Consider the following 57,671-nt stretch of genomic DNA (forward strand, 5'->3'; position numbering starts at 1 on the left):
ATTTTTAATTCTGAGCGCAAATAGTGTACTTAAGTTCGGCTCTTTTTTAAACTTAAATATAAATATACAAGTCTAAAGGAGCGCAGTCGAGAACAGCTAAGAATTAATAACTTCAAAGGAATCTCGACTGCGCTCGATTTGACATTGAATGTAATCTATTGATAATCTGCTACATAATAAAATAGTTATATCGAACTCACGTTAATATCAAAAAAACCTAAAAAATTCATTAAAATTCAATATCATCGAAAACTCCACTGTTTATAAGTCGTCATCGCTTCTAGCCTATTTTCTTTGGCATCGTCTAATTCTGGAAAGAAATCGATTCCTGTGCGTTTTTCAATTTCGTCTACCGAAACCACAAATTCATACAAAGGCTTGTCAGACTCTTGATGCGGTAGTAAAAATGCAATGGTTTTGGTGTTTCCGCCAGAGTTATCCAACAAAATTTTATAAAAATACTTCGGAACTGCTACAGCTTCGCTTCCAATCGTTTCTAAATTGTCTTCTAAAATTCCGCCAGTAACGACATAAACACCGTCATATTTTTTTGCCCAATAACGCACTTTTTGCTCCAATCGGTTCCAAATTCCCGCATTGAATTCGTGTTCTTGTGGTGAAATATTACTGGTTAAAAACGTTTCTGTAAAAGCAGCTTTCGTATACTTTCGATCGGCTGCTGGACATAAATGTCCGCGATCGTACCCAGAGTTTTTATAATTTCGCCAATGCGCCGATTCCGTTTGCACAGCTTCATCTTGTTCAAAATACGGACGTTTGAAATCGGTATACACTACTTGATTTTTCTTCAATTCGTACGCAACCCATTCTGCCTGCTCAAAAGCTTCGTGATACGACAACGAATACCCTTCATGATGAATTATTTGTCCTGTAGTTGAGCTTGGCAAGTAAAAAGTATTGGTCAGTTCTTTTGGCTGACTGTTGGTGGTTTGCGTCTTCGTTCCGTGTACCTCTTCTTTCGGATTGTACGTAGTGCTAAAACCATTTTCTCCATATTTTTCATACACCAGAAAGGCAGCTCCTATAAGCAGTATGAGTAGTGGATATATTTTTTTGCGGGACATTTTTTTGGGTGTTGGGTTTTTGGTGTTGGGTTTTTTGTTTTTTGTTGTTTGTTTTTTGTTTTTTGTCGATTTGTTAACTCGTTTGTCGTTTTACCTAAGGCTTTTCATTTCAATTTAATATTGATACATCGTTACATTAAAAAATTAGTACATTAAAGATTAGCTTTTCACATCTAAAGCATCACGCAGAGCATTTCCGACTAACATAAACGCCATTACCAAACTCATAATGGCAATGCCTGGTATGATGGCTAAATAGGGTTTTCCTAAGATGATATAACTATAATGATCTTTAATCATTGCGCCCCAACTTGGCATGGGCGGTTGCGCTCCAATTCCCAAGAAACTTAATCCACTTTCTATTAAAATGGCGGCCGCAAAGTTGGCTGCTGAAATGACAATGACTGGCGCCATAATATTTGGCAATATATGCTTGACAATAATACGAAAATCATGGTAACCCAACGCACGCGCCGCCGTAACGTATTGCATTTGCTTTACACTGAGTACTTGTCCACGTACAATTCGTGCTACCTCAACCCACATCGTGAGTCCGACCGCGACAAAGACTTGCCAAAATCCTTTTCCTAGCGTAAGCGTAATCGCAATGACCAATAACAAGGTCGGAATAGACCATGTAACGTTAATCAACCACATGATGATGGCGTCTACTCTGCCTCCAAAATATCCTGCCAAGGCACCTAAAGAAATACCGATTAACAACGAAATAAATACCGCGACAAATCCGATAGAAAAGGAAATTCGCATCCCAATTAGCATTCTACTGAGTACATCTCTTCCGTATTTATCTGTTCCTAAATAGAAGGTTTTTTGCTGAATGAATTGTGCAGGAATTTCACTCGCTTCTGTGATAGAAGGAAAAGAAGTCAGTGGAATTTCTTTTTCAATGCCTGTAACAGCTTCATCGGTGTATGCTGTAATAAAAAATTGATTTTGGTCTACACGATACTTTGTAATTGGAATTTCTTCTGCGGTATTTTCTTTTCCAAAAAAAAGTGTTTTTATATAACTTTCTTCCCTTTTTTCTGCTGAAGGAATTGTCAACATTTGCACTGAAAATCCTGGTTTTTTGGAGTGAATAGACAAATGCATTTGATTGGCATTTTGCGTGTCATCAGGTGTGAAAACATACGCAAAAATGACCAAAAAGGCGCAAAGCACAATAAAGCTAAAACTCAAAACGCCCCAAAAATTCTTTTTGAATTTTTGGAGCGCTAATTTTGTGAGTGAATTTGAGTTTTGACTCATTAATTTCGTTTAGATTAGCCTTTTACAACAGCGCGTTTTTTCTTTTTGATATTGTTTATTTGAATATCTCCTAACACATTGATGGCTTCTTCTACATATACATCTTTCGATAATTCTTCGTGCCATGCTTGTCTTTTTCCTTGCAGCGAAGAATCTTTTTGCATCAATAATTGCTCGTAAGGTAACGACGTAAATACTAATTTGGTGTCGTAATCAGAAATTGCTTTAAACCGTTTTGCGTATTCTTCGTCTGCATCTGATTCTTTTTTGTATTCCGCATAATTTAGTGGATATACATTTTCATCTTGTCGTTTTTTAATCCACTTTGCATTTTCTTCAATCAGCTTTAGTTGCGAATTGTTTGCCATACGCTCTTTGCTTTTTTCAATGGTTTCTTCATAATCGATGTAACCATCCCACAATTCGTAGGAAGCAGGATCAATTTGATCCCAAGGCAATGGATTTTCTTGATCTTTTTCTCCAACATCAATAAAGCTGAATCTGTCTACCACCACAACATCACTTTTGACACCTTCTAATTGTGTAGATCCGCCATTGATTCGGTAGAATTTTTGAGTTGTTAATTTTAGCGCACCAATATTTCCTTCACCACCGCGTACAAATCTGTTCAAATCTACAATGTTTTGTACAGTTCCTTTTCCGTAGGTTTGCTTACTTCCAATAACAATCGCTCTTTTATAATCTTGCAAAGCCGCAGCCAAAATTTCCGAAGCCGAAGCTGATAATTCGTTCACCAATACTACCAACGGTCCGTCCCACTGAATACGACTGTCTTCATCTCTTAAAATTTCTTTTCCGTCTACAGAACTTTTCACTTGCACAATCGGTCCGTCTTTGATAAAAAATCCTGCCATATCCACTACGGTTTTTAGTGATCCTCCACCGTTATTTCTTAGGTCTAATACCAAACCTTCCATGCCTTGGTCTTTCAAACGCTCAATTTCTTTTTTAACGTCACTTGCAGCATTTCGATTGTTATAGTTTTCAAAATCCACGTAAAATTTAGGCAAATTGATGATTCCAAAGGTACGTTCCCCTTTTTTCACTACTGCCGATTTCGCATAGGTTTCTTCAATTTCAACCAAATCTCTTTTAATCGTGATGATTTCGATAGAACCGTCTACTTTTTTTACGGTCAATGTTACCTTAGTTCCTTTTGGTCCTTTGATGAGTTTTACGGCATCGTCTAAACGCATTCCTACAATATCAACTGGCTCTTCACCTTCTTGTGCTACTTTTAGAATAACATCTCCTGCTTCAATTTTTTTACTTCTCCACGCTGGTCCACCCGAAATTACTTCGAATATTTTTGCACCTTCGGTACGTTTTTGCAAGCGCGCTCCAATTCCTTCCAACGTTCCAGACATGTTCATGTCAAAACGATCTTTGTCTTGTGGTGCTAAGTACGATGTGTGCGGATCAAATTCTTCCACGATTGCGTTTACGTAAATGCTAAACCAATCTTTACGTTCCAAATCGTCCATTAAATCAAAAAATTCATCGTAGGTTTTGGAAGTAGATTCGCGTGCTTCTTTTTCTAACGTAGCAGCGTCTTTCACTTTGTACGAAGCGTCTTCTTTCTTTTTGTTTTCTTGAACTTCTAACTTAATGTCATAATTGGCAAGCGTAGAAAATTTCAATTCTTTTCGCCAGCGATCTTTCAATTCTGCCACATTTTTGGCGAATTCTAGTTTTTCATAATCTCTGTCGATTGTTTCATCAATGGTAAAGTCGAACGGTTTTTCTAAAAGTTCTTTATGAAACTTTTTTGATTCTTCCATGCGTTGTATCAAACGATCATATACCAAGCTAAAGAATTGTACACCTGGCTCTCTGATTTCATCGTCAATTTTGTCTTTATATTTACTAAATTCTTCAATGTCCGATGCTAAAAAATAACGTTTCATTGGGTCAATGGCACCAATAAAATCGTTGTACACATTTTCAGAAAAATCGTCATTTATATCTTGCGGATTAAAATGCCATCTTCCTAATACATAAGAAATTAAGTCTACTAATGTTTTATCTTTTCCTGGGTCGTCAAAGGATTTTTTTGCAAAACTGCAAGACACCATCGCAAAGATTAATAGTGTCACTAAATATATTCTGTTCCTTCTCATAAAAGCTCTAATTTTCACAGATTTATTTTTTTTCTTTCTCGTAAATTAGCACAATCCTGGTTTTCAGTAATAACGTTTAAAGACGTTTGCACCAATTACTTTAATTTTTTACTAAAATAAAGAAAATATTATGCCATTTTTTAACAATGGTACTAATTTTTTGTTAAACCCAATTCCGTATGCAAGTAAACTGTAAATTGTGTACTTTAGCACTTTAAAACGACGTACTTTTTTTATGGATGAAAAACCTTTGATTTTAGTTACAAACGACGATGGAATTACTGCGCCAGGATTGCGTGCTTTGATTGATGTAATGAACGAGTTAGGCGATGTAATTGTAGTGGCGCCTGATAGCCCTCAAAGTGGCATGGGACACGCAATTACGGTAAATTCTACGATTTATTGCAATGCGATTACGATTGACGACGGACCACAAATTGAATATTCAAGTTCGGGAACGCCTGTTGATTGCGTGAAACTCGCGGTAAATGAAATTTTGAATAAAAAACCTGCAATTTGTGTTTCTGGTATCAATCACGGAGCAAATTCTTCAATTAATGTTATTTATTCGGGAACCATGAGTGCTGCAGTAGAAGCTGGCGTAGAAGGCATTCCTGCGATTGGATTTTCTTTGTTAGATTACGATTGGGAAGCAAATTTTGATGCTACTAAAAAATATGTAAAGAAAATTACGCAAGAAGTCTTGGACAACGGACTGCCAGAAGGTGTGGTTTTAAATGTGAATATTCCGAAACTGAAAGAAAAAGAGATTAAAGGAATTCGTGTTTGCCGACAAGCCAAAGCACGTTGGGAAGCCGATTTTGATAAGCGAACCAATCCGTACGGAAAGCAGTATTATTGGCTTTCTGGAAACTTTGTTAACGAAGATAAAGGCGAAGATACAGACGAATGGGCATTGGCAAACGGTTATGTATCAATTGTACCTGTTCAATTTGATTTAACCGCGCATCACGCCATACAAAAACTTAACAGCTTAGGATTCAATGAAAAATAATAAAGACGTTATTATTGGCGCCGTTGTAGGCTTGTGTACCACAGCTTTAGGAACATTGTTGTATTTGCTGTTTATTGCTTACGACCGTAATGCTTCTTTAGGAGCTGTGTGGGATTTTGCCATTACTGGAAGTCAAATCAGTTCGGTGGTTGTGTATGGAACTGCCTTAAATCTTGCAGCTTTTTTCGGATTTTTACAATTCAACAAAGAAGCGCGCGCTAAAGGTGTGTTGGTAATTACAATTTTGATTGGCGTTGCCGTGTTGATTCATAAATTATTTGCTTAAAAAACATGAAGTACTACATTGTTGCAGGAGAAGCGTCGGGCGATTTGCATGGTTCTAATTTAATGAAAGCCATTGTAAAGGAAGACTCGGAAGCCGATTTTCGGTTTTGGGGCGGCGATTTAATGCAAGCAGTTGGTGGTAGGTTGGTAATGCATTACAAGGAACGTGCATTTATGGGATTTACGGAAATCATCATGAATTTGCGTAAAATTTTAGGCATGATTTCTTTTTGCAAAAAAGATATTGCCAAGTTTCAACCTGATGTCATTATTTTTATTGATAATTCAGGATTTAATTTGCGAATTGCCAAATGGGCAAAAGCGGCTGGTTTTCGCACCAATTATTATATTTCTCCGCAAGTTTGGGCAAGTCGCGCCAGCAGAGTTCATAAGATTAAACGAGATATTGACGACATGTTTGTGATTCTTCCGTTTGAGAAAGAATTTTACAAAAAATACGATTATGACGTACATTTTGTTGGTCATCCATTGTTGGATGCGATTGCAGATAGAGATCCTGTTGACGGAAAAGCTTTTAGAAACGAACACAATTTAGACAATCGCCCAATTATTGCGCTGTTACCAGGAAGTAGAAAGCAGGAAATTACCAAAATGCTCTCCGTGATGCTTTCGGTAGTAGATGATTTTCCTGCATATCAGTTTGTAATTGCCGGTGCGCCGAGTCAAGAAAAATCCTTTTACGACCAATTTGTCGGTGGAAAAAGTGTGCATTTTATTAGTAATAAAACATACGATATTTTGAGTGTTGCCAATGCAGCATTGGTTACTTCGGGAACGGCGACTTTGGAAACTGCTTTGTATAAAGTTCCGCAAGTGGTGTGTTATAAAGCCAACAATATTTCGTATCAAATTGCCAAACGAATTATTACCCTCGATTATATTTCGTTAGTAAATTTAATCATGGACAGAGAAGTTGTCAAAGAATTGATTCAGCACGATTTCAACACCAAAAATCTCAAAAAAGAACTCACTAAAATTTTAGACGAAACCGAACGCGCCAAACTTTTTATGGATTATTTTGAGTTGGAACAAAAACTTGGTGGCAAAGGTGCTAGTAGAAATGCTGCAAAGTTAATTTGCGGAGCAATTCGGAAGTAGTTTTTACTCGATAATCGAGATTTATAATGCTCTGATGCTTGTGTCGAAATGTTTTGCTAGTTTCTACTGAATGCTTCGTGGACTTACCTCGAAGTAATTGACTTTTTTGAATTATTATAGTATTTTAGATGCAGTTATTTTACTTTAGCAAAAAGCTCCATTTATGATTCGAAAATTACTTTTCCTCTTTTTAGCAATTTCCATAGTATCTTGTGGTTCTTCAAGAAAAACCACTTCTTCTCGAAAAAGTTCTAAATCGACCACCGTAGTTCGTAAAACTTCCAAAAAAGAAAAAGTTCATAGAGAAACCTTTAACAAAGCAGATGCTATTGTAGAAACAGCGATGGCGTACAAAGGAACGCGTTATAAATTTGGCGGCACGGACAGAAAAGGGATGGATTGTTCAGGCTTAACGTACACGGCGTTTGGCATGCATCATGTGGAGTTACCTCGAATTTCGTATCAGCAAGCTACGAAGGGAAAACGCATACAACTTAGCGCAGTACAAAAAGGCGATTTGCTATTTTTTCAAACGAATAAGAATCGTAAACGTATCAATCACGTAGGTTTGGTCGTTTCTCATAAAAGTGGTGTAATTCAATTTATTCACTCCACAACTTCCAAAGGCGTTTTAGTTTCTTCGTTGAAAGAGCGCTATTGGAAAGAAGCATTTACCGAAGCAAGAAGGGTGCTTTAGGTATTAGGTTTTGGGTATTAGGTAGCTTCGCTTTTTAGTGTTTTTTTTTGTTTTTTGTGTCTACACTGAGCCTGCCGAAGTGTTTTTTGATAACTCATCAAGTCTTGACTCTTGATTCCTGGCTAATTCCTATTCCCTAATCCCAAAAAAAAAACACGCTTACAAATTTAATAGCACGCTTGTAAATTCATTTGAAGGTTGTGCTTGATTTTTTATGTAGCTTGAAGTCACTTTTATAAGAATGCATCGATGAAGTGGCTCAATTTTACCATTACCAAACTTACATTTTCGCTAATTCTTGGAATTTTAATCGCCTATTATAGTGCAATTTCTTGGGAATGGAGTTGTTTGATTTTTGGCGGATTGTTTCTGTTGTTATGTATCTTCTTTTGGATTGCTCGCAAACAATTTATTCAGAAAATTTATTTTGGAGTGATGGCGTTATTGACCATGACCAGTTTGGGAATGGTGATTGAAAATTTTCATCAAGAGAAAAATCATGCTTTACATTACAGTCATGTTGAAAAGCGAACTTCGGTAGAGTTTCGCATTCGGGAAGTGTTAAAATCCAATCTGTATGACGACAGATATTTTGCCGAAGTCATTCACGTGAATGATTCCGCCGCGTCTGGAAAAATACTCGTTCATATTCAAAAAGATACAACTTCCGAAGCGCTTACTGTAGATGCGATCGTGTATTCTGAAAAGCTTCCAACATTGGTAAAATCAGCGTTGAATCCCACAACTTTTGATTATAAAGCCTATTTGGAGGATAAATATGTGTATGAGCAATTATTTTTGAAATCGGGTGAGTTTTTAGTAGCAGCACATGCTCCAAAAACATTATATGGACATGCGGCTTCGCTTCGAAACACCATTCATCATCGTTTGCAGGAATATGGTTTTAAAACTGACGAACTTGCCGTGATTGAAGCGCTTTTGTTGGGACAACGACAGCAAATTTCTAAAGAATTACAAACCAATTATGTCAATGCTGGTGCCATTCATATTTTGGCAATTTCTGGATTACATGTGGGAATTCTACTGTTTTTATTACAATTCTTGTTGCGCCCGCTACATCGCATTCGCTATGGGAAAGGGTTTACGCTGTTATTAATTTTGAGCATTTTATGGAGTTTTGCTTTTGTTTCTGGCTTGTCAGCTTCTGTAGTGCGTGCAGTCACAATGTTTACTGCCATTGCCGTTGCCACACATTTTAGACGACAGACAAATACCTTGCAAGTGTTGACAGTTTCGATGTTTTTCTTGTTGCTCTGTAAACCTCATTTTTTGTTTGATGTTGGTTTTCAGCTGAGTTACGCGGCTGTTTTTGCAATTGTAACACTAAATCCGTTGTGGAAAAAAGGTTGGAATCCGAAGTCGTTTTTAGGAAAATCTATCTGGGGATTGTTAACGGTGAGTTTGTCTGCACAATTGGGCGTATTGCCCTTGAGTTTGTATTATTTTCATCAGTTTCCTGGATTATTTTTTGTAGCAAATTTGACCATTGTGCCTGTATTGGGAATTATTTTAGCATTCGGTATTTTAGTGATTATGCTAGCGTACTTTCAATGTTTGCCTGAGTTTTTAGGTTTGATGTATCGTTTTATAATTGAACAGATGAATATTTTTGTGTCTTGGATAGCTTCCCACGAGCAGTTTGTTTTAACTGATATTCCGATGCGTTTTTGGCAGATGATTGGTTGTTATGTCGTTTTGATTGCTTTCGCACAGTATATCCATCTCCCGAAAGGGAAACAATTAAAAATAGCCTTGTACAGTATTTTAGTTTGTCAAGCCTTGTGGTTTTTTGATCGCTTTCAACATGTACCGACCGTTGATTCTTTTACAGTTTTTCATCAGAATAGGCACACGATTGTAGCAGCACAATCAGGAACTCACTTGCAAATGTTTCACAATTTAGACAGTTCCGCCACAGCGAAAAATTACATCATCAAACAGCAACTACAGCAAGATTTTATCAAAGAAATCACACACGATAGTTTGCAAAATGTATTTAAGATAGATGACGATTATTTGTTACGCATTGATAGTTTGGGCATTTATAACATCCCAACATTGCAACCGAAATATGTGTTGTTGAGCAATTCGCCCAAAGTGAATTTGGACAGAGTGTTAACAACTTTGCAACCATCACAGATTATTGCTGACGGAAGTAATTACCGAAGTTATGTATTGCGTTGGAAAACTGCTGCTGAGAAACAAAAAATCCCTTTTCACTATACAGGTGAAAAAGGATTTTTTGTGATTTCTTCTGAAAGTCTAGATTGATAGTGTTTTCTATCAACTTTATACTAAATGCTATCTGAAATTGAATTACATGAGTGCTTTTTTGTACGCTTTATAATTCAAATTATATTTTTGATAACGTTCATTTTTTCTTGATAAAAAACGAACCAAAAAATCAAGTCTGTGGATAGGAAATTGCTTCGCAACATTCACTGCCTAAGCTGCATGCTTGAAGCTACGCTTCGCAATTCCGCTTGTCAGTTCATTATTTCTGAACACAGACATTTTGCTTCAATTCAAACTTAGACACTTTTATTAGTTAACTTTTAAATTCGTTTACGAATTCTTTTTGATATTTTTCCCAGTCTTCCTTACTATTGACTTCTTTGTGTTTGTCTGTTTTGAAAAGTTTTAGATAGATTTCAATTTGTTTTGGTAGTAAATAACCAGAAATCGGCGCAATTACTTCGAAGTTTTCATCAAAAAATACCATGGTTGGATATGCGCGTATACTGAGATATCTTGCGAATTGATGTTGTGCATTTCTCTGTTTGCTTTTTGCAGGATCGTAGTTGGGATTGGTGTACGTATTCCCTTGAAATGTCACACTTGAATCACCTTCCGCATTAAACTTAACTGCATAGTAGTTTTCATTGATATACTTGGCAACATCGGCATTTCCGAACGTGTTTTTATCTAGCATTTTACAAGGTCCGCACCAAACTGTATAGACATCCATGATGACTTTTCGTGGTGCTGTTTTCATGAGTTCTTGCGCTTCTTCAACGGTTACCCAATTGATTTTTTGCGCGTTTATCGTCGTAATACTTACTAAAAGCAGGCTTATCGCTACAATGATTTTTTTCATCTGTTTATTTTTTATGTTATTAATTTTATCAGATGGAATTCGCCATTAATCGTTATGGCTCATTTCATACATTTTTCTTTTATTGTAATCTCACTTACAAACTCCGTGCCTAGTTTACAAACACAAGATAAAAAAAGCGTTCTCTAAAGAAAACGCTTTTGTATGATTTTTATTTTTTCACTGCGTTTTTATTTAACGCCGTGCATGAGTTTTTTGACAATTGGTGTTGTTATCCAAGCCAATAAACTTAGTATGACTGCAATTCCTGTGAGGTACCAGAAAAATGTACTTACGCCTTGTTCTTTGGCAATTCCTTCAGACATTTCACCAAAAATACCTGCCATCTTCATACCAATAGCTACAGCAATATACCAGAGTCCAAACATCATAGCTATCATTCTTCCTGGCACTAGTTTACTTACATACGATAGTGCCACTGGCGACACACAGAGTTCGCCCATGGTATGGAAAAGATAGACAAATACTAAGATAAACATGCTTGTAGTTGCGGAGTCTTGTCCTGGCTCAATTCCTGCAGAACCTACTGCTACAACTAGCATTCCCAATCCTAATAATGCCATACCAACCGCATATTTTCCATTGGCAGTTGGATTGTATTTACTTTCCCACCATTTTGAGAATAGTGGTGCTAAAGCAATGATAAAGAGTGAGTTTAAGATGTTAAACCAAGTTGCGCCAATTTCAACAGCACTTTCTCTAGCTTTGACCATTGCTGTTGCTTGTTTTTTGCCTTGATTGTCATATTTCACATTGTGTTCAATTAGTATTTGTTTGGAATCACCAACTTTTAGCTTCTTCATTTCACCTGTGAGTTTCACTTCTTTTGTGATTGATTTTCCTGCTGGATTGGTGAATGAGAATGTTGCGAAAGTGTTTGTAATTCCTGCGCCAATCTTGTCTCTTTGCGATAGTTTTGTGATTTCTGCTGTGAAAATTTCCCCTTGCTCTTTCTCTTTTTCGTTCAACAGATAATTGTTTTTTATAACGTTTTTCTTGTTCTCTTTTGCAGTAGCGTCATAGATTGAAATAGATTCATTATCTAAAATTGGCATTTGGTCGCCTTCTTTGAACTCTGTGAAGGTTACAATTTTTTCAGTTTTTATATTTCCGTTGTTATCTACATACTCTACTTTGTATGAAGCGGATTTGTAATCATTGTACACTTTCATGACTGCTAATCCCCAAATAATGACAAAACTAAAGGCAAGAATGATATTCGCTAATGCATATTTTTTGAATGTTTTTTGGAACAATCGAACTAAAACATAGGTAATAATTGCCAAAGGAATGATAGTTATTAATGCGTCTACAATTTTGAAAATATCACCTGAAACACCTTCTAAGACGCGCTGCGTATAATCTCTTGCATATAGATTTAAAGAACCTGGCGCTTGCTCAAACAAAGCCCAAAAAAACATGGTAATAAACGCAAAAAACACAATGGCTAACATTCGGTCTCTAACCACTGGAATGTATTTCGGAATTCGAATTACCAGTAATGCAATGAATAACACCAATGCAAGTAGAATGATAAACGTATTCCCATCCAAGCCTAGAAACTCAAAGTTATAGATGTTGTATTCGCCTTCCGTAATTTTAGAGATAGGTTCATTCAAAATCCACGTCAATCCGAGAATCACACATAATGCAATAATAACTTGTTGTCCTACCGTAAATGGATTTCTTGGTCCTCCATTTGCTTCAGAATATACCTCAACATCATCTTTATTTTCTTTTTTAGGTTTTAACCCGATATCTCCAAAGATGTTTTGCGAAAACCAAAATTGCAGTAATCCGAATAACATAAAAATTCCTGCAACTCCAAAACCGTAACTCCAGCCAATTTTTTCACCTAAATATCCACAAATCATGATTCCGAAAAACGCACCTGCGTTCACTCCCATATAGAAAATGGTATAAGCACCATCTTTCTTTTCTGGTCGGTCTTTATACATTTCAGATATGATAGACGTCATGTTTGGTTTAAAGAAACCACTACCAAATACCAATAAGGTAAGTCCTAAATAAATGAAAAATGGAGTTTCCAATGCCATAGCGCCATGCCCTAGTGTCATTAATAACGCACCTATAACGACTGCCCAGCGAAATCCTATGACTTTATCTGCAAAATATCCTCCAATCATGGTAGATAAGTACACTAAAGAAGCATACGTTCCAAAAATAGCCAAGGCATGTTCTTTTGGCCAGCCCCAACCTTGATCGAGTACTGATGCTGTAAAGAAAAACACAAGTAATACGCGCATTCCATAATACGAAAAACGCTCCCACATTTCGGTAAAAAACAGCACGAACAACCCTGCTGGATGTCCCATTACTTTTGTATCAAAAAAGTTTTCAGTTGATGTCTTCATAATTGTAACGATTTAGATATAAAAATTAGTCATTAATTTCTGGATCAGCCAATTCGTATCCTTCGTTTTCTCCGAAGTCGACACCTTCGTTGTCTTCTGCTCCGTGTGTTAACTTTTTCAATTTCTTCAAGAAGAGTATTAATAATAATCCAAATGCTACTGTGAAGATTACTAAGAATGTAAAGATTTTATATTCTTGTTTGCTTTGCTCTTCTTCAATGACAAATTTGAATCCGTAATCTTTTCCATCACCTTTGTTTTCAGTGATTTGCGCTTTATCTTTATCTTTTTCAAATGCTAATTTTGCATGTAATGGATTTTGTGCTGTAGCTTCGTTTTCTTTTAAATACGCTTTTAAACTTTCAAGTTCTTTTTGTTTTTCTTCCTTTGCTTTTGCAATTTCTTCTGGCTTTTTGTCTTCTGTATTTACTTTCGTTAAATCTATAAGGTTATTAATGTTTGTGCCTTTTTCATATTCGTCAAAAACGACCTTATCACCATCTAAGTAAACTTTGGTTTTGATAGAGAAGTTATTGTCTTCATTGATAGCATAATCAAACACTTTTACAATCTTTTTCTCGCCATCAACCAACTTTTTAACCTTGATAGTATCTTTTTCTGTGAAGTTATAAATCTGCTCTTTTTGAGCAACCAAACTTCCTTTATACGATTCAAGTTGTGCAGCCTCTCCAATACTTCCTGCTAATTTGTTTCCAAATCCGGTTGCCGCAAAATAAATACCCATCATGATAGACGCATATTTTAGCGGAGCCAATTTGGTAATGAATGATAATGATACTGGCGACGTACATAATTCTCCAATGGTATGAAATAAGTATGCTAAAAACACCCAATACATTGCAGCTTTTCCAAAAGTTTCCGCACTTGCTTCTTTAGAGGCAAACATCATAAATACATATCCTAATCCCATGATAATGGTTCCGATTGCCATTTTGAATAGCGAAGATGATTCTCTTCCTTGGCGTTTCCACCAAATCCAAAAGCCTCCGATGATGGTACCAAATATGATAATGTATCCTGCGTTTAATGACTGGAATACTGCCGCTGGAATTTCTTCTAACCAAGACAATCCAACCGTCCTATCCACTTTGGCATCTGTATATAAGTTCATCAATCCTCCGGCTTGCTCAAACGCTCCCCAAAACACAACTACAATTAAGAAAGAAATCAGCAATACGATTACACGATCTTTTTCAATTTTGGTTAATGGTTTTTTCATGACTTCTGGATTAACTCCTGAATCATCAGCACCTATAAAATTACCAACATGCTTTAAGTGCTTCTGACCTGCAATGAATACGGCTTGACCAATTAACATTCCGATTCCTGCCAAACCGAATCCGTAGTGCCATCCGTAATAGTATGCTACCAATCCAACGATAATACTAGAAAGAAACGCTCCAATATTGATTCCGATATAGAAAATGGTAAATCCACTATCGCGACGGATATCTCCTTCTTTATACAAACCTCCAACCATAGTTGAGATGTTTGGTTTGAGTCCTCCAACACCTAAAATGATGAGTAATAACCCTGCGAAAAATGCAATTTCGTTCGGAATTGCCAGTACCAAATGTCCTGCGCAGAGTAGAAATCCTCCGAGCATTACTGTTTTTTTCTGTCCTAAAAATTTATCAGCAATATATCCTCCTGGTATTGAAGCAACATATACCAACATGGTATACCATCCGTAAAGCCATATTGCATCTCCGTTGCTCCAACCCAATCCAGGGTCAACAGCAGTAGCAGATGTTGCTACGTATAGTACTAATAAAGCTCTCATTCCGTAGTATGAGAAACGCTCCCATAATTCTGTAAAAAATAGAACGTACAGTCCAATAGGATGTCCAAAGATTTCTTTTTCCTTGGCGTTTGTTACTGAGTTTGTCATTATAAATAATTGTTAGGATTAGTGTAATTGTAATAAGGTCGTTGTTTACTTTAATAAAGTATTTTCAACGAATTTTGTCATTTTTGTATATAGGTGTAAGCGTGTGTAACCGCCGTAAATTCCGTGATTTTTGTCTGGATAAATCTTCCAATCGAATTGCTTGTTGGCTTTGATGAGCGCATCAATCATACGCATGGTGTTTTGTACGTGTACGTTGTCATCGCCCGTTCCATGAATGAGCAAGTAATCGCCTTTCAACTTTTCTACATGATTGATAGGTGAGTTGTCATCATAACCACTTGCGTTTTCTTGTGGTGTACGCATGTAACGTTCTGTGTAAATCGTATCGTAAAAACGCCAGCTAGTCACAGGTGCTACGGCAATTGCCATACTGAAGACGTCGTTTCCTTTTAAGATAGCATTACTCGACATGAATCCGCCGTAACTCCATCCCCAAATTCCAATTCGGTCTTTATCTACATACGAGCGTTTTCCAAGTTCAATGGCAGCATCAATTTGATCTTCCACTTCGTATTTTCCTAATTCTTTGTAGGTTACTTTTTTGAAGTCAGCGCCTTTGAATCCTGTTCCACGACCGTCTACACAAACTACAATGATTCCTTTTTGTGCCAATAGTTGATACCAATAGTCATTTGCACTATTCCATTTGTTTGCTACTTGTTGCGAACCTGGCCCTGAATATTGATACATAAATACTGGATATTTGTTAGCCGCATCAAAATCGGCTGGCTTTATCATCCAAGCGTTTAAGTCGTGTCCCTTTTGTGTTGTAAGTGTAAAGAATTCTTTTGGAGAAGTTGTATAATTTTCAAGCTTTTCTTTTACGTCGTTGTTGTTTTTGATTTCTTTGATAACATCGCCGTCTTTTGCTTCATTCAAGGTATACATTGGTGGTGTTGTTGCACTTGAATATGTATTGATGTAATAGGTAAAATCTGCACTAAATTTAGCACTGTTGGTTCCTTCTTTAGCAGATAGACTTTTCTTTTTCTTTCCATTGATTTTAATGGAATATACACCACGATTGATAGAACCATTTTCCACCGATTGATAAAATACACGGTCAGATTTTTTATCGTACCCATAATAATTGGTCACTTCCCAAGGTCCTTTGGTCACTTGATTGAGCAACGAACCGTCTTTTTTATAATGATAAATATGATTGAATCCGTCTTTTTCACTCGTCCAAATAAAGCTATTATCTTCTAAAAATGTTAAATTATCAGTAACATCTACATACGCTTTATCGGTTTCTTTGAGTACAATTTTTGCTTTGTTTTCCGCTGCATTGTATAAAATCAAGTCCAATTCGTTTTGGTGTCTGTTGATGACTTGTACACTCAATACTACAGGATTATTCGTCCACTTAATTCTAGGAATGTAAAAGTCTGTGTAGTTTCCTAACTCAATTTCCGAAGTTTTATCGGCATTCAAACTGTATAAATGCAGTGATACTACCGCATTTTTTTCTCCTGCTTTTGGATATTTGAATACGTGTTGTTGCGGATATAATTGGCTTCCGTACACGTCCATAGAAAACTCAGGAACGTTTGTTTCATCAAAACGAATAAACGCAATATGGTCACTAGCCGCATTCCATTGAAAAGCACGTACAAAGCCGAATTCTTCTTCATATACCCAATCCGTCACACCATTGATGATTTTATTTTTAACACCATCTGTCGTGATTTGTGTTGACGCACCCGATTTTAGGTCTTTTATATAGATATTATTCTCAAACACATACGCTACTTTCGTTCCGTCAGGTGAAAAAGTTGGCTCTTGGATTTTATTATCTGATATTTTAGTGACTTTTTTTGAAGCAATATCATACACATAAAAAATTCCCAACGTTGATCTTCTAAAAACAGATTCAACTTGTGTAGCCAATATCATCTTGCTTTCATCATCGCTAAACTCATAAGAAGAAAAACGACCTACTTCTGGAAGATTGCTTGCTGAAACAATGGTTTCCACTTTTTGAAGTGTTTTATAATCGTATTTATCAACCGAACCTGCTTGTCTGTTCAACACTGTATATTGCTGTCCGTTGTTCATGGAATGTAATACATCCATTCCGCTAGTTCTAAAAGCTCCAGACCAAATTTCTTCTAACGTGATTTCCTTTTCTTGCGCCAACGTCAAATTGACGAATCCTGTGAGTAGGAGAAGAAAAATATAGTTTATCTTCATTCGTATTGCATTTTTTTAAATAAGCCTGTTAAAAGCTTGTAAGTTTGAGTGATTTTAAATTATAAAGCTGACAATATACAAATATCAAGCAAGTACCACAAAAATCAAACCTTAAATTATACGTGCAAAAATTAACGCTGAATAGAAGCTAATTTTACCACTTTTATACACGTTTTGACTGAAAAACAACACTTTTAATCTGCTTTTTAATACATTTTGAGTGAATTTGTTACTATTTCATTATGTATCTTTGCCGATACAAAATTTCATTATATGATTGCTCCTATTGCTGGATTCTCTAAATTTTCCAAAGAAGAAAAGATTGAATGGCTTGCAAACACGTATTTTCACGATAGTGAAGCGGTGACTGCGTTATTGAAAAAATATTGGAATTCAGACGAAAAATTACAAAAACTACACGACGAGTTTATTGAAAATACCATCACGAATTTTTATCTTCCGTTAGGAATTGCGCCTAATTTTTTGATTAATGATACCATGTACGCCGTTCCGATGGCAATTGAGGAAAGTTCAGTGGTAGCCGCTGCAAGTAAAGCGGCAAAGTTTTGGCTAGATCGCGGCGGATTTAAAGCAACGGTGTTAAGCACAGAAAAAGTAGGACAAGTGCATTTTATGTATTTCGGTGCTACTGAAAAACTACAACGCTATTTTGAAAGCATCAAGCCAGAATTGTTTGCTGCTACCAAACATATTACCAAGAATATGGAAAAGCGTGGCGGCGGCATTACACATATTGAATTGCGCGATAAAACCGATGACCTTAACGGTTATTTTCAGTTGCACTGCACCTTTGAAACGGTAGATTCTATGGGTGCGAATTTTATCAATTCGTGTTTGGAACAATTTGCCAAGACATTTGAATCGAATACAGCTTCATTTGCGGAGTTTTCAGCGGAAGAAAAAGACATTCAAATTGTCATGAGTATTTTGTCAAATTATGTACCGAATTGTCTTGTACGAGCAGAAGTGAATTGTCCTGTAGCAGATTTGACCGAAAATGAAAATGTTGACGCTGACGAATTCGCAGAGAAGTTTGTTCGCGCGATTCAAATTGCTAAAACAGAACCCTATCGCGCCGTGACGCACAATAAAGGCATCATGAACGGAATTGACGCCGTAGTGTTGGCAACAGGAAATGATTTTAGAGCGATTGAAGCAGGAATTCACGCGTATGCTGCCAAAGACGGTCGCTATACAAGTTTGACAGATGCTTCTGTGAAAGATGGTGTTTTTAGATTTTGGATTGAAATTCCATTATCTTTAGGTACCGTTGGCGGCTTGACATCTTTACATCCACTTGTAAAATTGGCGTTAGAAATGCTTGGAGAACCCAACGCTAAAGAGTTGATGCAAATTGTAGCTGTTGCAGGATTGGCTCAAAATTTTGCCGCAGTGCGTTCTTTAGTAACTACAGGAATTCAAAAAGGACACATGAAGATGCATTTGATTAACATTTTGAATCAACTCGAAGCTACTGAAGAAGAAAAAGCGTATTTTATTAACTATTTTAAAGACAAAACCGTGACGCATAGTGCGGTTGTCAATGCGTTTTCGGAATACAAATCACAACATGCCTAAAAAGAAGTTTTACAGTAACGGAAAGTTATTGCTCTCAGGAGAATATGTCGTACTCGACGGCGCCAAAGCATTGGCAATTCCGACAAAGTATGGACAAAAGCTTGAAGTTTCTCAAATAGAATTATCAAATAACATAGAAACACCAACCTTGGTTTGGAAAAGTTTTGACCACAGAGATGTGGTTTGGTATCAGCATTCGTTTGAAATAGATGCTTTGGGTAAAGATGTTTCCTACTACAATTCGGTGAGTCAAACATTGCACGAATTGCTTTCCGAAGCCAAACGTTTGAATCCTGATTTTTTATCCCAAAATAAGAGTTTTGAAGTACAGACAACTTTGAGTTTTCCACAAGATTGGGGACTGGGTTCTTCTTCTACGCTGATTCACAATATTGCACTTTGGGCAAAGGTAAATCCGTACACATTGCTTTGGAATGCGTTTAAAGGAAGTGGTTATGATATTGCCTGCGCAAAACACAATTCACCTATTGTGTATGAAGTTCACAATCAGCAACCGAACGTTTCTGAAGTATCATTTTCACCTTCTTTTAGCAAACAATTGTTCTTTGTCCATTTAAACAAAAAACAAGACAGTCGAACAGCGATTGCCAATTATAATGCTAAAAAAAGTGCTATTTCTAATGAAATTAAAATCATTAACGCGATTACTTCAGAAATGATTCACACACATTCGTTGGTCGATTTTGAACAGCTTTTAAAAGAACACGAACAGTTGATTGGAGAAATTATTCAAGAAACACCTATACAGGAACGTTTGTTTTCAGATTATTTTGGACAAATTAAAAGTCTAGGCGCTTGGGGCGGCGATTTTATTTTAGCAACAGGAAACGAAGACACCAAAGCATATTTTAAAAAGAAAGGTTTTACAACCATTATTCCTTTTGATAAGATGATATTATCTTACTCATAAGCTTTAATACGATACATAAAAAAGCCTGTAAAATATACATCTTACAGGCTTTTTTTTATATGTTGAAAGAACTACTTCCTAGTAAAAAGAAGCTCTTCTATCTTCGATTTCTGCAGAACTTTTCAATGCACCTGGTACTGAACTTAATGCTTTTGAAAGTCGTTTTGTTCTTAGCTCATTTCTTTCCGCTAAGTAGGTGTCTTTTTCAGGTGCTTTTGTTTTAGAAACTACTTGAATCATATATACTCCTGATTTTCCTTCTAACAATCTTGACGTATCACCTTCGTTCAACGCAAACGCAGTTCCTACTACTTTTGGCTCTTCACCAACACCAGGAACGTTTGGCGCTTGCATGGATAAAGATGTAGCTTGCTGCTCTGCTTTTCCTGAAGCAGATGCTAAGTCTGCCAACGTACTTGCAGTAGCATATTTTTCTTTAATCATCTCCGCTTTCTTCTGATTGCGAATAATTGGTAATACTCTTGCTGAAGCTTCCGCCACTGAAGAAAGTCCCGCTGGATTTTTAGCTGTCAATTGCGCTACAATAACACCACCTTGTACATTAAGACGGTTGATGTCACCAACTTTGGTATCTTCTCTAAATGACCAACGTACTACTTCGCGCTGTTCTCCAGCTAAACCAGGAATTCCTGTTGCTAATTCTTTGATTCTGTTGGCTTGCTTTACTTCGTATTTACCTGCTTCTGCTAAATCTAAGAATGATGATTTGTCTTTATCAGCATCTGATTCAAACTTCGAATATTCAGTAAATAAGTCTTTGAATGTTTCCTCTGAAATTTCAACTTCATTGTTGATCGTTGCTAATTTTACAACGTCTTGCATGTTCTTTTGGTCTTCAATTTCGATAATGTGGTATCCAAAAGGAGATTCTACCACGTCTAAAGCACCTACTTCGTTCTCGTATACAAAGTCTTTATAAGTAGGAGTCAATCTTGCAGAGCTAATTGAGTTGAACCAATCTAAATCGCCACCTTTTGCAGCAGAAGTATCGTCTGAGAATTCCTTTGCTAAATCTGGAAATTTAGATTTGTTTCTTTTAATCACTGCTAAAAGACTGTCTGCTTGCTTTTTTGCTTCTGTTTTTGTTTTCTTTAATTCAGGATCAGCTCCTGTAGAACCTGCAAAACGAATTAAAATATGTCTACTCTTCACAGAATCTGGCAATTGTCTTTTTTCTAACAAACGAGAGATTTTGAATCTGTTTCCAACTTTGTATGGACCGTACACATCACCTTCTTCCATTGCCATGATAGCATCTGCGTGCTCTTTTGGCAATTGGTTTTTATACATAAAGATTTCAGGCTCGTTTGTCCCTGTATTGATGTTTGCATACGCGCTTGCATCTTCCGCTGCAGCGAATCCAGCTTTCATCTCTTCTAATGCTTGTTTTGCAGTATCTTCGTCTGCTTTAGAAGGTTTTTCAGGAAAGAATACGTATTGAATATTTCTTGATGCGTCTACTTGGAATTCAGATTTGTGCTTGCTAATGTAGTTTTTTACATCACTTTCTCTCACTTCTACCAAAGAGTCTGCAATAGACGAATATGGAATGTTTACATACTTAAACGTAACTTTATCGTTTTCTGCTCTGTATGCCAATTCCCCTTCTGTTACCGTTACAATAGAACCTGCTTTTACCAAGTTGTCGTACAACTCTCTTTTCGCATTTATAATTGTATAACGCTCTGTTTCTACCCAATTGTTGTATTCTGCCATACTTTGAGGAGAAAGGTTTTTAGTCGCTTCAAGGTTATCAATATATTCTTTCAGTTTTGCTTCTACAAAAACTCCAGATTCATCTTGAAAACGTTCTTGGTTTGTAATGTTAGGACTTGTGATTAAAAGATTCCATAATTGATCTTTTTCAATGGTAATTCCTAACTTGTCTAACTCTTGTGTAATGAGCGCATTGTTTACTTCCTGATCCCAAAGAGAGTTTACAATTTGCATGGTAGATTGTCTACCTTGATATAAGCTTTTTGCATATTCTACCTGATTCTTAAATCCATCATAAGAGATATCTTGTCCGTTGATACTTCCTATTTCAGTTGGTTGCTTTTCTCCGCCGCCATTGGTATTGAATACGTCAGATATTACAAAAGCAAAAAGTGCCAATCCAATGATTAGGATTAGGACTAATGTACGTTGTCTAATTTTTGCAAGAATTGCCATGTATCTTCAATTTTATCAAATTCAGTGGGCGAAAATACAATTTCCTACCAAATAATAAAAGAAGAACTGCGTATTAATTCGTTAATTTTCGGGATTTTAATCTTCGGAGAGAATTTGCAGTTGAATTGTATCAATTTTCGTGTTTGATACTTCTAAAATGGTAAACTTTAAATCGTTGATAATGATGACTTCATCTTTTTGCGGGATTTCTTCTGTTTCGCTTACAATTAAGCCGCCCAACGTTTCATAGTTTTCACTTTCCGGAAGATTGAGTTTGTAAGTTTCATTGATGTAATCAACTTCCAAACGCGCTGAGAATAGGTATTCGTATTCACCAACTCGTTTTTCAAGAAGCTCTGTAACATCGTGTTCATCTTCTATTTCTCCGAATAGTTCTTCTACAATGTCTTCCACCGTAACAATTCCGGAAGTTCCACCGTATTCGTCTAGCACTACCGCGATACTTTTGCGTTTTTTTGTCAGTACGTTTAATACATCGTTTGCCAACATTGCTTCGGGTACAAATACGACAGGCAACACAATACTACGAATGGTTTTTGGCTTTTTGAATAACTCAAACGAATGCACATATCCGATGATATCATCAATTGTATTTTTGTAGACTAAGACTTTGGAATAGCCTGTTTCCGAGAAGAGTTTCGCAAGATTTTGCGTCGATTCTCGCAATTCAATCGCCACAATTTCCGTTCGCGGAATCATGACTTCGCGGGTTTTTACCGCAGAAAATTCCAACGCATTTTGAAATATTTGAATTTCAGAATCCAAATCGTCGTCATCATGTCCAGCTTCCATTTGTTCTGAGATGTAATCGCCAAGTTCAACTTTGCTGAATTCTAATTGCACTTCGTCGCCTTCTGTTTTGAAAAATTTTCGCAGTACGACATTCGAAATCCACATGACAAATTCAGAAATCAACCAAAATAATTGATAGAAAATATAGGCTGGAATCGCCAAGAATTTTAAGAGATTGTTTGCGTACACTTGAAAGAATACTTTGGGCAAAAATTCTGCCGTTACCAAGATAACTAAGGTAGAAATAATGGTTTGAAACAGCAGCTCGTACTCCACCGTAATGTATTGATTGAGCCACGATGTGTCATGTACCCATTCCGTGATTAAATCGCCCATAAAAAATCCATAGATGACCAGTGCAATATTGTTTCCAACAAGCATGGTTGCGATGAATTTTGAAGGTTTTTGGGTAAGTCGCCTCAATACTTTTGCAAGAATTCCATCTTGCTTTTTTTCCAATTCGATATGAATTTTATTCGCGGAGACGTACGCGATTTCCATTCCTGAAAAAAATGCGGAAAACAGTAATGCCGTTATAATAATGAGCACCTGTATGTCCATGCCTTATTGGTTTTTTGAATGATCTTCAAATTTTTTCTCGTAATGTCTTCTGAAGAAAAACATAAATAGCGAAACCACTCCAAAAGCTACAAAAATATAGTCTATTCTTTGTTCGCTATTCCACGTGGTTACTATTTTAACAATAGATAATACCGCCACTAAGAGATATACGTATTTTGTGTATTTTAAAACTTTCACAGTTGTTTGATTTTGTTTGATTGTTGTGTTTATTTGTCTTTTTCCTCTATCGGAATGGTACTATCATAGATTTCGTGCGCATCAATGATGGTTAGGTTTCTGTTGAAATCGATTCCGTTAGAGCCTTGCAACAGTACGCCATATTCATTGCTCCACTTGAATTCGCCTTCGGTAAAAATCCATTCGCGATCTTGATCCCAATATAATTGTGGTGCTTCTAATATGTTTCCATCGTGTGTTTTGAGTACCACATTTCCTTGTAAATCTACTAATCTTGTGTCACTATACAAAATTGCATAGTCGGAAGTTACGACACTTTTGTTGTTTTGTTCGTCAAAAAACTCCAATTCTATTCCGTTAGGAAATTCCATAAATGGAAATTTTTGATTGGAAAAATCTTTGTTATACGGACTTCGCAGAGTTGATTTTACTTTACCTGAATCGGTATAGATTAAAAACATATTTTCCGCTTCTCCGACAGGAAAACGCTTGTTGTACGAAAGCTTTTGGATTTCGCTATAATTGTCCTGACATGAAAAAAGCATTGCCACAATGAATATTGTGACAATGCCTTGTAAGATATGCTTTTTATGTAGTTTCACAGATTCCTTATTATAAACTTGGAACTCGTACGCTACCGCCAATCCAACAGTTTAAAGGAATATTTTCGCCTCCTTTGTATCCTTTACTAAATACATCTGATTTGCTTGGCGCAGATTGCATGTATGAACTTACGGTTCTGTCTGCAATACTTTTTAATGATGGATCTACTTGTCCAGCTTTTCTAGCCATTTCCGCAGCTTTCCAGTATCCTGCTCTTTTGGTAAACTCGTCGTTTCCACATTCGTTTACACTTGAAGCGTATAATTGTGCAATTTTTAAGTATGCTCCACCTAAAGATGGGTTGTTTTTTACTGCATCTAAGTAATACTTTCTCGCTTTTGATTTTTGACCTCTTTTCTTAGCTTTTGAAGCGATTTTATATAATAATGTTGCTTTTCTGATAGGATCTTTTTCCATGTCTAACGACTGGTTCAAGTACTCTTCAGCTTTTACTAAGTTTCCTTTTCTTTCATAGATTCCTGCTAAGTATCTTTTAGAGTTAGCCGATGGTTCTAAAGCATCTACAGCTTCTACCAATTCTACGAATAATGGATCTTCATCACAGCCTTTCGCATCCAATCTTCCTGCAGCTCTTTTTAACCAAAGTGAGTTGTTTCTGTTTTCGTCAAAGTTCTTTCTAAATAATGGAATTAACGTTTCGCATGTAGATACTTTTTCTACCAACGCTTCCATATTTCCAGAGAAAATAGCAATGGCTTTAATGTTGATATCTGCAGCTTTTTCTTGTCTTTTTTCTTTAGATGTTAAATTTTGTCCAGCATCTGTCTTAGCAATTAACTTGTTTTTGATTTTAGCCAATCTTTCGCTTTCAGCTTCGAATTTTTCCGTTAATTCTTCAAACTTTTGGATTAAATCTTCTAACAATACACCAGAATCACCTGTTTGATACATTTTATAGTACAATTCAAAGTACTGATATAAAGACTTTGGATTTTTAAAGTTTTCCAAATCTTCTTTGAAAGCTTTGTCAAACGCATCGTACTGACTTCTTACATCGCCAATTTCATAATCAACCATCAGCGAACCGATATCACCTAATACATCTCCTTTTTTAGTTTTTCCAGGAACGTTTTCAATTCGTTCTTGATACAATTTGATAAGCTCTTGTGCTACTGCTTTTTTGTCAGCTGCATCATCAAGTTTTGCTTTATAAATTCTTTCCCCGTATGCATATAGTGCAGAACTAATTGTTGGACAATCTTTTCTTAGTTCATTTAATTGTTTCTCAGCTTCATCATAGTTTTTAGCTTTTGCATTTTCAGCAAAGAGAGATAGCTTAGTACTACAATCTTGTGCACTTAAAGTTGTGAAGCTCGTTACGGCAAACAACCCTGCAACCAATAATGTAATAGTCTTCTTCATTTCTTTAATATTTATCGATTAATTGTATTTTCTTTTTATAAACCACTTATCATTTAAAGATAAACTTATTTGAAAGTTTACATAATTTTCTTGGATTAATCCGGAGTTCATTGTTCCTCTTCTTCCAAACTCAAAACCAAGGTTTACATTTGATAATGATCGTGATACTGGTAGTCCTACTCCAAAAGATATGCCAAAATCATTTATGGCTTCGTTGCGCACCATGATTCCTGTGTCTTCATAATGAATTCCAGCTCTATATGTAACTCTATCCCAATAACTTGTGAATGAATTGTATTTTGGAATATAAAAACCTCCTGCTTCAATTTTAGAACCGTTTTCGTAGTTTACATTTTCAATGGTCGTAAGTCCATTTCCAAAATCGCTATTGTTTTGAAGTGTATATTCAGCTCCTGCAAACCATTTGTTTTTTTCACCAATTCCCGCTCCAAAAGCAAGTCGCGTTGGCAACACTAAATCGGTTTTGGTTTTATTACCTAAATTCACTTCCTCTACTTGCCCTGGACTAACAATTTCTCCGCCAGCTCCAGTAATGTTTAAAGCTGTTAACACGCGAGAGTTTCTAGATGTGATATCCGATTGCGGTGAAAATGTAAGTGATGTTGTTAACGAGAGTTTGTCATTAAACTTCGTTTCATAGTATGCGCCCAAATTGTAGCTCAATCCACTTAATTTAGATTCATCTCTGGAGCGTGTTCCGTAGTTTAGTGTTCTAAAGAATAAACCATCTTCATTCAATTCACCTAAAAATTCTGTATTCTGGTTTTCAATCGTACCAAAATTATAGTTAATCGTTCCTCCAACAGAGAAGCCATTTGCAATTTTATATCCTAAAGAGAAAAATACAGAGTTGAGTCCACCTTCACCTTCATACTGCGCAAACTTATATGGAGCCGATGCAAAGCCTGTTTCTCCAATTCCTTCAAATTTATAACCTACGGAAGTATATGGCACCAATCCAAAACCTACACCAACTTTGTTTGATATAGGAAACGCTACTGCTAAATAATCTAACGAAGTAGACGCACCTTTATCTTGCCCACTATCACTTTCCAAACGCAACTGATTGTAACTTGCTCCTAGTGTGTAAGTAGTGAATTTTAAGTTTCCATAAGCAGCAGGGTTTTGTAAATTGACATGAATACTATCTGAATAGATACTTATGCCGCCCATGCTTCTATTTTCTATCGTTCCATTGAACTTTAAGTCACCTATTCCGAGGAATGAATATGGGGAAGACGTTCCTTGTTGCGCACTACTAATTTGGCAGATGAACAACAAAATTAATAATCCTAAAAACTTTCTAATCATTATATCTAATATATTCTAAAACATTATTCAATCCTTCTAACAAGAATTTTGAATTCGCAAATATGGTATTTTTTAACCTTTTAGCCAAGAAATTAGTGTCGCCGCCTGTTAAAATAACTGTTAAATGTTCAAATTGCTCTTTATAACGGTCAATTATCCCATCAATTTCAGTGATGACACCTATACTCACTCCAGAATGAATGGCATTTTCTGTAGAATTTCCAATGTAATTTTCTGGCATTTTAGGTTCCAAAAGTGGAAGGTTTGCAGTTAATAGGTTGAGTGTTTTGTATCGAAGTTGGATTCCTGGTGAGATTCCGCCGCCTAAATAGACTTCTTTATCGGTTTTAAAATCGTAGGTAATGCACGTTCCTGCATCAATGACCAACACGTTCTGCTTTGGATATTTTGTTACAGCAGCAACGACAAGCGCAATTCTATCCACTCCAAGCGTTTTTGGAGTTGCATACGTATTTTGAAAAGGAACCTTCGTTTGATGCGTTAAGGTATGCACTTCAATACGTAGATTTTGTAAAAATTGTTGGGTATCGCTACTCAATGTGGTCACAGATGATGTAATCATTCGGTCAATCTTGACATACTCTTGTAAAATTTTTTCAATTTTTTTTTGAAATACTTCTTTTTTGAAACTTTCGTAAAACAGCATGTTATCTTTTTGAAAAACAGCTACTTTTACATAGGTATTTCCTGCATCTACAATTAAATTCATCTTTATTTTTTAGACTTTGCTAAGGTAAGAAACGTTTTTTTTGCAAAATAGTTTTGTCAAATTTAAAAAACGCTTATATTTGCATCCGCATTTGCGACTGGTGCCTTAGCTCAGTTGGTAGAGCAAAGGACTGAAAATCCTTGTGTCCCTGGTTCGATTCCTGGAGGCACCACCAGAAAAACCCAATCAAAATTTTGATTGGGTTTTTTGTTTTCCTTCAATTTCAAACATAAAAAAACGCCATTCTTTCAAATGGCGTTTTGCTATATGCTATGTTGTAATGATTTACTCCTTAATCAACTTCACCGTCTTCGAACCTGCTGCAGCCATAATTTTAGCAAAATAGATGCCTGTTGGCAGACTAGTCATGTCAATGGTTTCTAGGTTAGACGTGTTTTTTAATACCAATTGTCCATTTAAGTTGGTCACCTCAACAGATAAAATATCTGAAACTCCAGAGATTGTTGCTACATTTTTTACAGGATTCGGATATACATTTACGCCTGTCAATTCAGCTTCTGTAGTACTTAATGTCATAAAGTTAAACGATGATGGCGCGGTAACCGCAGCAGCATTTGGATCGACTACGTTTGCGAATGTGGTCATTCCGTCATCTATCATATCTGCTTGCTTGAATGATTTTAATGCCGTAATCGTATTTGCCAAAGCAGAATTATTTTCTAAAATATAGATATCACCAGAAGTCGGACTTCCATTAATGGTAAATGTATATACATTTGTATTCGTAGCTGTTGAAGGTGCTGGATAGGTAACTGGACTTCCTAAGGTTTCTGTTATTAAGTATCCATCAATAGTAGGCATCCCTACTGCGCTTCCATCAAACAATGTAGCACTGGCACCACCTCCTAAAGAAGTTGCGGAACCTGTATCAATCGTAACACCATCTGGCACTATAATGGTAAAGCCATAGCTTTGCACCAATGGCGCAAACGTATTTGCACTGGCGTTTGGTACAGCTTGAATGGTAAAGCTATAACCTCCATTGTGCTGCAATGAGTAGGTATAACCATCTTGCGCAGTTGCTGTATTCGAAAACAACGCAAATGTCATGCATAATAATAAAATAAAAGTAGTTTTTTTCATGTTGTTGATTTTTAATATTTAGTTTCACGGTAATTTCCTATATACATGGTAAGCTCCAAAATTACTAAAATTACTGAGATGAACCAACACCTAGTTTCTCAAAAACAAAAAAACATAAACTACTGTTTTACAATACAATAAAATATTTCAAAATATTTTTTACGGAATTAAAGCAGAAGGAATGGTAGTATCAGCCAAACGCAAATAAAACATGCCTGTTCCAGAAAGTCCCAACATGAGTCCTAGATTTTCTTGCTGACCTATTGTGCGACCGCTCGGATCATTAACGCCACTAGGAAATAGAACGCCCGTTGCATCGTATTGTGCAATCCCAAAGTCTCCAGCGTTTCTAGCAATTTGCGCATATTCTGGATGATTCAATAATTGACTCGCATATAATAAGATATCAGCGTTTCCTGCCAATCCGTGACATAATGAAAAGTTGGCTTGCGACGTAACGTTTATTTCTTGCAATACGGTTCTTTTTGTCGTTTCTAAAGCGATTTTTGCTTCATTTAAGAAATAATCAAGCGACGTCATTTCGTAGGCTTTTAAATGTGCAATTGCGATTCCTGGTGCGCCGTGACACCACATTACACCATAGTTTGGCGTTTTTGTACCATCGTATTCACGTAAATCTGGCCAGTTTTGCGTTTGCGGATTGAACCATTGCTTTTCATAATTAAATCCACCAATTGCCGCGTGCCAATACGCTTCATGTTTGGTGGTTGCGTATAATTCCATCAAAGCGGATGCAATTCCCGAAGCGCCATGCGAATAGCCTGTAAGTGCATTTTTGGCATCTACCGTCATCCACGAGTAGATTTCTCCTTTTTTAAACGCTTTTTTCAAAAGAAATTGCCCACATTTTTCAGCCATTTGGAGAAAATCATCATCTTTTTCGGCATAATAAAGTTTTAGTAATACCGAAATTGCGCCCGCAGCTCCCGAAATGATATCGACTTCATAATCGGCAATTTCTTGGTCTTTTACAGATTTGATATAGGAAAGTGCTCTTTCGACCAACTTCGAGTTCCCCGATTTTTTCCCGATGCGCCACAAGGTAAATCCAACACCAATTTTCCCAGAATAGTATCCAAAATTGTTCACTTTATCTTCGTCCATATTCGCATAAATAGTTCGCAACGTGCCATTGAGCGTATGCAAAATGATTGGATCTTGTGTTTTTTCGTATAATTCCGCCAAAAACAGTGCAATTCCTGTCAATCCACTGTACAATTCAATACCACACGCTTTTACAACCGTTTCGTACACATCGCCCACAGGCGCTACTTCATGACCTGTCCAATTGCACATATCTTTGTACCATAAGGCTTCTTTTGCTAGGTATTTACCAATGTTGTGTGCGGTTTTTATATACATTTGCACGTCTTTTTTGAGAGTGGTTTCTATATTATTCATACGATGGAAAGCTTGGCGTTAATGCGGTGTGTTTGTTAAGGTGTAAACGATTTAGCGACATGCCTTTTCGCGCTAACGAATTGACCACAGTTTCAAAAGTTTGCTCAGCATTTTTTTCTTGTTGAAATGCTGCTACCAACGCTGTTGCAATGGTAGTAGAACGACTCATTCCAAAACTTTGCCCCTTTCCAGGATCTTCCGCATACCCAACTCCTTTATACAGTTTTTTGGTAAACATCGGAATTTCGTCTACAAGATACGGTTCTAAATTTGGAATCACATGATGTAAAATCATCGCGACAATTTGAACGTGTTTTTTACTGAGATATAACACCGCAGAATCAGAGCGCACGTACAATTTTGGGTGATTTAAACATTTGAATTGAAACGGAATTTTATAGTCGTTTAAGGTTAATGTGAGAATATTGATAAGTTTTGATGCACCTTCTGGCGTTACATTCCAATAAATTCGTCCGATTTCAGCTTCTTGTGGAAACATTTCATTGCTAAATACATGATAAAATACAGGTTGAAGATGTCTGTTTTCTTTTTGTCGTGAGAGATTGACCTTTGTATTGATAGCAGCTTGTGTTTGTTGTGGATTTACAAATTGAAAACTATTTGGCTGTAACCAACGCAATTCGCCATTTTTTTGAACATACACGTTTCCTGTTTTTGTATCAATATTGTAGATATTCCAATGGTAATCGAATCCGTTTGTAGAGGTATTTGCTTGTGAAAGTTCATTCATAAACGCTTCTCGCTCAGTTTTTGGTGGAAGTTTTGACGTGTGTTTGTCATTTTGAATACCGCAATAAAATTTGGAATAAATGGTATTCGTAAGCGCGTTGATGAGATTGATTCGCTGTTGGTCTGAATCGACAGTAGCATTGCTTCCAAACGATTTAAAGTCTTCTGCAAAAGTTTGATACGGCATCTGATTTTGAACGTATTCTTCTTCTCCATGTACTTTAAACGTAGCCAACGACGTGATTTCAATAGCGTCAATAATTCGTTGCACTTGATCCGTGTATGTGTTGTTTTCCATCGTCTTAATCAATTAAGTTCCATTGCTTGGCAATTCCTTCAACATCGCCCAATAGATGATGGCAAAATTGAAGAATTCGCGTTGAATTGGCAGCTATTTGTGGTTGTGCCATATTGTTTTCAAAAGCAGTTTGCAACATGCGTGCAGCTGTGTATGAAAGTGTTTTGAGTAATTTTTCTCTAGCTTCTGAATTGGTATATTTTTGTGCCGAAGCATACGTTTCCCAAAGTAATTTTACAACAGGCGTAATGGCTTCTAGCGTTAAAAATTCCATACCAGGCATTTGTTGATGCTGTTGAATGCTCTGATTGTTAAAACTCAACACCCAAGCACAGAAATACGATTGAAAAACGCCCGCCACGTCCCACAACGGATCGCCCAAATCGGCAATTTCCCAATCAATTAATTTTACATCTTCATTATTAGGCATCACAATAAAATTCATCCATTTGATATCTCCGTGAATCAAACTCGTAGCTTCCCACAGCGAAGCAACTTTGTCCATTCGCTTTACCAAATCAGGATGTTTTTGAATGGCTGCGATGACTGCATTTGTAATTCCTTTTGAGTTGTTGTTGAGTAGTTGGTTAGTGTTTAAAATCCAAGGAATTTGCTTACTGAAAAATTGAAGAGAACTATTGTTTTTTATTTCTTCGGTGATATCAAAATGAAAAGAGGCCAAAATATGCGCCATTTTAATAGCATGATCTTCAGATAATTTTTTGTCACGAAATACCACTTCGTGTACGTTTTTGGTATTTGCAAAATATTCCGTCACTAAAATATTATGATACGGATCGTACCCAAAATACTGCGGAATATGTGTTGCCGTTTCTTGATATAAGTCTGATTGATGAATTAAGTAATGACTTGTCGCATCTTTCTGCATCAAATAGCTATTAGTGGCATCTTGTGTGATGAGTTGCTTAACAAATAATCCTTTGTTTTGTTGCTGTTGAATTTTAAAAATGGAGTTTCTGCTTTGCGTTTGTGTGAGCATATAATCTCCAGATAAAAAAGAACTAGGCTCTAAAAACCCTTTATCGAGCAAGTAATGTGTGATATTTTTCTTTGTTAAGCGCATAATTTTTGTTTAAATTTTTAAAAGACTGTCTTAAAATTGGAAATTCGTCAAACCGAACTTAATTCGGTTTCCCATCACAATTTGAAATGAGTTTGAGAGGATTCTGAATCAAGTTCAGAATGACGTAACCTCAAAACTTTCAAGACAGTCTTTATACTAAAAAAATAGCTGTGTCTATGGTAGACAAGCTATTATTAACATACTGGCCAAGCTCCTGTACAACTACGTGTAGGGATACAATCTGCTACAGGAATACTGTGAATTTGTGCCTGCGCATTTCCACCGCCATGACAACCTTCATATCCTGTACATCCTAAAAGATGTGTTGGACCACATCCTACTTGCGTACATACGGTAGCAGCCGTTCCTGGCTGTCCACAACCTTCATACGCTGTATGACCGATAGTTTGTGCTTGTGCATCACCTCCTGGGCAAACTGTTGCTGGACCTGAACCTGTTGGTGGAATGCATCCTTCGTATCCAGTGCATCCTAAAAGGTGTGTTGGACCGCATCCTATTTGCGTACAAACAGTAGCAGCCGTTCCTGTTCCTTGGTGACAACCTAAATACGCTGTTGGACCAAGCGTTTGTGCATGTGCAGCATTTTGACCACAACCTTGATAGCCTGTCGGGCCTACAACTGTGCATCCTTGATATCCAGTTGGACCTATTATAGTACAACCTTGCCATCCAGTGACACCTATAGTTTGTGCATGTGCAGCATTATTTTGACCACAACCTTGGTATCCTGTTGGACCTACTACAGTACAACCTTGTGTTCCTGTTGGACCAACAATTGTGCATCCTTGAGTTCCTGTTGGACCTATTACAGTACAACCTTGCCATCCAGTGACACCAATAGTTTGTGCTCCTGCATGTCCGCCACATCTTGGATTGATGGTTGGACAAGGTGTAATTGCAGTACATCCAATCGTATTAGGTACGCATGCTGGAGGTAATGTTGGTGGCAAAATAGTTTGTGGTTGCGTACAACCTTGTGTTCCTGTTGGTCCAACACAATGACCTGGCTGCGTGCAACCATACGTTCCTGTCGGTCCAATAGTTTGAGCATGTGCACCACCCTGACACGTAAGTGTTATTGGAGGTATTCCACATCCATGAAAAAATGTAAACATAATAATTAAAGTTAAAGGTTAATAATATGATTTTTAAAATCTTACGATTTTGAAATTGATGAACAACTGTCAATTTTGAGTACAATATTTTACTACATACGTGAGATGTTGATTGCGTTGGTTTTTGTCACTTTTTATTTTTCTTTACTTTATAATTTTTTCTCAATAGAAAATACTATCCACATTTTCCACAGCCACAAGCAGGCGCATACGGATTTTGCTGTTTTTGTGGACTTTTTTGAACTGTATTTACATATTGTTGATAGATGTCTCCTTGAAAAAATTGTGCTGCGTGTTCCTGTGATTTCGTTTTTGTTTCTGTGTGATTTCCATTTAAGTACGATGCTGCATTTTTTAGCCAAATAACAGTACCACCAATAGGACTTTGCGATTTTGTTACTTTTACATAATGCATAATATCTTCATTTTTTATAATGGTTGATTTTTGTAAACTGGCATCTAAATAGAAACGGATATTATTGTCAGCCGTGCCTTCACCAACAAAACCATACATCATTACCAAGTCCTCGTTTTTTGTTTCACTATTCAAAAGACGTTTAGGCAGTTCGTCCAATGCTATTTTTTTGACCATAATTTTAGTTTTAATGAGATTTTTGATTGCAGTAGTTGTTCTAGTTGTCGATACTGTCAATAGCCTGTATCAACGCTTTCCCGTTTGGTGTTCCTAAGCCTGTGCATGGATTCCAACCTTCTGCCGCTAGGTATAAGTTGTTGTTTCCTTCAAGAATTTGATGAAAAGCAGCAGATCCTTTGAGTTGATATAAATACGGATTGACGAATCCTAACCTGTATCCTAAGTTTTGGTTCATGCGAGTTATTAATGCTGCCCAAAGTGGTGTGGCTAAACTTGTACCACCAATTTTAACCCACTTTCCTTGAAATACAATTGCATATCCAGAAGCATCGGCTGCGTTTGCAGAAATATCTGGAATTCCTCTTCCGCCTGCGCTGTAATACGGTTCAAATTGAGGAAATTCGTCAATATATTGTTTAGAAGTTGCTACTTGATATCCGTGTTCTGCAATGCGCTGACTGAATCCGCCGCCACTTGCTATTTGCGATTGCGGTGTTGATTCGTTCCAAACCGTTTCTGTCGTAATTTTATCATCTGTAATATAGGTTTGCGTTCCGCCACAAGCGAGTACATACGGAGAGTTTACAGGCACATTTACATTGGCATATTGCTTATTATTTAACGCTCCATTATCACCTGAAGCACCCACAACGGTAATTCCTTTTAAAGCCGCTTCATGAAATACGTTATTTAATTCCATGATTTCCTGCTGCGCATATCCTAATTCTGAACCTGCCCAACTGATAGAAATGACAGAGAGTTTATTTTCGGTATCAGCCAACGCCATTTTCATCGCATTTAGAATGCTTGTTGCGTAGTAAATGACAAATTTTGCTTTTGGTGCTAAAATTCCAGCTACTTGAATATCTGCCGTCACCTCAACGTCATCATTAATGGGTGTTGTTGAAGGCGTACCCACAATTTGAATTTCTGGTACAGGTGTATTGTATTGTGCAAAGAATTTTTCGAGGTCAGCTTCATTGTATTTTCCGCCTAATTCGATGATTCCAATGGTCTCTCCTTCGCCATCTCCCTCTGGAAAATTGTAACTTTCTGCAATTTCCAACACGCTATATCCATGCGCTGGTTCTTCAATTGGAATTCCTGGTCTACGCCCTACACGCTGTTCTTGATTGCTTTTTACGAATCCTGTTTTTTGCGAAGGATTGACGATATCTTCTGCCGTTGCGTTCATTTTTTGTTCCTCATCAGCAACATCTAAGTGAATATCGCCTTGCGAGCTTAAAAATTTGAGCGCATCAATCGATGTAGAAGTTTCTTCGTTTGTGATGTCGTCAGAATGTATTTTGATGGTAATTTCTCTTGATTTTTCATCAAAACTAACGTCCCAATTTTGCGATTTGGCATGTGCTATAATGTCGTTTGCCTCGTTTTTACTTGGCGCGAAAATTTCAGCATGTGCAGAATTTGTAAGATATTTTCGATTTCTCGGATGTTTTGTGATAGCGTTATCAATCATTTTTTGTTGACGTTCTGTAACGTCATTGATTGGCACATATACTTTGATTTCGATAGTGTCAGATTGCGGTGTATTTTCGTGGCTAGCTTCCATAAGTATTGAGGTTGATTCAATAGTATCAAATTTCTACAATACCCTTAAAAAATAGATGCGTAGTTTTACTTGGTTTTCAGATTGAGTATTATCACTTTTGAATCTGACAGAAAACATTACAGACGAATTTGTGTCGTTTTATGATTTGATTTTCAGCTAGTTATTCTACTTGTTTAGCGATTTAAAAAAGAAAAGTTCCAACATTTACATCCAAGTAAACGAAGGAACTCATCCGTTCAAGAAAAGTATCAAACATGGTAAAAACTATCGTTATTTCAAATTATGTATATATTCTGAAGGATTCATATTTGTCTGTCTTTTAAATGCTTTGGCAAACGATTCTGCATTTCCAAATCCCAACTTTTTTGCTAATGATTTTATGGTATATTTTTTTAACGAATCGTCTGTTTTCAATTCTTTTAAGAGATATTGTATGCGCAAATCATTGATATACGAGCTAAAATTTTTCTCGTAGTGATTATTGATGATTTTCGACAAATATTTCGGGTTCGTTTTTAGCTTTTTTGCCAATTTATGTAAGGTCATTGGTTGTAAAAACCCATGGTTGTTTTCAAATTTAGCCAACTTATCCATCACGTCTAAAATGATGGTATCGCTGATTTTTAAAGAGCTTACCGCAATTTCTTTTTTCTTATTTCTTGTTAGAATAGCAACTATATATTTTCGTAATTTTTTAAATAGGCGTGACATTTTGAGTGTTCTAAAAATTAAAAAAGTCTCGGAATCATGTTGGTAGTACAATCCCGAGACAGGAATAAAAACATAGTGATTATGTATCTTCATATATGATTTTGATATAAATATCATCAATCATATTATGTATCATTCAATTCATACAATCGATCTCTGCGATCAATTTCTCCTAACGGACTTCCTTTGATTATAGAAATGTTTTGAAAGCCATTTTCTTCTGTAATCAATGAGTTTTCAGGTAAAACAGCACCTCTGCGTTTATTTCCATAATCGCCCGTCATTTTTTTCGTAGCAGGATCTATATCTCCCCATAACTTAGCAGGTTTTCCTGCATCAATAGGTTCCACAAAATACGTGACTCCAGTGTGTTTTGAAGTCACGAGGAATCTTCCTGAATCTTCCGTTTTATATAAGAATCTTTGTAATACTTCTTTTCTCATGACTGTTATTATTTTTGATTATTACTTTAAGAAATGACAAGATGTTACTTGCATCTTCGAGATAACCGCTCGCTGTTTTTTTATTAAACTACATTTCTTGTTTTGCTATTTGTTTATCTGAGAGGAATCGAACCTCTTCTTCGAGAGTCACATACGTGAAATTCATAATTAATGAAATATAAACGCATGAGCTAAAATCTCGCGTGCTAGCCGTTACACCACAGATCAATTTTGTAAGTCTAATAGGATTTGAATACTGAATCAAGTTCAGCACAGGCTCTATGCTTTTGGCTTCGTAGACCAATGTACTATCCGTTACACCACAAATCAATTTTTGTAAGTCTAATAGGATTTGAACCTATACTTTTGGCTTCGTAGGCCAATGTGCTATCCGTTACACCATAGACTTGTTGCACTCCTTTCTAAGATTGCATTGTACAGAGAAAGAGATTCGAACTCTTAAAAAACTGTTTCTAAGACAGCCGCGTATGCCAATTCCGCCATCTCTGTATATTGTACTCCGTAAGAGAATCGAACTCTTATTAACTGCTCGAAAGGCAGGTGTCCTAATCATTAGACGAACGGAGCATTTTACTTTTGTCTGGGAAGCAGGACTCGAATACTGAATCGAGTTCAGCACAAGCACTACATCCTCCTGTATCCAAAACAGGTAAACAGCCAATTGTGCTACTCCCAGATGTTGCAGTACCGACGGGATTCGAACCCGCAACTTCTCGAGAGACAGTCGAGCACGCTACCATTGCGTTACGATACTATTTTGTGAGACAAGGATGAGATTAGCTCATGCATTTTACTTTTCTTATATCGGAATTCGTGAATGCTCAGCATTTCGAACTCATAAAAAACAGTTTTGCAGACTGTTGCTTTCACCATTCAGCCACCTTGTCATTTCTAAATTGAAACCATAAAAAAAAGCATCTCGTTGTTTAGGAGATGCTTTTGTAAAATCTTTATATAGTTACTTTTACAGTAACGTATTTTTACAATACTCCCGTTTTTTTACATATACATCATCTTCTCCTTGTTCTAAAATGAACAGGCTGCAACTTTCCGGGAATCGGAAAATATGTGCTGAAGCAGATATGTGATGTATTGTATAATTCATGATTTATTTTTTATGTTGTCGTTTTTGTTTTTGACGATGCAAATATGAAAACGTTTTTTGAAATACGCAACTATTTTTTTAATTTAATTTATTGATTATCAATTACTTATATTTATTTTTAGACATAGAAAATCCTGTCCGTTAAATGACGAATACTAAACTTTTTTGACAACTGTCTGTCTCTCAATTGTTTTTGTTTTCAATGCTTGTTATTTTCTATGTAATTACGCGATGAACATTTTTTTAAATTTTTTCATAAAAAAAGCGCTCAATTTCTTGAACGCTTTACTGATTGTATAATTTTAGTGTTATTTCATAATATATTTCACTCTTAAACATCTATATAAAGCGTCTGTTTTCGACAAAATGGTTCTACCATTCCGCAACTTTTATCCTGATTTTTCAGGCAGATTGAAGCTATATGTAAATAATTTTTTGCCATTAGTGATGCAAATATGTGATTTTTATGGTGTTTTTTCCAAAAAACTTCTACAATTTATATTGATTATAAAAAAGTCTAAAAAAACAAGCAACGGTAGGCGAGACTCGAACCCGCACATCATGAGTGACGGTCATGCGCTCTTCCAGTTGAGCTACTACCGCTGCCTTTTACCAATTTTCTATTTTGTAGTTTTTTAATAACTTTCCTATAAATATACTATTGTTTTGTTCATTTTCATAGATTGGATGTACAATTCGCGCCGCACCATCCACAGGGTCGAGTGGCGGAATATATCCGTTTTGAAATTGCTTTTCGCGTAATTCTTCTCGCGCGCCCGTGGAAATCCAACCGACATCCACCGCATTCATGTAAATTTTATCTTTGGAAAACGCTTCCGCAGATGTACGCGTCATCATGTTTAAAGCCGCTTTGGTCATGTTGGTATGCGGATGAAACATGGTTTTATTGTGATAGCTGAATTGTCCTTCGGAAGAAGTAACATTGATAATGTACTTTTTGGAAAACGACGAATTTTTCAACAACGGCAACAATTCTTTGATGAGAAAATACGGCGAAATTTGATTGATGAGATTTACTTCAATCAATTCCTGCATAGAAATTTCTTCTAGTGTTGCATTCCAGCTATTCTTTGCGCGATTATCTACAGGTTGTCCAAAACGATTCAACGCCACAAAACTTTTTTCTACATGATTTTCTAACAATTTTACATTCGCCACAGGTGTTTCGTTGGCTATCAATTGTTTTTGCTTAGAAAAGTTTTGCAATAACTGTTGTTCATTTTCTATCAAAGGTGCGTAGTATTGATCAGTATATTTAATGGTTTGCGCCGCATTATTGATGAGAATATCGAGCGAATTGTATGTGTTTTTGTAATAATTGATAAAGTTTTCAACCGATTTCAAATTCCGTAAATCCAATCCGTAAACGACTAGATTATCTTTCCAATCATGATAATCTTTTTCTTGTTGAAATTGCGCCAAAGCTGTTGCTGGAAAACGTGTCGTTACAATAACATTTGCCTGAAAACGCAACATTTTTAACGCAGTTGCATACCCAATTTTAACACGTCCGCCCGTAATGATAACCTTGCGATTGGACAGATTGAGTGTTTTAAAACGATTTTTATAATTGAGTTCAGCGCAAGTCGGACACAACCGATTGTAAAACGAATGCGCCAACACAAAAGAAGCATTGCAACTGTAACAGTTTTTCGGAATATGTAGCTTCGTATAAGTTTGTGTGGCTTCTTCGGTTTCGCTAAATTTTGTGGTATTCTCTAAAGCATTTTTAGAAATTTCACTGTTGAGAATCGTTTGTAAATCTGCTTGTTTTTTGTCGGAATAACTTTGTTTGCGATTTGCCTTTTTCGCATTGGAATAAATTTTTGTAATAAGTGAACCAAACTGTTGATTGTCTGGATTTTCCAACGGATGTTTCTTAAGCGCATGCAACACTTTTAAACAGGTTTCCCATTCTTCTTGCGAAAAATTATATGTTGATGTATCATTCTTCATGCGCGTAACTTTCAAAAGGTTCTAAAAATCCTATCAATTCCAAATTGTCTTTTTTCCAGCGAATTCCGTGTCCACTCGCAATTCGTGCTTCGTACACAATATCGTGTTTGTAATGTGTAAATACATTCCACCAGGTTTTATGCGTTAATATGTATTTGATTAACGATTTCACGCTGTTTTCTTTATCTTCCACACTACCTTTTACCGTTCCCCAAAAACTTTCTGTAGAACGTTGCGCGTGTTTTTCCCAAGCGCGAACTGCCTTGGAAATTTGAGGATTGTGCGATTCAAAACTATGTTGCAAAAGTTCATATTGCAAAGGCGGAATGGCACGTTCATCTTGAATACTCGCGGACGTTAGTCGTTGTCCCGAAAGTATCAAAAGATTTGCAAACGTTGTCCGTTCTACGGCAGTGGCAAAAGCACTACGCGTCACTTTGTTATTTTCAAAATCGTACTTTTGTAACGTTTTAAATTGTTCTTTAAAGATAGCAAACGCTTCTTGCAGATTCGGAATGATTTCTTCATCAAAATTGGGTTTCCCGTGAAATTTTTCAAAATCATTTTCATACAACGCATACACATTACGTGCTAATACAGTCAAGTGTTCGTGCTGTAAAAACGCGCCATACCTAGCTTTCCAATCGCTTGAAATGGCACTTTTGCAGTTGGTTGCTATGTCTATGAGCTGATTCACGAGTATATTTTTGATTTCTATTTTAATTATTTCGCAAACACCAATCTAAAATTTTGGCAATATTTCTTGCGTCGTCTATTCCTCTGTGATGTGTTCCGTCGAGCGGAATATTTAAAATTTGCAACGCACCTTTCATACCTACTTTTTTGCGCAATCCTTTTACTTCTGAAAAAGTAGTTTTTACATTAATATGCTGCTGCCCCATAGGATATTCTACATTTCGGAGCTTGCATTGTTTTTTTAACATGTTTAAATCGTATTGCCCGTAACTTGCCCATGTATATTGTTTCGGATGGTATTCCACGCGAAGTTTTGTGCATGCTTCTTCAAATGAAATTCCTTCTGAGTCTACTAGTTCTTGCGTAATTGTAGTTAATTCGGTGCAGAATTCACTGATTGTAGAGCGCGTAGGTTTTACAATAATTCCTTCGTTTTGAGTGATATATCCCGTTTTCGTATCCAATACGCAAATTCCGATTTCGATGATTTCATTGACTTGTCCTTCAGGAATTTTTCCATTCCAGCAAGTTGCTTCTAAGTCAATAATAATTATTTTATCTGTATGATTCATGTTTTAATTTTTATTGAGATTCCACTACATTTTTCTGTGGAACGTGTTCATCTACAATATGTCGCACCATATTACACCAAGTTGTCGCATTATCTAAAATCCACGCGTCTGAACTGATGGCGACTTTTCCACTTTCTGCAATCATTTTATCAGGATTGTTGTCCAAAGTGATTTCCCAATTAAGATTTTTCTCGTCTGCAAATTCGCGTAAGATGGTTTTTAAACGCCCACTGTTCGAAACTGGTTTGTCAAAAATCCATGTTGCCTTTTTGACCTTGTTTTCGTGTAAAAAATCAGCAATTAACTGAATAGCTTTCGGCGTTTGCTGTACTTTTTTATACGTTCCGTGCACGCTAGATAAATCGCGATAGCAACCATCCAAACCTTTAAAAAGATAGGCACCTGACAACGCGCTTTCCAGCAATATCAACACATTAAATCCATCGAGCATGACTTCCTTTTCTGCCAATTGATGTGGCAACAAGCAACGTTCCGCACGTTTTATGAGTTTATCGTTAGCTTCACTCATTCCTTGTACAGCTCGCTGTTGACGATTGTTGAGTTTGTAGCGATTTCCAACCAAAGAAAGTGACGATTTTTCAGAAAAACCTCTGCTCAACAAATACGACAGGTCTTTGATAGCTTCTCGCATTTTTGACTGCATGTTCAAATCGCCAAACAAGCGGTCGTCACCTCCTTCTTTTCCTCTGTTTCTTGCAGGCATTTTTTAATTTTTTAAAAGACTATTTTGCATATCTTTTCACCTAAAGTGTTGCTAGTTTTAATTTTAGTAACGTTCATTTTTTCTTGATAAAAAACGAACCAAAAAATCAAGTCTGTGTATAGGAAATTGCTGCGCACCATTCACTAACTAAGCTACATGCTTGAAGCTAACGCTTCGCAATTTCGCTTGCTAGTTCATTATTTCTGAACACAGACAGAAAGTTTCACATAAAAATTTTCAATTATTCATCATAGTTTTTCTTTCCCAAATCTTCATCTTTAATCTTCAAAAAGAAAAATATATCTCCTGAAAAGGATTTTGCAAGTTCTCCAAGATCTACAAATGTAAACTGTCTAGCTAAACCTCTTATAAATTTTTCAAGGAGAGCGACTATTCTTGAATTGATGTAATTATATCCTTCGTTACTAAATTTTACATTCACACTAAAAAAACGTTTATATACAGATTGATTTTCTTTTAGTAGTATAGTTTCAAAATCTTTCCACTCTTGTTCTACATTTAGACTTGGATTTCTTTTGGATGTAACTACATCTAGATTATAATACCTAGAATATTTTCCAAACTCAGAAAGTAAGTGTAAAAGTGTATTTAATTTTTGATTATTTTTAATAAAATTTTTATCCTCTTTTAAAAACTCATCTTTTTCATTTCTTAGTAAAAAGTAATTATTAATAACTTCTTCTTTTAACTCTATTATTCCATGTCCAGTTTTTCCTCCGAAAAATTTTAATTGATCAAAATTAGGAAACTCATCATTTTTTTCATGATAGCCTAAGCATAAATAACATTTTAAAAATCTTTCAATTCCACTTGATAATATTTGCAATGGTAGATGGTAGAAATCATTTTCCATGTTAATTTTTTGAATTTCTCCAAAACCTAATTTTATTAAGTTTATTGAATTTCTCAATTCTTGTAATAAATGGAGTTTCTTTACTGTTTCGTTATCTATCATAACTTTCTAATTCTAAATAATTAATTCCCTTTTTCATTTCTTCTCTTCCTACGCTTCCAAGGCGGATTTTTACTTACGTCACCTGCCATAATGCATCCGAATGGCATGACTTCATCAACAACTACTCCCAATCCGAAGTGCTCCATTTGTGCACGTACGGTTGCAGCATTTTTGTAAGCAGAAGGCAATTCGGTAATGTCAATTTCGTTGGAAAAGAAACGTACATCCAATCCTTCAGTTTCTGCTTCAAAGATTTCTTGGAAGGTTCCTGTCTTACTTTTTCGATGTTGCGTTCTGCTGACATTTCTTCCGGCTCCGTGTGGTGCAAAACCTAAGTTGGTTTTTGTGGTTTTTCCTTCCACAATCAATACAGGTTCTGACATGTTTAACGGAATTAATCGCGGTCCTGTAATGTCTGGCATAAACTTTTTGTCCAATGGCGTGGCACCTTTGGCATGGTAAAATAAATCGCCATCTTTAAAAACAAAGTTATGCTCATTCCAGTATCTGTCTTGCTTTTCAATTCCCAATTTCTCTAAGGTTGCATCGTGAATGACTTCATGGTTCTTTTTTGTCCATTTTCGTACAATTTGTAAAGCTTCCCAGTAGTTTTGACCTTCTTCCGTATCAAAAGGAATCCATGCGTTGTGTTTTAAGGTTTCTGGTGATAATTCTCTTCTAAATTGTTCTGCGACTTTCATTCCTTTTTTGTACAAATTCGCTCCAAAACCTCTACTTCCGTGATGCGTAACCATCATCGTATTTCCTGTTTTTCTAGACGTTCCAATAAATAAAAAGTGGTTTCCGTCACCTTGTGTTCCTAAATGTGAACGCGCCGCCGAAATACATTTTTGATCGTTTAAAAATGGATTCGCTTCAATTTCGGCTAATAAATCCATCGGAAATCTGAATTGTTGTTCTCTCGATCGTCCGCCAGGTCCAAAATGCGTCACACCATGCGCCGCGTTTAATACTTCTTGCGGATGCATATTTCCAAAATCGGTCAACATCACAGAACAACAAATATCGGCACTGTGCATTCCTGGATGAATCGCGTTTTTTGCAACAGCAACGCCGCCTACAGGAATGACACCAATGTGACCAGTAGGACACGCATCTGGCATAATAGCTCCATTTACCAATGTTGGCGTTTTCATCAAAGTATTCATCGTATTGATTACATCTGAAACATTTTTTTCTTCGATTTCATTTTCAGCTTCAATATTGATGGCAAATTCAATAGGTTTTTCATGTAAAGCAATTTCTGGAGCAGATTTGAATTGTTCCAAATACACGAGCATATCTTCGTGAGACAGTTGATTGTCGTTGATATGTGCAATGGCTTCTTTAAACCATTTTTTTGGAGTAAATCCTAAATCGATTAAGGTGTTTCCGTTGATTTGAATGTGTTCTTTCATCTGTTCCTTTTTGTTTAAATATTTAGAAGGAATGTGTCATTACTATTGAAAAAGTAGGTTACAAGATATTGTTTTTTAATGAACTCCGCTGACTCCATACGTTCAGCGGAGTTTGACTACTTTGTCACATAGAAATGACATATTTACAATTCCGATACAAATATTTTTAAGTACTGCGCAATTATTTTGCGTAGTTTAATTTCGCAAAAAAAAGATTGGAAATAATTCCAATCTTAAAATTAAATTCAAAATGTTTACTGATTAACACGTTGTACCACCTGGGCATGAAGCATAGCAAGTGTTTTGTTTATCAGCTCCTGTAATCTCACAATTTGCACCACAAGTAACTGTTATAAAAGTCCCGCCTGTAGTTTGTTCTCTTGTGAGATTGGAAATTGATTTTTTTGAAAGTTTCAATGATTTTAAATTCTGTTTTTTCATGATTATGTTTTTGAAATTAATAACTAACAATTTAGGAAAATACAACAGTAAAAGCAATTTAAAAGAGTCAAAATGATATAAGTACGAGTAATAATTTTATAGTGAAGTAATGTCTATGACATTGGTAATATTTCAATTACCTTACCATATACATTTTTTGTCCATCCGTTAATTCTTCCATGATTATTTCCTATTAACAATCCGCGTTTGTTGTTTTTTCCTTTCACCAAATGTGTAAACACATTTCCGCGAACTTTACAAAAAACGATGTCGCCGACTTCGCAATCTTCCCAAGAAATGGGTTGTAACTTTACAGGTTGCTTCGATTTTAAAAGTGGCAACATAGAATTACCCGGTTCTTTTGAAATGATGGTCTCACCATCAAGAAGTTTTTGAATTTTCCAATTCATAGTTTTAGTTTTTAAAAGTTATGTGTGTCATTATTGGCACACATATCTTTTGTAAAAACAGATTTCAAAAGGTTTTCAATGAACTGTTACGAAAGAAACAAGGAAGTACGCAATCTTTTTACGCAGTTTGTAAATTTTTACTATTTTAACTCCAAATACTAAACATGGCCATTAATAAAAACGCACTGATTCGCTACAAAACCATTGATAAATGCTTGCAAAACCGATATCGACAATGGACGTTAAACGACTTGATTGAAGCCTGCTCGGATGCGTTATACGAATACGAAGGTCGCGAAGTAAACGTAAGCCGCAGAACGGTTCAACTCGATATTCAAATGATGCGAAGCGATAAATTGGGCTATAATGCGCCAATTATCGTTTACAATCGGAAGTTTTATAAATATGAAGATGAAGAGTATTCCATTACCGATATTCCTTTGAACGAAAACGACATGAACGTATTGTCTGAAACCGTGGAAATGTTGAAGCAATTCAAAGATTTTTCGCTCTTTTCTGAATTAGGCGGCATTATTCAACGTTTAGAAGATAAAGTATATAGCGAAAAAACGCACCAATCTGCGATTATTCATTTAGACAAAAATGAAAATTTAAAAGGATTGCAACATTTAGACGTATTATACCAAGCAATTCTAAAAAAAATTGTCTTGCGATTGACCTATCGCTCTTTTAAAGCGCGTCATGCTTCGGAAGTAGTTTTTCATCCGTTTATTTTAAAAGAATACAACAATCGCTGGTTTTTGGTAGGTGTTGCTGAAAACAGTCCGAAAATCATCACGTTAGCGCTTGACAGAATTCTTCACGTAGATTACGACCTAACTATTCCGTATCGAAATGAAAATTTTAACGGAGATGATTATTACAAAAATACAATTGGTGTTACGGTTTTAGACAATAAACATATCCAACGTATTGTCCTAAAAATTGATCGCAACAATGCGCCGTATGTTACCACAAAACCTTTTCATAGCACACAAGAAATCATTTCCGTGCACAAAGATGGAAGCATTACCTTTCAATTACAAGTACATATCAACTTTGAATTGGAGCGCTTGATTTTAGGCTTTGGCGATAGCATTGAAGTCCTAGAACCTAAAATTTTACGCAATCGTATTTATAGAAAACTAAGAACTGCTGTTGCAAAATATAAAAAGTAATACCTTCATAAATTCCTACAACTAAAACTTCATAAAAAGGGTTCTTTTCCCTTTTATTTTTAAGGTATTCACTTGCAGAAAACTTTTAAGAAGCCTGTACTTTCGCTTTGAAAGTTTAACGAAAAGTTCGCTTGTGTCATCACATAGAGGTTGTAGTCATTCAAATATGTGAGCACATTCGAAATATAAACTTGCGGAAATCCTGAGTCTCGCGACTCGGGATTTTTATGTTTCGTTGTAAAGTTTTAAAAAAAGTTTCGTCCTATTACAGACTATTTGATTTTGCGTATTTTAGCAAATCGCAAAAAAACGAAACAATTATGGACAAATCATACTACAATCCAAGAGACTTAAAAAAATTCGGATCAATTACAGAATGGAGTGAAGAGCTCGGTAATAAATTCTTTGAATATTACGGGAAAGTCTTTGAAGAAGGCGCATTGACACCACGAGAAAAATCACTCATTGCATTAGCCGTAGCGCATACTGAGCAATGTCCGTATTGTATTGACGCCTATTCGCAAGATGGTTTACAGCGCGGAATCACCAAAGAAGAAATGATGGAAGCAATTCATGTTGGTGCTGCTATCAAAAGTGGCGCAACCTTAGTACACGGCGTACAAATGATGAATAAAGTGAATAAGTTGGAGATGTGATTTTTTACGCTTTTGGAAAAGCGTAAAAAATCATCCTGAGCGCAGTCGAAGGATTTTAACTTTGAAACAAAAAATCTACAACAATAAAAATTACGTAGATAATTAAGAAGAAATACAAAAGAAATACATGGCAGTAAAGTCCCTCAAAAAAAGAGAAAGTGAATTGGCAAGCACACAACGTCAGTTGGAGATTCTATCAAACGGAATTTTTCAAAGTGGCGAACTCCCTACGTTTGCTAATAAAATAAAAGAAACAAATCAATTTCCCCTGAAGCCTAAAAAGATTGAAATTTTACAAATCAATGTAGGTTATATGTGCAATCAGGTGTGCTCGCATTGTCATGTAGATGCTGGACCAGACAGAAAAGAAATCATGACGCGGGAAACCATGCAACAATGTTTGGATGTGATTGAAAAAACAGGCGCACATACGCTCGATTTGACGGGCGGCGCACCCGAAATGAATCCAAACTTTCGTTGGTTTGTAGAAGAAGCTTCTAAAATTGGTGTGAAGGATTTTATTGTGCGTTCCAACTTGACCATTATTCGCGCCAATAAAAAGTATTACGACTTGCCAGAATTCTTTAAAAAACATAATGTACATGTGGTTTCCTCAATGCCACACTGGACACGTGGAAAAACAGACAAACAACGTGGCGACGGTGTTTTTGACAAATCCATCAAAGCTTTGCAAGAACTCAACGCGGTAGGTTATGGAATGCCCGACAGCGATTTACGTTTGGACTTAGTCTACAATCCGTCAGGTGCATTTTTGCCTGGTGATCAAACTGCGATGGAAAAAGATTTCAAAAAAGCACTATTGGAAGATTTCGGCATTCAATTTCACAATCTATTTGCCATTACCAATTTGCCAATCAGTCGTTTTCTCGATTATTTAATCGCTTCGGAAAACTATGAAGATTATATGTATTCGTTGGTAGAAGCATTCAACCCAAGTGCGGTGGCAAATGTAATGTGTACCAATACGATTTCTGTGAGTTGGGACGGTTGGTTGTACGATTGCGATTTCAATCAAATGCTCGATTTAAAAGTCGCAAGTAACGTCAAGCATATTTCCGAATATAACGAAGAAATCTTGCAAAACAGAAACGTCATCATTTCACAACACTGCTACGGTTGTACCGCTGGCGCAGGAAGTAGTTGTCAAGGAACCGTTGCGTAAAGAGATTTTTTGAACTTTTAATTGTCACATCGAGCATTATTGATATTAAAATGTATTTTAATTGATAATACCTAGCAAAGGTGTCGAGATGACTTTGATATTCAATTTCATGGTAAAAAAAACATTCTACATACTAGCTTTTCTTTCTTTTGCTTTCGCGAATGGACAAACAGCACTCGACAGTCTTTTACAAAAAGAAAACAACGCTTCTGTGCCATACATCACTGTGGAAGAATTGGCTAAAAAAGAAAATATCGTACTGCTGGATACGCGCGAAAAAGTAGAGTTTGAAACCAGTCATATTGAAAATGCAATTTGTGTGGGTTATGATAAATTCAAACTGAAAAAAGTCAAAAAATTACTTCCAAAAGATAAAAACACTCCGATTGTGGTGTATTGTTCCTTGGGAATTCGCTCAGAAGATATCGGCGAAAAACTCCAAAAAGCAGGCTACACCAACGTGTACAATCTCTATGGCGGTATTTTTGAATGGAAAAATAAAGAACAATCTGTTGTGAACGACAAAGGAGAAACGACTGAAAACGTACATACCTTCAATGAAGATTGGAGTATTTGGCTAAAAAAAGGCGTGAAAATTTTTGAGAAGAAAACATCTAAAAAAGACAAATCATAACATGCATCACAGCAAAACGTTGGTCATGACTTTTACACGAAACCCTGAATTGGGAAAAGTAAAAAGTCGCTTAGCACAAGGCATTGGCGAAAAAGCTGCACTAGAAGTGTATATTACATTGCTAGCTCATACCGAAAAAGTATTGCGACAAATTGAAGCCGACAAATGTGTGTGGTATTCGGTTGAAGTTCGCAAAGATGATTTGTGGGATGATGCTATCTATCAAAAAAAAGCACAAGTTGGCAACGATTTGGGCGAACGCATGCAAAACGCATTTACAGATGCTTTTCAGCAGCAGTATGAAAAAGTCATTATTATTGGAAGTGATTTGTACGATTTGAAACCGAAGCATATTCAAGAAGCAATGGAAGCTTTAAATCATCACGATGTTGTGATTGGCCCTGCAAATGACGGCGGTTATTATTTGCTCGGTATGAATAAAATGCACAAAGAAGCCTTTTTACCAAAAGATTGGGGAACAGCCACTGTTTTAAAAGACACAATTAACGACCTCAACACAGAAAAAATTTATCGCTTAGAGACACTCAATGATATAGATTACGCGGAAGATTTACTACCTTACAAAACTTTTAAAAAATACATTTCATAAAATATATTCATGTTAAAACACATTCAAGAAACCACCGAATATTTACAAAAAAAAGGATTTGACAATCCCGAAATCGGAATCGTTCTAGGAACGGGATTAGGCAAATTGATTGACCATATAGAAATCATCGCGGAAGCACATTACAACAACATTCCGTACTTTCCATTAGCAACCGTAGAATTCCACACAGGAAAACTCATCTATGGAAATTTGGCAGGTAAAAAAGTCGTAGTGATGCAAGGGCGTTTTCATTTGTATGAAGGCTACGATTTTGTAGATATTACCTATCCAATTCGCATCATGCATCAATTGGGAATTCAAAAACTATTAGTTTCCAACGCAGCTGGTGCTATCAATCTTGACTATAAAAAAGGCGACATTATGATTATTGATGACCATATCAATCTTCAAGGTGGCTCGCCATTGGCTTTCAAAGGTGTGAGTCAATTTGGAGAACGTTTTGCCGACATGAGCGCGCCATACGATGCCAACATGATTGCCACAGTTGAAAAAATTGCCGCAACACACAATATCGATATTCAAAAAGGTGTCTATGCAAGTGTGGTGGGACCGCAACTAGAAACACGTGCCGAATACCGAATGCTTAAAATTATTGGTGCCGATGCTGTGGGAATGAGTACGGTTCCGGAAGTAATTGTAGCAAATCATCTAAACTTGCCATGCTTAGCAGTTTCTGTACTGACGGACGAATGCGATCCTGATAATTTAGCACCTGTAGACATTGCCGATATCATCGCAGTAGCAGGAAAAACAGAACCAAAAATGATTACACTATTTACTGAATTGATTAAAACGCTGTAATTGTTTTTCGTTTTTTGTGTTTTGTTGTTTGTCGTTAACTGAAAATGTAGAATTTAAAATTACAAACAACTGATAACAAATAGCAAAAAGCCGAAAAACAGAGAACAAAAAACAAAGAACAAAAAAATGAGTTATTTAGAAACGACACACGACGTATATAAAGAAGCAGCACTCACGCCCGATGTGGGACTGTGCTGCACTACGAATCCGATTTGGGAATTGCCAGGTTTAAAAATTCCAAAAATCATGCAGGAAATGAACTATGGTTGTGGAAGTACGGTGCATGCGCGCGATTTAACGAACAATCCGACAATGTTATACGTAGGTGTTGGTGGTGGCATGGAATTGTTGCAATTTGCGTATTTCAATCGTCAAAAAGGCGGCGTGATTGGTTTGGATGTTGTGGATGAAATGTTAGAAGCTTCTCGCAAAAATTTTAAAGAAGCCGAAGCACAAAACGATTGGTTTAAAAGTGAATTTGTAGACTTGCGAAAAGGTGATGCGCTCAATTTGCCTGTGGAAGATAACAGCATTGACGTAGCGGCACAAAACTGCTTGTTCAATATTTTTAAAACGGACGATTTAAAGAAAGCCATTGCCGAAATGTACCGCGTACTAAAACCACACGGAAAATTAGTCATGAGCGATCCAACGTGTGAACAACCGATGAACGAAACCTTACGAAATGATGAACGTTTGCGTGCATTGTGTTTAAGTGGAAGTTTGCCGATTGCAGAATATGTGAAAATGTTGACAGATGCTGGTTTTGGAACAATTGAAATTCGCGCTAGAAAACCCTATCGTATTCTCGACCCGAAAAATTATCCAACGGACGAATTGATTTATATCGAATCGATTGAAGTGGCAGCAATTAAAGACCCAATGCCCGCTGACGGACCGTGTATTTTTACAGGAAAAGCTGCGATTTATTTTGGAACAGAAGATTATTTCGATGATGAAAAAGGGCATGTTTTATTGAAAAATCAGCCAATTGCTATTTGTGATAAAACCGCAAAAGCCTTAGCCGATTTAGGACGCGACGATATTTTTATTTCAGAATCTACCTATCATTACGACGGTGGTGGCTGTTGTTAATGAGAATTGAGTAGTGAGATGTTAGCAGTGAGATTTTTTTGTTTTTAAACTCAAGTCGTCACTTCGATTCCTATAACAAAAGCTATTCATTTTTGGTAAAATTTTAGCTATTTGTGAGAAGCTGAATCAAGTTCAGCTTGACAAAATACGTTTTCAATTGTAAATAAAAAATATTGGTACATTTTCAAATTATCAAATTGACACATTGAAAAGAGCCGTCACTTCGAGTGATTTTGAGGGACGAAAAATCGTATCGAGAAGTACTATGAAGTATCAAAATTTATGAATCACTACTTGTCAGATTGAGCGCAGTCGAAATCACTAAGAAACTTAGATGTTTCAAAAACTTCTCGACTGCGCTCGAAGTGACAGTTTAATTGCCTAACTTCAACAAATGCAAACGTTTACCTTCAACCATATCGCGCTTTCTGTAAAAGATGTAGACAAAGCCGTTGCATTCTACCAAAAGGTATTTCAGTTCAAGGAAATTGAAAATACAGCTTCCAATTCTGCAACAAGATGGTTGGCGATTGACGAAAGGAGACAATTACATCTCATTCCACGTCCGGAAGCAGACATTAAAACCAATAAAGCAGTGCATTTTGCGTTGGCGACAGCAAATTTTGATGCGTTTGTCAATTTTTTACAAGAATTAAAAATTCCCTATTCCGATTGGCGCGATACTCCAAACAAAGATTATATCCGAAACGACGGAATACAACAAGTCTATTTTCAAGATGTAGACGGCTATTGGATGGAAGTCAATAATGATGTGTAGCTACTTTCTTTGTCATTCCGCACTTGATGCGGAATCCACTTTGAAAACTTTCGTAATAACGTATTGTCGTTTTAATTTCTTAAATAAAAACTTCCGAAAGGTTTATACAAACTACACGACCAATTTCTAACACTTTCAATCTGTAAAAACGACTAAATAGCCCAAAAAGAATGCGTAAATTTGTAATCTATGGAAAACTACTTTGATATTTTTCTGAAATCGTATGGTGAGTATTGGAATTACTTTTTAGACCTAATTTATTTTCGAGAAATTGAAAATTATTTTTATGGTTTGATTGCAATTTCGTTAGTAGTTTGGTTGTTGGAAATTGTATTTCCGTGGCGAAAAAATCAAGCGGTTTTTCGAAAGGATTTTTGGTTGGATACCTTCTACATGTTTTTCAACTTTTTCATCTTTAACTTGATACTTTTTTCGGCACTTTCCAATACGGCAGCCGCATTTTTTAATGATGCATTAGGCGTTGTGGGATTGTCGTTGGAAAGTATCCAACTATTTAATGTAAATGCGCTTCCTAGTTGGGCTGGCTTGTTAATTTTCTTTGTAGTGAGCGATTTTGTTCAGTGGAATACGCATCGTTTGTTGCACCGTGTAGACTTTTTATGGAATTTTCACAAAGTACATCATTCGGTAAAAGAAATGGGATTTGCAGCACATTTGCGCTATCATTGGATGGAAACCGTGGTTTATAAATCATTGCTTTATATTCCGATAACGATTATTGGCGGATTTAGCGTGCAAAACGTTGCTTTTGTCTATTTCTTTACGATTTCTGTTGGTCATTTGAATCACGCAAATGTAGGTTGGGATTATGGTCCTTTAAAATATATTTTCAACAATCCGAAGATGCATATTTGGCATCACAGCAAAGAATTACCTCGAAAATACGGCGTCAATTTCGGTCTCACGTTAAGTGTGTGGGATTATTTGTTTAAGACGAATTACGTTCCAAAAAACGGTCGCGATATTGAACTTGGTTTTACCAACGACGAACATTTTCCACAGGATTTTCTACAACAAGAAATTTATCCCATCAAACTAAAAAAAGACTAAAACTATGCGTCAATTTATAACAGCTATTATCATACTAGTTACTTTTATTTCGTGTGGAACGCAGAATAAATCCATTCGAAATTCCGATGAAAAAACTCCAGAAACGGTGTTCACTATGATTGATTCTATCCAGAAGAAATTTGATGAAATTGCAGAAAGAGATAGCGTAAATTTTAAAAAGAATCCGAAGTTTGTTTCTAGCAAATCCATTTCGAATATTAATCATAATGCGTGGAACGAATTGTTGCAACAATATGTTTCTGAAGAAGGCTTGGTTGATTATGCTGGATTGAAAGAAGATTCACAAAAATTACTTTTTTATTTGTATGATTTAAGAGAAAATCCACCGACAGACTACTGGACAAGGAAAGAAAAGTTAGCGTTTTGGATTAATGCCTACAATGCGATGACCATCGATTTAATTTTGGAAAGTTATCCTGCACGAAAAGGCATCAAAAATATTCGAAATCCTTGGAAACAAAGTCGTTGGAAGATTGGTGAAACCGTATATAATTTAGATACAATTGAACACGAAATTCTCCGAAATATGAACGAACCGCGCATTCATTTTGCGATTAATTGCGCTTCATTTTCGTGTCCGCCACTATTGAATGAAGCTTTTACAGCAGAAAAATTGGAACAACAATTAACCAACGTGACCAAAGATTTTATCAACGATTCCAAACGAAACACCATCACAAAAGATGCGCTGGAAATCTCCAAAATTTTTAAATGGTTTACGAAAGATTTTACCAAAAATGGTTCGTTGATTGACTTTTTAAATCAGTACAGTACGATTAAAATTAATCAAGACGCAGACATTGACTATAAAGACTACGATTGGAGTTTGAACGAACAATAAAACTGTTGTGAGTACAATTTCCGTATATACTATATGAAGTCGAACAAAATTTCCATTATCATTCCCGTTTTTAATGAAGCGAAAACCATTACCAAATTGTTGGAAACATTGCTGTCGCGAATGCGGTTTCGACAGCATGAAATTCTACTAGTTGACGGTGGAAGTACAGACGCAACGGCGGAAATTATTTCAGAATTTATTGCCAATTATAACAGAACGCATCCGTTTGAAAAAGAGCGCTGCGTTGATCAATTATTTTCATCAGACGAAGCCGTAGTGCATTTTCAATTGTTTTCTGCTGAAAAAGGTCGCGCCAAGCAAATGAATTTTGGTGCGCAAAAAGCTACTGGCAATGTTTTGTATTTTTTGCATGCCGATACGTTTCCGCCAACACATTTTGACCAGTACATTCTCAAAGAAATTCATAAAGGCAACAAAGCAGGTTGTTTTCGCATGAAGTTTGATTCGTGGCATCCTGTGTTGTTGGTGTCACAATTTTTTACGCGTTTTAATGTGAAATGGTGTCGCGGTGGCGATCAATCGTTGTTTGTTGATAAAGCTTTTTTTGACGAATTGAACGGTTTTAACGAGTCGTACACCATTTATGAAGATTGCGAATTTATCAATCGTTTGTACGAACGTGAGCAGTTTACTGTTATTCCGAAAAGTGTACAAACTTCCGCTCGAAAATACAAAACAAAAGGCACGTGGAAACTACAATATCATTTCGCCATGATTCACATTAAGAAATCAAAAGGCGCATCGCCGGAAGAGTTGTATGCGTATTATCAGAAGTATGTGGCTTCTTCTTAGACTCGCTTCGCTGTTAGATTCGCTACGCTCAATTCAAGGATTTAAAGACTCAATGATTCAAGGTTTTTTGTAGATGTTTTGACACGCTTTGCTTTTAGACACGCTACGCTGTTAGAACTTAGACCGCTTCGCTCATAGATTTTTAGACTTCTTTTTTGCTTACGCAAAGTTTTTGATTCCCAAACGTCACGTCGAGTGAATTTTTGGAAAAAATTAGTATCGAGACGTACTTGGTTGCAAAAACACAATCAAAGCAATGGATTCCTGTCTATACAGGAATGACAAGTAGTGAAAAATCAAAAACTCTAAAATTGAGCAAAGCGAAGCGCCTCCAACAATCTATTCCTCCAATTGCACTAAAATTTCCTCCAGCTTTCGTACTTGTACTCCGTACAATCTATCTGCCCAAATTACGGTAATAAGATAAATAATCACGCAACAAACTAAGTAGCCTGCAATGACTAAAAGCAGTGTTCTTGCTGGCATTTGCAGCAAAAACCATTCTGTAAATTGGTCTTCTCCAAATTTAACAGCTCCCATAAAAATACACGCTACTGAAACTGGCAACAATAACGAACCCGCAATGATGCCTGTTTTATAGACTTCCATCGTGAGTTTGATATCGTGAATAAAGTTTAAAATCGTTTCTTTGGTTTGCTGTTTTACGCTGGATGTTTTTCGTAAAAACCACACCATTTTTGCCAAATATCCCAACGTCATTAAACTCGTAATAAACATAAAGATAAAATAAACCGCACGTGGCAATTCGTACATTTCGATGATAAATGGATAGGAAAAAAAGACAACAATTCCAGCCAACTGTATGGCTATTTCACTTTTCATTGTTTTACGAATTCTGGCAATCGGCATTTGGCTCTTTTTAAGATTTTCCAAACTTGTTGGCAATTGCAAATCGTCTTGATTTTCGTCATCCATCAATGCTTTTATTTTTTCAAAATCCATGATGTTGTGTTTTTATAATTTCTTTTAATTTTTGCTTGGTACGATTGAGCTTTACGCGAACATTTACAGGCGACATACCTAAATTTTTTGCCATTTCTTCTCCTGAAAATCCTTCGATAAACTGAAAAATAAGTGCTTTTTCAATTTTGTTTAATTGCTGTACTGCTTTATAGAAAATTTCCAGTTGCTCGTCTTTTTCACTCGAATAGTCTTCCTGCACCAATTGTACGTGTTCAGGCATTGCATAACCATCGGGCTTGCGTTTTTCTTTCTTAAAAAATACAATTGCAGTATTCAATGCTACACGATACATCCAGCTAGAAAACTGACTTTTCCCTTGAAACGATTTGAGCGATTTCCACAGTTGTAAAATAATTTCTTGCACCAAATCTTCACGGTCGCTCGCATCTTCAAAATACATGCGAGAAACCTTGTAAAGAATGCCTTTGTGTTGGGCAATTTTTTGAAGAAATTCTTGTTCTGTGAGTTCCAATGAAATGTTATTTAAGTACAGGCGTTACTGTATATCCTTTTTGGCGAAGCAAGTTTATGACTCCGTTTTCTCCAGGCAAATGTGCCGCACCAACGGCAAAAAATGTGGCTTGTTTTTTCATCATTTCAGGCATCAATTTTGCCCAATTTGTATTGCGAACGGTTAACAGCCAATGTTCTGTAGTTTTATTAAAAAATCGTTCATCTCTTACTTCTGCATATAGTTTTTCTATATCTTCATCTATATAAGAAGTCACCATGTCGTTTGTCAAATCTTTGTACTCCGAAAACAGCTCAATTTGCTTCCACAAGAAATCTTTTGGGTAGGCTTTGTCAAAAAAATCGAGTTGCGCGTCTAATGTTTCCAATCCTGCCACTTCTTTTCGTGCCGCTTTCGCGAGATTGGTCAATTCTACTTCGTACATTTTCTTCAAAGGACAATCAAAACTCTGCTGAATCAACAAGGAATACACTGTTGCTAAGGTATAACTATCAACCATTTTTAGTGACATATTGAGTTCTTTTTTGAGTAAATTATCCAAATATGCTTGCTGCTCTTTTGACAAAGTTTCTGTCAATTTTCCGCCAGACATCATCTTTTTTTGCGCTGCCATTAAGGCTTTCATATCAGACATATCTACTTCCAATACCAAGCGTTCCGTTTTATCAAAAGCATCGATCACTTTTTTTGGAATGGAAAAATCATCTTTACATAAAATATGAATGGTTCCCATCAAATAGGAAGGTTCTTTAAGGTCTTTGTGTTCAATTTTCCACAATACAGAATTTTCGAGTGTTTGTTTTTGAGCGTTGATGGCGAAACTGCCAATTAAAAAGCAGCAAAATGCTAGTAGTTTTTTCATGAGGTTGTTTTTTTCTCAAAAGATGTTTCAGCTGAATAGATCTTTTTAATTAATTATCTATTTGCTTCGTAAGTATGCACTTTGAAAATTTGTTACAAGAAGATGAAAAAAAATTCACAAACAACTGGTTATCAATGAAAAAAATTATTTTGCAGCAATCACGTCAATTTCAATTTTGGCATTGGCTGCCAATCCGCCAGCGGCAAACGTTGTCCGAGCTGGTTTGTTTGGAAAATAGTGCACATACACCGAATTGAATTCTTTAAAATCGTTGATATCGGCTAAAATTACTGTGCATTTTACCACGCGTTCCAACGAAGAATTGTGTTGCTCCAATACCGCTTTTATGTTTTCAATGGCTTGTTTGGTTTCTGTTTTGATGCCGCCTTCTACTAATTTTCCTGTTGTGTGATCTTTTCCTATTTGTCCAGCCAAAAACAATAAATTTTCCGTTTCTACAGCTGCACTAAACGGTGTGTTTTGTCGTTGTGGCAAATGTGATTTGTGGAATGTAATCGTGCTTTCTTTAGTGCCTTTATTGGGTGCTTGACAACTGCTAAAACATACTAAAACAAGTACAAAAAGTGGGAAGATGGTTTTCATG

Annotated in this window: 53 protein-coding genes and 7 tRNA genes; 19 read left to right on the forward strand and 41 right to left on the reverse strand. The window is 36.3% G+C overall.

The window, feature by feature from the left end; translation table 11 throughout:
* Window positions 1–242: 242 nt before the first annotated feature.
* The 3 genes from C8N46_RS17140 to C8N46_RS17150 all read right to left on the reverse strand — a co-directional run bounded on the left by C8N46_RS17140 (window position 243) and on the right by C8N46_RS17150 (window position 4,495).
* Window positions 243–1,085, reverse strand: coding sequence for a DNA/RNA non-specific endonuclease (locus tag C8N46_RS17140; protein ID WP_108116323.1), 843 nt, complete (start codon window positions 1,083–1,085; stop codon window positions 243–245).
* Between the two features lie 159 nt (window positions 1,086–1,244).
* The gene (locus tag C8N46_RS17145; protein ID WP_108116325.1) at window positions 1,245–2,354 is read right to left on the reverse strand and encodes an ABC transporter permease; all 1,110 of its coding nucleotides are present in this window, start codon (window positions 2,352–2,354) and stop codon (window positions 1,245–1,247) included.
* A 14-nt stretch (window positions 2,355–2,368) separates the two neighbouring features.
* Entirely contained in the window at window positions 2,369–4,495 is a 2,127-nt protein-coding gene (locus C8N46_RS17150; protein WP_108116327.1) for a carboxy terminal-processing peptidase, read from the reverse strand.
* A gap of 235 nt (window positions 4,496–4,730) precedes the next feature.
* On the opposite strand from C8N46_RS17150, the gene surE reads away from it, so the two are divergent.
* From surE to C8N46_RS17175, 5 genes are all read left to right on the forward strand, one after another.
* Window positions 4,731–5,510 (forward strand): 5'/3'-nucleotidase SurE, encoded by a 780-nt coding sequence (gene surE, locus C8N46_RS17155; RefSeq protein ID WP_108116329.1) that lies wholly within the window; start codon window positions 4,731–4,733, stop codon window positions 5,508–5,510.
* A complete protein-coding gene (locus C8N46_RS17160; protein ID WP_108116331.1) occupies window positions 5,500–5,796 on the forward strand; it encodes a hypothetical protein in 297 nt (98 codons plus the stop codon). Before surE ends, C8N46_RS17160 begins: the two co-directional genes overlap by 11 nt.
* Before the next feature lie 5 nt (window positions 5,797–5,801).
* Window positions 5,802–6,914: a lipid-A-disaccharide synthase gene (gene lpxB / locus C8N46_RS17165; protein ID WP_108116333.1), complete on the forward strand. Its 1,113-nt coding sequence runs from the start codon at window positions 5,802–5,804 to the stop codon at window positions 6,912–6,914.
* Between the two features lie 163 nt (window positions 6,915–7,077).
* Window positions 7,078–7,611: a C40 family peptidase gene (locus tag C8N46_RS17170; RefSeq protein ID WP_108116335.1), complete on the forward strand. Its 534-nt coding sequence runs from the start codon at window positions 7,078–7,080 to the stop codon at window positions 7,609–7,611.
* 249 nt (window positions 7,612–7,860) lie between these two features.
* Entirely contained in the window at window positions 7,861–9,903 is a 2,043-nt protein-coding gene (locus tag C8N46_RS17175) for a ComEC/Rec2 family competence protein (protein ID WP_108116337.1), read from the forward strand.
* Window positions 9,904–10,180: 277 nt separating this feature from the next.
* Here the strand turns inward: C8N46_RS17175 and C8N46_RS17180 are convergent, their stop codons facing one another.
* The 4 genes from C8N46_RS17180 to C8N46_RS17195 form a co-directional block, all read right to left on the reverse strand.
* Complete coding sequence (locus tag C8N46_RS17180; RefSeq protein ID WP_108116339.1) at window positions 10,181–10,729, reverse strand: thioredoxin family protein; 549 nt, start codon at window positions 10,727–10,729, stop codon at window positions 10,181–10,183.
* Window positions 10,730–10,917: 188 nt separating this feature from the next.
* Window positions 10,918–13,122, reverse strand: a complete 2,205-nt coding sequence (locus tag C8N46_RS17185) for a peptide MFS transporter (RefSeq protein ID WP_108116341.1) — start codon at window positions 13,120–13,122, stop codon at window positions 10,918–10,920.
* A 25-nt stretch (window positions 13,123–13,147) separates the two neighbouring features.
* The gene (locus C8N46_RS17190) at window positions 13,148–15,034 is read right to left on the reverse strand and encodes a peptide MFS transporter (protein ID WP_108116343.1); all 1,887 of its coding nucleotides are present in this window, start codon (window positions 15,032–15,034) and stop codon (window positions 13,148–13,150) included.
* Between the two features lie 45 nt (window positions 15,035–15,079).
* A complete protein-coding gene (locus tag C8N46_RS17195) occupies window positions 15,080–17,248 on the reverse strand; it encodes a S9 family peptidase (RefSeq protein WP_108116345.1) in 2,169 nt (722 codons plus the stop codon).
* 273 nt (window positions 17,249–17,521) lie between these two features.
* Between C8N46_RS17195 and C8N46_RS17200 the strand changes: the two genes are divergently transcribed.
* Together C8N46_RS17200 and C8N46_RS17205 are read left to right on the forward strand one after the other, a co-directional pair.
* Entirely contained in the window at window positions 17,522–18,847 is a 1,326-nt protein-coding gene (locus C8N46_RS17200; protein ID WP_108116347.1) for a hydroxymethylglutaryl-CoA reductase, degradative, read from the forward strand.
* On the forward strand, window positions 18,840–19,778 hold the full coding sequence (locus C8N46_RS17205; RefSeq protein ID WP_108116348.1) for a GYDIA family GHMP kinase: 939 nt from the start codon (window positions 18,840–18,842) through the stop codon (window positions 19,776–19,778). Before C8N46_RS17200 ends, C8N46_RS17205 begins: the two co-directional genes overlap by 8 nt.
* Before the next feature lie 78 nt (window positions 19,779–19,856).
* Here C8N46_RS17205 and C8N46_RS17210 read toward each other — a convergent pair whose 3' ends face one another.
* The 6 genes from C8N46_RS17210 to C8N46_RS17240 all read right to left on the reverse strand — a co-directional run bounded on the left by C8N46_RS17210 (window position 19,857) and on the right by C8N46_RS17240 (window position 27,591).
* Entirely contained in the window at window positions 19,857–21,971 is a 2,115-nt protein-coding gene (locus C8N46_RS17210) for a peptidylprolyl isomerase (RefSeq protein WP_108116350.1), read from the reverse strand.
* A 96-nt stretch (window positions 21,972–22,067) separates the two neighbouring features.
* Window positions 22,068–23,345 (reverse strand): hemolysin family protein, encoded by a 1,278-nt coding sequence (locus C8N46_RS17215; RefSeq protein ID WP_108116352.1) that lies wholly within the window; start codon window positions 23,343–23,345, stop codon window positions 22,068–22,070.
* Between the two features lie 227 nt (window positions 23,346–23,572).
* Window positions 23,573–24,145, reverse strand: coding sequence for an LPS export ABC transporter periplasmic protein LptC (gene lptC / locus C8N46_RS17225; RefSeq protein WP_108116356.1), 573 nt, complete (start codon window positions 24,143–24,145; stop codon window positions 23,573–23,575).
* Window positions 24,146–24,155: 10 nt separating this feature from the next.
* Window positions 24,156–25,529: a tetratricopeptide repeat protein gene (locus C8N46_RS17230; protein WP_108116358.1), complete on the reverse strand. Its 1,374-nt coding sequence runs from the start codon at window positions 25,527–25,529 to the stop codon at window positions 24,156–24,158.
* An 18-nt stretch (window positions 25,530–25,547) separates the two neighbouring features.
* A complete protein-coding gene (locus C8N46_RS17235) occupies window positions 25,548–26,861 on the reverse strand; it encodes a hypothetical protein (RefSeq protein ID WP_108116360.1) in 1,314 nt (437 codons plus the stop codon).
* A complete protein-coding gene (locus C8N46_RS17240; protein ID WP_108116362.1) occupies window positions 26,854–27,591 on the reverse strand; it encodes a type III pantothenate kinase in 738 nt (245 codons plus the stop codon). Before C8N46_RS17240 ends, C8N46_RS17235 begins: the two co-directional genes overlap by 8 nt.
* Window positions 27,592–27,690: 99 nt before the next feature.
* On the opposite strand from C8N46_RS17240, the gene C8N46_RS17245 reads away from it, so the two are divergent.
* Window positions 27,691–27,766: transfer RNA gene (locus C8N46_RS17245), tRNA-Phe, on the forward strand.
* A gap of 110 nt (window positions 27,767–27,876) precedes the next feature.
* Here the strand turns inward: C8N46_RS17245 and C8N46_RS17250 are convergent.
* The 24 genes from C8N46_RS17250 to C8N46_RS17350 all read right to left on the reverse strand — a co-directional run bounded on the left by C8N46_RS17250 (window position 27,877) and on the right by C8N46_RS17350 (window position 45,047).
* Window positions 27,877–28,695: a T9SS type A sorting domain-containing protein gene (locus C8N46_RS17250; RefSeq protein WP_245896927.1), complete on the reverse strand. Its 819-nt coding sequence runs from the start codon at window positions 28,693–28,695 to the stop codon at window positions 27,877–27,879.
* A 159-nt stretch (window positions 28,696–28,854) separates the two neighbouring features.
* Window positions 28,855–30,078, reverse strand: coding sequence for a lanthionine synthetase LanC family protein (locus tag C8N46_RS17255; RefSeq protein WP_211314507.1), 1,224 nt, complete (start codon window positions 30,076–30,078; stop codon window positions 28,855–28,857).
* Window positions 30,079–30,109: 31 nt separating this feature from the next.
* Window positions 30,110–31,165 carry a T3SS effector HopA1 family protein gene (locus C8N46_RS17260; RefSeq protein ID WP_108116368.1) on the reverse strand — a complete coding sequence of 352 codons (1,056 nt, stop codon included), beginning with the start codon at window positions 31,163–31,165 and terminating at the stop codon, window positions 30,110–30,112.
* A 4-nt stretch (window positions 31,166–31,169) separates the two neighbouring features.
* Window positions 31,170–32,249 (reverse strand): phosphotransferase, encoded by a 1,080-nt coding sequence (locus C8N46_RS17265; protein ID WP_108116369.1) that lies wholly within the window; start codon window positions 32,247–32,249, stop codon window positions 31,170–31,172.
* A 194-nt stretch (window positions 32,250–32,443) separates the two neighbouring features.
* On the reverse strand, window positions 32,444–33,385 hold the full coding sequence (locus C8N46_RS17270) for a hypothetical protein (RefSeq protein ID WP_108116370.1): 942 nt from the start codon (window positions 33,383–33,385) through the stop codon (window positions 32,444–32,446).
* A gap of 175 nt (window positions 33,386–33,560) precedes the next feature.
* The gene (locus C8N46_RS17275) at window positions 33,561–33,977 is read right to left on the reverse strand and encodes a hypothetical protein (protein WP_108116371.1); all 417 of its coding nucleotides are present in this window, start codon (window positions 33,975–33,977) and stop codon (window positions 33,561–33,563) included.
* Window positions 33,978–34,017: 40 nt separating this feature from the next.
* Entirely contained in the window at window positions 34,018–35,553 is a 1,536-nt protein-coding gene (locus tag C8N46_RS17280; RefSeq protein WP_108116372.1) for a S53 family peptidase, read from the reverse strand.
* Between the two features lie 270 nt (window positions 35,554–35,823).
* Window positions 35,824–36,264 carry a helix-turn-helix domain-containing protein gene (locus tag C8N46_RS17285; protein ID WP_158269192.1) on the reverse strand — a complete coding sequence of 147 codons (441 nt, stop codon included), beginning with the start codon at window positions 36,262–36,264 and terminating at the stop codon, window positions 35,824–35,826.
* Between the two features lie 125 nt (window positions 36,265–36,389).
* A complete protein-coding gene (locus C8N46_RS17290; RefSeq protein WP_108116374.1) occupies window positions 36,390–36,707 on the reverse strand; it encodes a hypothetical protein in 318 nt (105 codons plus the stop codon).
* Window positions 36,708–37,044: 337 nt separating this feature from the next.
* Window positions 37,045–37,116, reverse strand: a tRNA-Arg gene (locus C8N46_RS17295).
* A 27-nt stretch (window positions 37,117–37,143) separates the two neighbouring features.
* A tRNA-Leu gene (locus C8N46_RS17300) sits at window positions 37,144–37,217 on the reverse strand.
* 6 nt (window positions 37,218–37,223) lie between these two features.
* Window positions 37,224–37,295: transfer RNA gene (locus tag C8N46_RS17305), tRNA-Glu, on the reverse strand.
* A 115-nt stretch (window positions 37,296–37,410) separates the two neighbouring features.
* Window positions 37,411–37,482, reverse strand: a tRNA-Asp gene (locus C8N46_RS17310).
* 8 nt (window positions 37,483–37,490) lie between these two features.
* A tRNA-Cys gene (locus tag C8N46_RS20635) sits at window positions 37,491–37,615 on the reverse strand.
* Between the two features lie 77 nt (window positions 37,616–37,692).
* Window positions 37,693–37,833: a hypothetical protein gene (locus tag C8N46_RS20640; protein ID WP_158269193.1), complete on the reverse strand. Its 141-nt coding sequence runs from the start codon at window positions 37,831–37,833 to the stop codon at window positions 37,693–37,695.
* Window positions 37,834–38,364: 531 nt separating this feature from the next.
* Window positions 38,365–38,436 (reverse strand) — tRNA-Asp (locus C8N46_RS17315).
* A gap of 6 nt (window positions 38,437–38,442) precedes the next feature.
* A complete protein-coding gene (locus tag C8N46_RS17320; RefSeq protein ID WP_108116375.1) occupies window positions 38,443–39,810 on the reverse strand; it encodes an SDR family NAD(P)-dependent oxidoreductase in 1,368 nt (455 codons plus the stop codon).
* Complete coding sequence (locus tag C8N46_RS17325) at window positions 39,800–40,507, reverse strand: hypothetical protein (RefSeq protein WP_108116376.1); 708 nt, start codon at window positions 40,505–40,507, stop codon at window positions 39,800–39,802. The genes C8N46_RS17320 and C8N46_RS17325 overlap by 11 nt, the downstream gene beginning before the upstream one ends.
* A gap of 22 nt (window positions 40,508–40,529) precedes the next feature.
* Window positions 40,530–41,078, reverse strand: a complete 549-nt coding sequence (locus C8N46_RS17330; protein WP_108116377.1) for a 3'-5' exonuclease — start codon at window positions 41,076–41,078, stop codon at window positions 40,530–40,532.
* A gap of 10 nt (window positions 41,079–41,088) precedes the next feature.
* Complete coding sequence (locus tag C8N46_RS17335; protein WP_108116378.1) at window positions 41,089–41,802, reverse strand: DUF434 domain-containing protein; 714 nt, start codon at window positions 41,800–41,802, stop codon at window positions 41,089–41,091.
* A gap of 241 nt (window positions 41,803–42,043) precedes the next feature.
* Complete coding sequence (locus C8N46_RS17340) at window positions 42,044–42,778, reverse strand: hypothetical protein (protein ID WP_108116379.1); 735 nt, start codon at window positions 42,776–42,778, stop codon at window positions 42,044–42,046.
* 20 nt (window positions 42,779–42,798) lie between these two features.
* Window positions 42,799–44,196 carry an RtcB family protein gene (locus C8N46_RS17345; RefSeq protein ID WP_211314508.1) on the reverse strand — a complete coding sequence of 466 codons (1,398 nt, stop codon included), beginning with the start codon at window positions 44,194–44,196 and terminating at the stop codon, window positions 42,799–42,801.
* Between the two features lie 261 nt (window positions 44,197–44,457).
* A complete protein-coding gene (locus C8N46_RS20205; RefSeq protein ID WP_146169870.1) occupies window positions 44,458–44,637 on the reverse strand; it encodes a hypothetical protein in 180 nt (59 codons plus the stop codon).
* Between the two features lie 113 nt (window positions 44,638–44,750).
* Window positions 44,751–45,047, reverse strand: a complete 297-nt coding sequence (locus tag C8N46_RS17350; RefSeq protein WP_108116380.1) for a phage repressor protein — start codon at window positions 45,045–45,047, stop codon at window positions 44,751–44,753.
* Window positions 45,048–45,211: 164 nt separating this feature from the next.
* On the opposite strand from C8N46_RS17350, the gene C8N46_RS17355 reads away from it, so the two are divergent.
* The 11 genes from C8N46_RS17355 to C8N46_RS17405 all read left to right on the forward strand — a co-directional run bounded on the left by C8N46_RS17355 (window position 45,212) and on the right by C8N46_RS17405 (window position 54,749).
* Window positions 45,212–46,225, forward strand: coding sequence for a helix-turn-helix transcriptional regulator (locus tag C8N46_RS17355; protein WP_108116381.1), 1,014 nt, complete (start codon window positions 45,212–45,214; stop codon window positions 46,223–46,225).
* A gap of 320 nt (window positions 46,226–46,545) precedes the next feature.
* Entirely contained in the window at window positions 46,546–46,881 is a 336-nt protein-coding gene (locus C8N46_RS17360; protein WP_007095315.1) for an arsenosugar biosynthesis-associated peroxidase-like protein, read from the forward strand.
* A gap of 127 nt (window positions 46,882–47,008) precedes the next feature.
* Window positions 47,009–48,064 carry an arsenosugar biosynthesis radical SAM (seleno)protein ArsS gene (gene arsS / locus C8N46_RS17365; RefSeq protein WP_108116382.1) on the forward strand — a complete coding sequence of 352 codons (1,056 nt, stop codon included), beginning with the start codon at window positions 47,009–47,011 and terminating at the stop codon, window positions 48,062–48,064.
* A gap of 109 nt (window positions 48,065–48,173) precedes the next feature.
* Window positions 48,174–48,698 (forward strand): rhodanese-like domain-containing protein, encoded by a 525-nt coding sequence (locus C8N46_RS17370; RefSeq protein ID WP_108116461.1) that lies wholly within the window; start codon window positions 48,174–48,176, stop codon window positions 48,696–48,698.
* A 1-nt stretch (window position 48,699) separates the two neighbouring features.
* Window positions 48,700–49,308 carry a TIGR04282 family arsenosugar biosynthesis glycosyltransferase gene (locus tag C8N46_RS17375; protein ID WP_108116383.1) on the forward strand — a complete coding sequence of 203 codons (609 nt, stop codon included), beginning with the start codon at window positions 48,700–48,702 and terminating at the stop codon, window positions 49,306–49,308.
* A gap of 9 nt (window positions 49,309–49,317) precedes the next feature.
* Window positions 49,318–50,130, forward strand: coding sequence for a purine-nucleoside phosphorylase (locus tag C8N46_RS17380; RefSeq protein ID WP_108116384.1), 813 nt, complete (start codon window positions 49,318–49,320; stop codon window positions 50,128–50,130).
* A gap of 126 nt (window positions 50,131–50,256) precedes the next feature.
* Entirely contained in the window at window positions 50,257–51,225 is a 969-nt protein-coding gene (gene arsM / locus C8N46_RS17385; RefSeq protein WP_108116385.1) for an arsenosugar biosynthesis arsenite methyltransferase ArsM, read from the forward strand.
* A 394-nt stretch (window positions 51,226–51,619) separates the two neighbouring features.
* Entirely contained in the window at window positions 51,620–52,003 is a 384-nt protein-coding gene (locus C8N46_RS17390) for a VOC family protein (RefSeq protein ID WP_108116386.1), read from the forward strand.
* Window positions 52,004–52,192: 189 nt separating this feature from the next.
* Complete coding sequence (locus C8N46_RS17395) at window positions 52,193–53,074, forward strand: sterol desaturase family protein (RefSeq protein ID WP_108116387.1); 882 nt, start codon at window positions 52,193–52,195, stop codon at window positions 53,072–53,074.
* A 4-nt stretch (window positions 53,075–53,078) separates the two neighbouring features.
* Complete coding sequence (locus C8N46_RS17400) at window positions 53,079–53,936, forward strand: DUF547 domain-containing protein (RefSeq protein WP_108116388.1); 858 nt, start codon at window positions 53,079–53,081, stop codon at window positions 53,934–53,936.
* A 33-nt stretch (window positions 53,937–53,969) separates the two neighbouring features.
* The gene (locus tag C8N46_RS17405) at window positions 53,970–54,749 is read left to right on the forward strand and encodes a TIGR04283 family arsenosugar biosynthesis glycosyltransferase (protein ID WP_108116389.1); all 780 of its coding nucleotides are present in this window, start codon (window positions 53,970–53,972) and stop codon (window positions 54,747–54,749) included.
* Between the two features lie 339 nt (window positions 54,750–55,088).
* Here C8N46_RS17405 and C8N46_RS17410 read toward each other — a convergent pair whose 3' ends face one another.
* The 4 genes from C8N46_RS17410 to C8N46_RS17425 form a co-directional block, all read right to left on the reverse strand.
* Window positions 55,089–55,712 carry a hypothetical protein gene (locus C8N46_RS17410; RefSeq protein WP_108116390.1) on the reverse strand — a complete coding sequence of 208 codons (624 nt, stop codon included), beginning with the start codon at window positions 55,710–55,712 and terminating at the stop codon, window positions 55,089–55,091.
* A complete protein-coding gene (locus tag C8N46_RS17415) occupies window positions 55,702–56,205 on the reverse strand; it encodes an RNA polymerase sigma factor (RefSeq protein WP_108116391.1) in 504 nt (167 codons plus the stop codon). Before C8N46_RS17415 ends, C8N46_RS17410 begins: the two co-directional genes overlap by 11 nt.
* A 7-nt stretch (window positions 56,206–56,212) precedes the next feature.
* Window positions 56,213–57,067, reverse strand: coding sequence for a TraB/GumN family protein (locus C8N46_RS17420; RefSeq protein WP_108116392.1), 855 nt, complete (start codon window positions 57,065–57,067; stop codon window positions 56,213–56,215).
* Between the two features lie 144 nt (window positions 57,068–57,211).
* Entirely contained in the window at window positions 57,212–57,670 is a 459-nt protein-coding gene (locus tag C8N46_RS17425; protein ID WP_108116393.1) for a RidA family protein, read from the reverse strand.
* Between the last annotated feature and the right edge of the window lies 1 nt (window position 57,671).

Origin of the sequence: Kordia periserrulae, from assembly GCF_003054265.1 — a bacterium.
GTDB lineage: Bacteria > Bacteroidota > Bacteroidia > Flavobacteriales > Flavobacteriaceae > Kordia > Kordia periserrulae.

What these genes read in the sequence shown, in the direction of transcription:
- C8N46_RS17140 (WP_108116323.1), bottom strand. Translation starts at nt 1,085, where the DNA reads ATGTCCCGCAAAAAAATATATCCACTACTCATACTGCTTATAGGAGCT.
- C8N46_RS17145 (WP_108116325.1), bottom strand. Translation starts at nt 2,354, where the DNA reads ATGAGTCAAAACTCAAATTCACTCACAAAATTAGCGCTCCAAAAATTC.
- C8N46_RS17150 (WP_108116327.1), bottom strand. Translation starts at nt 4,495, where the DNA reads ATGAGAAGGAACAGAATATATTTAGTGACACTATTAATCTTTGCGATG.
- surE (WP_108116329.1), top strand. Translation starts at nt 4,731, where the DNA reads ATGGATGAAAAACCTTTGATTTTAGTTACAAACGACGATGGAATTACT.
- C8N46_RS17160 (WP_108116331.1), top strand. Translation starts at nt 5,500, where the DNA reads ATGAAAAATAATAAAGACGTTATTATTGGCGCCGTTGTAGGCTTGTGT.
- lpxB (WP_108116333.1), top strand. Translation starts at nt 5,802, where the DNA reads ATGAAGTACTACATTGTTGCAGGAGAAGCGTCGGGCGATTTGCATGGT.
- C8N46_RS17170 (WP_108116335.1), top strand. Translation starts at nt 7,078, where the DNA reads ATGATTCGAAAATTACTTTTCCTCTTTTTAGCAATTTCCATAGTATCT.
- C8N46_RS17175 (WP_108116337.1), top strand. Translation starts at nt 7,861, where the DNA reads ATGAAGTGGCTCAATTTTACCATTACCAAACTTACATTTTCGCTAATT.
- C8N46_RS17180 (WP_108116339.1), bottom strand. Translation starts at nt 10,729, where the DNA reads ATGAAAAAAATCATTGTAGCGATAAGCCTGCTTTTAGTAAGTATTACG.
- C8N46_RS17185 (WP_108116341.1), bottom strand. Translation starts at nt 13,122, where the DNA reads ATGAAGACATCAACTGAAAACTTTTTTGATACAAAAGTAATGGGACAT.
- C8N46_RS17190 (WP_108116343.1), bottom strand. Translation starts at nt 15,034, where the DNA reads ATGACAAACTCAGTAACAAACGCCAAGGAAAAAGAAATCTTTGGACAT.
- C8N46_RS17195 (WP_108116345.1), bottom strand. Translation starts at nt 17,248, where the DNA reads ATGAAGATAAACTATATTTTTCTTCTCCTACTCACAGGATTCGTCAAT.
- C8N46_RS17200 (WP_108116347.1), top strand. Translation starts at nt 17,522, where the DNA reads ATGATTGCTCCTATTGCTGGATTCTCTAAATTTTCCAAAGAAGAAAAG.
- C8N46_RS17205 (WP_108116348.1), top strand. Translation starts at nt 18,840, where the DNA reads ATGCCTAAAAAGAAGTTTTACAGTAACGGAAAGTTATTGCTCTCAGGA.
- C8N46_RS17210 (WP_108116350.1), bottom strand. Translation starts at nt 21,971, where the DNA reads ATGGCAATTCTTGCAAAAATTAGACAACGTACATTAGTCCTAATCCTA.
- C8N46_RS17215 (WP_108116352.1), bottom strand. Translation starts at nt 23,345, where the DNA reads ATGGACATACAGGTGCTCATTATTATAACGGCATTACTGTTTTCCGCA.
- C8N46_RS17230 (WP_108116358.1), bottom strand. Translation starts at nt 25,529, where the DNA reads ATGAAGAAGACTATTACATTATTGGTTGCAGGGTTGTTTGCCGTAACG.
- C8N46_RS17235 (WP_108116360.1), bottom strand. Translation starts at nt 26,861, where the DNA reads ATGATTAGAAAGTTTTTAGGATTATTAATTTTGTTGTTCATCTGCCAA.
- C8N46_RS17240 (WP_108116362.1), bottom strand. Translation starts at nt 27,591, where the DNA reads ATGAATTTAATTGTAGATGCAGGAAATACCTATGTAAAAGTAGCTGTT.
- C8N46_RS17250 (WP_245896927.1), bottom strand. Translation starts at nt 28,695, where the DNA reads ATGAAAAAAACTACTTTTATTTTATTATTATGCATGACATTTGCGTTG.
- C8N46_RS17255 (WP_211314507.1), bottom strand. Translation starts at nt 30,078, where the DNA reads ATGTATATAAAAACCGCACACAACATTGGTAAATACCTAGCAAAAGAA.
- C8N46_RS17260 (WP_108116368.1), bottom strand. Translation starts at nt 31,165, where the DNA reads ATGGAAAACAACACATACACGGATCAAGTGCAACGAATTATTGACGCT.
- C8N46_RS17265 (WP_108116369.1), bottom strand. Translation starts at nt 32,249, where the DNA reads ATGCGCTTAACAAAGAAAAATATCACACATTACTTGCTCGATAAAGGG.
- C8N46_RS17270 (WP_108116370.1), bottom strand. Translation starts at nt 33,385, where the DNA reads ATGTTTACATTTTTTCATGGATGTGGAATACCTCCAATAACACTTACG.
- C8N46_RS17275 (WP_108116371.1), bottom strand. Translation starts at nt 33,977, where the DNA reads ATGGTCAAAAAAATAGCATTGGACGAACTGCCTAAACGTCTTTTGAAT.
- C8N46_RS17280 (WP_108116372.1), bottom strand. Translation starts at nt 35,553, where the DNA reads ATGGAAGCTAGCCACGAAAATACACCGCAATCTGACACTATCGAAATC.
- C8N46_RS17285 (WP_158269192.1), bottom strand. Translation starts at nt 36,264, where the DNA reads ATGTCACGCCTATTTAAAAAATTACGAAAATATATAGTTGCTATTCTA.
- C8N46_RS17290 (WP_108116374.1), bottom strand. Translation starts at nt 36,707, where the DNA reads ATGAGAAAAGAAGTATTACAAAGATTCTTATATAAAACGGAAGATTCA.
- C8N46_RS20640 (WP_158269193.1), bottom strand. Translation starts at nt 37,833, where the DNA reads ATGAATTATACAATACATCACATATCTGCTTCAGCACATATTTTCCGA.
- C8N46_RS17320 (WP_108116375.1), bottom strand. Translation starts at nt 39,810, where the DNA reads ATGAAGAATGATACATCAACATATAATTTTTCGCAAGAAGAATGGGAA.
- C8N46_RS17330 (WP_108116377.1), bottom strand. Translation starts at nt 41,078, where the DNA reads ATGAATCATACAGATAAAATAATTATTATTGACTTAGAAGCAACTTGC.
- C8N46_RS17335 (WP_108116378.1), bottom strand. Translation starts at nt 41,802, where the DNA reads ATGCCTGCAAGAAACAGAGGAAAAGAAGGAGGTGACGACCGCTTGTTT.
- C8N46_RS17340 (WP_108116379.1), bottom strand. Translation starts at nt 42,778, where the DNA reads ATGATAGATAACGAAACAGTAAAGAAACTCCATTTATTACAAGAATTG.
- C8N46_RS17345 (WP_211314508.1), bottom strand. Translation starts at nt 44,196, where the DNA reads ATGAAAGAACACATTCAAATCAACGGAAACACCTTAATCGATTTAGGA.
- C8N46_RS20205 (WP_146169870.1), bottom strand. Translation starts at nt 44,637, where the DNA reads ATGAAAAAACAGAATTTAAAATCATTGAAACTTTCAAAAAAATCAATT.
- C8N46_RS17350 (WP_108116380.1), bottom strand. Translation starts at nt 45,047, where the DNA reads ATGAATTGGAAAATTCAAAAACTTCTTGATGGTGAGACCATCATTTCA.
- C8N46_RS17355 (WP_108116381.1), top strand. Translation starts at nt 45,212, where the DNA reads ATGGCCATTAATAAAAACGCACTGATTCGCTACAAAACCATTGATAAA.
- C8N46_RS17360 (WP_007095315.1), top strand. Translation starts at nt 46,546, where the DNA reads ATGGACAAATCATACTACAATCCAAGAGACTTAAAAAAATTCGGATCA.
- arsS (WP_108116382.1), top strand. Translation starts at nt 47,009, where the DNA reads ATGGCAGTAAAGTCCCTCAAAAAAAGAGAAAGTGAATTGGCAAGCACA.
- C8N46_RS17370 (WP_108116461.1), top strand. Translation starts at nt 48,174, where the DNA reads ATGGTAAAAAAAACATTCTACATACTAGCTTTTCTTTCTTTTGCTTTC.
- C8N46_RS17375 (WP_108116383.1), top strand. Translation starts at nt 48,700, where the DNA reads ATGCATCACAGCAAAACGTTGGTCATGACTTTTACACGAAACCCTGAA.
- C8N46_RS17380 (WP_108116384.1), top strand. Translation starts at nt 49,318, where the DNA reads ATGTTAAAACACATTCAAGAAACCACCGAATATTTACAAAAAAAAGGA.
- arsM (WP_108116385.1), top strand. Translation starts at nt 50,257, where the DNA reads ATGAGTTATTTAGAAACGACACACGACGTATATAAAGAAGCAGCACTC.
- C8N46_RS17390 (WP_108116386.1), top strand. Translation starts at nt 51,620, where the DNA reads ATGCAAACGTTTACCTTCAACCATATCGCGCTTTCTGTAAAAGATGTA.
- C8N46_RS17395 (WP_108116387.1), top strand. Translation starts at nt 52,193, where the DNA reads ATGGAAAACTACTTTGATATTTTTCTGAAATCGTATGGTGAGTATTGG.
- C8N46_RS17400 (WP_108116388.1), top strand. Translation starts at nt 53,079, where the DNA reads ATGCGTCAATTTATAACAGCTATTATCATACTAGTTACTTTTATTTCG.
- C8N46_RS17405 (WP_108116389.1), top strand. Translation starts at nt 53,970, where the DNA reads ATGAAGTCGAACAAAATTTCCATTATCATTCCCGTTTTTAATGAAGCG.
- C8N46_RS17410 (WP_108116390.1), bottom strand. Translation starts at nt 55,712, where the DNA reads ATGGATTTTGAAAAAATAAAAGCATTGATGGATGACGAAAATCAAGAC.
- C8N46_RS17420 (WP_108116392.1), bottom strand. Translation starts at nt 57,067, where the DNA reads ATGAAAAAACTACTAGCATTTTGCTGCTTTTTAATTGGCAGTTTCGCC.
- C8N46_RS17425 (WP_108116393.1), bottom strand. Translation starts at nt 57,670, where the DNA reads ATGAAAACCATCTTCCCACTTTTTGTACTTGTTTTAGTATGTTTTAGC.